The organism is Paenibacillus sp. 598K, from assembly GCF_003851045.1.
Classification (GTDB): Bacteria; Bacillota; Bacilli; order Paenibacillales; family Paenibacillaceae; genus Paenibacillus_D.
The window spans coordinates 1-52,010 of the sequence record NZ_BFBX01000100.1 but is presented as its reverse complement, the minus strand read 5'-3'; the positions used below and the strand labels follow the sequence as shown (position 1 = coordinate 52,010).

Here is a 52,010-nt window from a genome sequence, read left to right as displayed (position 1 = left end):
CAGTAGCTCCAGTAGCTCCTGTTGCCCCTACTTCGCCCGTGGCTCCGGCTGTTCCCGTTGCTCCAGTCGCTCCTGTAGGCCCCGTTCCGCCAGTCGGACCAACAGTGATCGGAGTAGAGAGAATGCTCTCCAGTTTTTGTTGCGACATCCATTCCCTCTGGTTAAGTTCACGTATCATACTTCGCACACTGTCGTTGACAGCCAACAGACTCTCAATCGTAGTCCCTGCTGTAACCCCCGCTAATGTACCTAATACATACTGCAGCTTCTCGCCTTCTGCATTCATAATATGGCTGGCTCCCAGCTCTTCCAGCGCAATGGACGATAATAGCAGGTTGATCGCTTCATCCCTACTAATTGATATTACTGGCGTAATATTGGGAAAGTTGGACTGGGACATGGATTGCTCCCTCCTTTCCTTGGCACCCTGCTTGCACTGCCGCCTGATACAGCATGCCAAAGCTAAACAATATTACATCTTACACAAATGGGAAATATTGAGTGTATGTACATATTATTAATTTTGTTCAATCTGGATGGTGAGTCGCGGTAACAGCCGTAGAAGAAGCAGCATCCGTTATGCCTGTTGCGTCTATTGCAAGTCCTGACCTTCCATGATAGGATGGCAATCAATATCAAGCTCTTGTTCAAATGGCGGAGGTGTAAGCATGTTAACTGTAAATCGCCGGGACCCGCGACCCATCTGGCAGCAGTTGCTCGATCAGGCGATCCTTAATATTACCTCTGGCAAATGGCCGCCTGGCGAGGTGCTGCTGCCATCCCGGGAGCTGGCCGCCTTGATCGGCGTCTCCCGCTCCACGGTCCAGATCGTGTATGAGGAGTTGCATAGTCGGGGGTATACCGTCACCTCGCGACGCGGCGGGACGAGGGTGAGCGAGTGGATCGAAGCCTGCCGGCCTTCGGAGGAGCCTGTCGTCCATGGGCCGGCTTTGCCGGACATGCCTTTATTGGACGAATCTGTCGGACAGTTGCAGGAGTGGTTCGGAGGGATAGCGGAGACGACGCCGAAGATTGACTTCACCCCTCATGAGCCCTATCTGGACGAGCAGTTCCGCACGCGATGGCGCCAGTCCTTCCTACAGATCTCGACGACAAGCGACCTGAATCACTGGGCGTATGGCGATCCGCGCGGGCTGCTGCCTCTGCGCGAGCAGATCCAGCGATACCTGTCTCTGGAGCGCGGGGTGCACGTCAGCGTCGATCAGATTCTGCTCACCTCGGGGGCGCAGCACAGCATTGACTTGATCGCGCAGGCGTTGTTGCGAGAAGGGGATACGGTAGCAGTGGAGGACCCGGGCTTCCCGGCTGCCTGGATGGCGCTGAGGTACCGGCGCATGGAGGTAGCGGCAGTCCCGGTCGATGACAGCGGACTATGCGTGGACGAGCTGCCTCCTGCATCGAAGCTGGTCTACGTCACGCCTTCTCACCAGTGCGCCGTCGGCGCCATCCTGTCGGAGCCGCGTCGTCAGCGCCTGCTGCGGCTGGCTGTGGAACGGAGCTTCTGGATCATCGAGGACGATTATGACAGCGAGTTCCGCTATCGGGGCGAGCCACTGCCGACGCTGTTCAGCCAGCGCCCGGAGCATACTCTGTATATGATCAGCTTCTCCAAAATGATCGCCCCCGGCATCCGCATCTCGGCGATCGTCGGGCCCCCGGAGGCGATCCGCCGGCTAGCGCGCGTGCAGGAGTTTACCTATCGTCATCTGCCGATTATGGAGCAGCTGACCTTGTCTCACTTCATCGAGCATGGCCACTTCATGCGTCATATGCGGCGCGTCCGCAATGTGTATCGACGTCGACACGAAGCGATGACGCGGGCGATCGTCGCGAGCGGGTTGAGCGAGCGCTTCCGGCTGAGCGGTGTGGAGACGGGTCTTCATATGCTGTTGGAGGCCGAATCCGGCTACGACGAAAAAGGCGGAACGCTTGAGGCGCTCCGCCAGGGGATTCGGGTCTATCCACTCAGCAATTACGGCTTGACCAGCGGACGCAAGGGTTGGGTGCTTGGCTTCGCCCAGGTCGAGGAGGACGAGATCGAAGCGGGGATCGCGCGGCTCGCCGCGATACTGTTAACGCCGTAGAGCTGATCAGGGGGGGATGGCCCTATGCCTTGTCCGCTCTGACTCGGCCATCTGCTTCGCTGCTCCTGCTCGTCCATCGACTCGGCGCTTGGTCCAGCCTTGGCTCTACGGCTACGGATCAGGCAAAGTCCACCTGCCGCACCCGCTTGATGTCCGGCATCGCGAGCAAGGACGCTATAACCTCAGCCGACGCGCGCTGGTCGATCCGCAGGATCATCACGGCCGAGCCGCCGATCTCCTGACGACCAACCTGCATCGTCGCGATGTTCACACCCGCCTCGCCGAGCAAGACGCCTACGCGTCCGATGATGCCTGGCTTATCCTCCTGAGAGATCAGCAGCAGCTGCCCCTCTGGCGGAATCTCGACCGGGTAAGGTCCGATCCGGACGATGCGGCCGCCCGCTTCCCGCGCATACGCGCCGCTTATCCATCGGTCCTCCAGATCGGTCTTTAACCGAATCGTAACCGTGCTGAAGGCATACTCGGAGGTTTGAGGCTCGCCAATATGCAACTGGATCGCCAGCTCCTTGGCTACCTGATGCGCATTGACGGCATTGACCCGCCGCTCTGACGCCTCCTCCGTCCCGGAGAGCACGCCCTTGAGCGCATAAGGCAACAGCGGCGCGATATCCAGGCCGACCAGCTCGCCTGAGCACGACACGCTTACTTCACGGACGGTGCCTTCGGTCATCTGGGCGAGCGAGCTTCCGAGCTGCTCGCATAGCCGGTAGTACGGCTGCAGCCGCCGCGACACTTCCATAGGGAGGATCGGCATATTGACGGCATGGTCGAAGGGCTGATCTCGCAGGATGCGCATGACCTGCTCAGATACCTCGAGCGCGACATGCTCCTGCGCTTCGACCGTTGACGCGCCCAGATGCGGCGTGACGATGACGCGCGGATGCGCGAGCAATCGATGCTCGGCGGGCGGCGGCTCCTGCTCCAGCACATCGAATGCCGCTCCTGCGACGATCCCTTCGTCCAGCGCATCGAGGAGCGCTATCTCGTCGATGATGCCGCCACGCGCACAGTTGATGATACGGATGCCGCGCTTCATTCGGTCGAACTGCGGCTTCCCGATCAGATGATACGTATCGCTCGTCAACGGCGTGTGCACCGTCAGGAAGTCTGCGGTCCGCCATATCTCCTCCAGCGACGTCAGCGTAATCCCCGACTGCTCGGCCCGCTCCGGCGTGTAGCACGGATCGTACCCGATCACCTGCATCCCGAACGCTGTCGCTCGCGCGGCAACCTCTCGGCCGATCCGCCCCAGTCCGAGGACGCCGAGCACCTTGTGCCGCAGCTCCACGCCGAGGAACGCCTTCCGATCCCATCTGCCGCTCACCGTAGTAGCATAGGCCTGCGGGATATGCCGGGCTAGCGCCATCATCATCGCCCACGTATGCTCGCATGCCGTCACCGTATTGCCGTCCGGCGCGTTCGTGACGAGGATGCCCTGGCGTGTCGCCGACTCCAGATCGATATTGTCCACCCCGACGCCAGCGCGACCGATTACCTTCAATCGCACAGCCGCCTCGAGGATACGTCGTGTCACCCGGGTCTGCGAGCGGACGAGCAGTGCATCATACGACGCGATGATTGAGACGAGCTCCTGCTCGCTGAGGCCAGGCGATTGATCGACCTCGATGTCGTCGGCGAGCAGCAGCTGCCGCAGCCCGAGCTCGCTCATCGGATCGGCGACGAGTACTTTGTACATATTCGCCTCCTCCTTTACGTAGCCGACGGTTGGTACATTTTGTCTTCCTCCACGCCGTTCTCCTTGGCCGTGATCTGGTACGGCTCGATCCGAAAAGCCCGCACCGGGCCGCCAAATACCGAGGAGCGATACTTGTCCACGTGCTGCCTGGACAACGGACGGTTGTAATACCCCGGGACATACTTGTGGATCATCTCCTGCAGCAGCTGCGTCGCCTCATCCAACTCCTCGACCGGCTGCGCTCGACCGAACAGGATGACGCTCATATACGCCGTATCCGTCTTGGCCGGCACCGGATCGGTGATCGTGCCATACTCCTCGCATACCGTGAAGCACACCTCCGGATTGGCCGCCATCACTTCATTGCGCCTGCCGCCGCTCGCCCCGTGGAAGTACAGCTTGCCCTCCATCCAGACGAAGTTAAGCGGCACCACATAGGGATATGGCCCGTCCGCCATGCCCAGATGACCGATACGCACGCGCCGCAAGAATGCCTCGATCTTGTCCATGTCCGTCACTTCTCTGGATTGATACCGAACCCGAGCCATGTTCCTCTCCATCTTCCTTCACTCCTGATGTCTCTATTTGTTTAGGTCAGTGTAACAAGATATGGAATGGATGTTAAGGTCCATTGACCCGATAACAGGACAATCCATAATTACGCCAAAAAAACGCCCTGCCCCTCTCGCCATACAAGCGAGGGACAAGACGCCCGAAGCCATTATTTGCGCGCCTGCTGCGCCAGCCATTGCAGCAGCGATACTTCCTTGCCGTCCACGAGGACCGGCTTGCCGTCGTAATCGAGACGGCAGTCGTCATTGAGCATATAGATCCAGGAGAAATGCCCATGGTAGACGTAAGGCTCGCCCTGCTCCTCCGTGAACAGTCCATGCAGATCGACCACCTCGTCGAACAAGGAGAAATGCACCTCGCTAGCCCCCGCCCGCAGCAGCCGCTCGTACGTCGGGATCGATGTCTCCTCCGGCTTGACGACGTGATCTGCCCGGGCATGAGTGAACCAGATCGGCACATGCCGGATCGCCTCGATGTCCGCATCGCTGATCGTCTCATCGAACAACGCCTCGCATACCGGATAGGCGGCCGCGAAGAAGTCCGGATGATCGACCACCATGCGCATCGTCATGAAGCCGCCGTTGGAGCAGCCCCCGATGTAGATGCGGGACGTATCGATCGCCGCATCGTTGCGAGCGATAAATTCGTCGATGAGCGCCTTGAGCGCTGCGCTATATCGCGACTTGCCCGTCCGTCCGTACTGTCCGGAGCCGTCGTCCATCCAGAAGGTCGGCGTCTGCGGCGCCAGCACGAAGGCTCCGCCGAATAGCGCCTGGATGTCGTCGCTTGCCAGATGGACGACCTTGTTGCCTGCGTAGGCGACCGTCGGGTCCTGACCGCCCTCGCCGGCGCCGTGCAGCCAGATGATGAGCGGACGACGGCCTCCCCCGTGCTGCGGCGAATAATAGCCGTAGCCGAGCGGCTCCTCGGCGTAGGAGGAGCGGCCATGCAGGAACTTCTCCGCCTGGCTCATCGTATCTCCGGCGCATCGGTCGAAGACGAGACCGCTGAGCGGTCCAGCCGCCGACTCGATAACCGCTGTCTGGGTTATCCGGTAGTCGCAGAGGACGAATTCATTGAGCCCGTTCGGCGCGGCGAGCGGCGAGTTGACGCCGAATGGCTGCAGCTTCAACTCCAGCGTCACGTATTCGCCGCGCGACAGACGCTCCCCGCCCTGCGTGGAAGGATATGCGTCCTTGATGACCCCGTAGCCTCGGCTGGCGACCCGGATATGCTGCTCCTCCCAACTCTTGGGCAGCATGAGCGTCTCGCCATTGACCGCTCTGCGTTCCACATAGACATTAAAGGCGTCTGCGCTTACGGCCTCCGCGTCTACCTCTGTGCCCACCGCCAGTACCAGCTTCGTATGGAACGGCCCCAGGTCGGTGACGGTCGTAATCGTATAATAGATGTTCCCCATCGCTTTTCTCCTCCTCTGATCCTTACCTTAGTCTCCTTACTCTCTCAATGCCCGCAGCTCGGCGTACATCCGGTCATACTGGTCTCTGGAGATACCGCCGCCCATCGGGTGCTCTACAGTGGAGCCCAGCGTCATCCCGGCATAGGCGCCCAGCCCGGCGATCCAGCCTGGCGCATGGCGCTCGATGATCTGCCTCGCCGCCTCCCACTGGATCAGCTCCCCCAGCTGCGTCGCCTCGTGATAGAGACGATACGAGAGCAGCGGTCGCTCATAGCTGAAGGCGTACGTGCCGGAGCCGGCCACGAAGTGTACGCCGTCCGCCTCCTGACGGACCGCGAGGATCCCCTCCGCCTCCGTCAGAGGAGACTCGTCGCAGCGCACCTGATCTAGCTTCGCTCCCCGCAGCAGGAAGGATGCCGTCGTATTGGCCGGGATCGTAGCCCGCAGCTCGAGCGTATCGCCACGGAAGGCCCATCCTGTCTCAATCGTACCATACATGGATTCGAAAGCGACACGGGCATGGCTCAGTCTGCCGCCGGTGTAATCGGGGGCGATGTACAGGTGTCGGTAGCCCGGCCGCTCCTCATCCGGCGCCAGCCCGGCGACTCGGCGATACAGCCAGTTGCCGATCGCGCCGTAGGCGTAGTGGTTAAATGAGTTCATGTCGGCGCTCCAGAACGAGCCGTCCGGCTTGATGCCGTCCCAATGCTCCCAGATCGTCGTCGCACCCTTGGATACCGAGTACAGCCAGGACGGATACGTGTCCTGCAGCAGCAGCTTGACCGCCGTCTCGTGATAGCCGTTGTCCGACAGCGCAAAGCAGAGGAACGGCGTGCCCACAAAACCGGTCGTCAGATGGTAGTTATTGTCCACGATCATCGCGTTCAGATCGCGAGCGATCCGCTCGCGATCGCCCGGCTCGACCAGCTCGAAGACGAGCGCCAGGATATGGGCGGTCTGCGTCTGAGCCGCGACACGGCCATTGGGCGTGACGAACTCGGCGCGATAAGCCGCCGCGATCCGCTCGGCCAGCGCGCCGTACAGCCTGACGTCCTCCTCGTGCCCGAGCAGCTGCGCCGTATCCCGGACGATGCGCGTGGAGAGGGCATAGTAGGCCGCCGTGACCATATGGTTCGGCGTCGCGCCCATGTACGAGCCCTCCTTGGCGTCGAGCGCCAGCCAGTCGCCGAAGTGGAAGCCGGTATCCCAGACCTCCTCCCGCTCGCCCTGGCTGCGGATGTAGTCGACCCAGCCCTTCATGCTCTCATATTGCTCCTCCAGCACTCGCCGATCGCCGAAGGCGGTATACACCGCCCACGGCACCACCGTTGCCGCGTCGCCCCAGGCAGCGGCATTGTAGCCTTGCAGGATGTTGGGCACGACGAAGGGCACGCTGCCATCCGGGAGCTGATCCGCCTTCAGATCGCGCAGCCACTTGGCGAAGAACGGCGCAGCGTTGTAGTTGAACAGCGCCGTCTCGGCGAATACCTGCGCATCGCCTGTCCAGCCGAGCCGCTCATCGCGCTGCGGACAGTCCGTCGGCACATCGAGGAAGTTGCCCCGCTGACCCCAGACGATGTTGCGTTGCAACTGATTCACTCGCTCATCTGAGCATTCGAAGTCGCCGGTGCGCTGCATATCCGAGTGCATCACCTCGCCGATGAAAGCGGCCAGGGGCAGCTCGCCCTCTTGTCCTGGCATCCCTTCGACCTTGACATAACGGAAGCCCTGGAACGAAAAATGCGGCGCATACGTCTCCACGCCCTTCCCCTTGGCGATATAGCGCACCTGTTGCTGGGCGGTGCGGATATTGTCCCGATAAAAGTTGCCCTCGCGGTCCAAAACCTCGGCGTGGGTCAAGCAAATCTCGGTCCCTGCCTCAGCCTCGACTGTCAGGCGGAGACGCCCGACCATGTTCTGCCCCATATCCAGCACCGTGTCGCCTGCGGGCGTCCGCAGGATAGCGATCGGCTGCAGCGTCTGCGTCACCCGGACCGGCTCATTCTCCTGAGCGACCAGATGGCTATAAGGCAGCTCCAGCTTCTCCACAGCGCTCCAGGCGGCATCGTCGAAGTCCGGCTCGCACCAGCCCGGCCATTCGCGGCGGGCGTCGTAGATCTCCCCATCGTACCACTCGGAGAGCAGGATCGGCCCCGTCGCCGCCCGCCAGGTCTCGTCGGACACGACGAGCGATTCCCGGCCATCGCGATAGCGGATGTGGAGCTGGACGAGCAGCGCCCGGCGGTCGCCATAATGCCTGGACTTGTTTTCCCAGCCGAGCCGTCCCTTGTACCAGCCGTTCGCGAGCATCGCGCCCAGCGCATTGGCGCCTTGCCTGACGAGCGCGGTAACATCGTAGGTCTGGTATTGCAGCCTGTGGGTGTAGCTCGTCCAGCCGGGAGCGAACGCTTCATCGCCGACCTTGACGCCATTCAGATGCAGACTGTAGACGCCAGCCGCCGTCGCGTAGATGCGGGCCGACTCGATGTCAGCATGCTCAGCCTCGAACGATCGACGGAGCAGGAAGGCCGGCTCGGCATCGGGATCGATCGCCTCAGCTGCAGGCGTGATCCAGCTCGCCGACCACTCCTGCTCTGACAGCAGGGCAGTCTCCCACCATGCCCGTTCGCTCCACTCCGTCTCCTCCCTGTACTGGTTCCAGGCTTTGACGCGATAGGCATAGCGCGTGCGCGAGACGAGCGGCGGCCCCCCGTAGGGCACCAGGACGGAGTCGTCCGAGACGACGCAGCCGCTATCCCATACGGGAACCTCCGTCGTACCGGCGTACACCTGGATCTGATAAGCCGTCTGCAGCACGTGTCGGCGCTCCGACGTCAGCCTCCAGCTTATTCTCGGACGAGCCGTATCCGTTCCGAGCAGTTGCGTTTGATACTCCGCAGTCAAGTCGCACACCGCGAATAAGGTCATGTCGCACCCTTCCTTTCTCTGTCTCCTCTTTGTATTCATTATACAGAGACTGGCGGTGAAACGCTTTCATTATTCCGGCCTTTTTTTTGGTTTTGACGACTTCTTGCGTCCGACTACGAGCGGCTGAACAGCTCGTCCAGAGTAGCCCCGCGGTAGCTAAACGCATGTCGGCAGTGCCATAGCTGATCGACACCGCCGACAATCCCATTCATATTTCGTTTCCTTTCGTCGTCGCCCTACTCCAGTGTACGCAATAACGAATCTTTCACAAATTCAACTTGAGCGGTTGCAGAATAAATATCACTGTAGTAGCTCAACCCAAACGCCATTTCAATGACACGATTGTTTTGTACGGCAGGCAAGGCCGTCCAAATCTTATGGTTGGATAAATCCACCATACCTTCAAACGCATTGCGAATAATAAAGTCGCCTGCGTATTCCGGCAACACTTCAAAGGATACCGCTTCGCTGTAGCTGTCCTTGTCAATAATTTTGGTTTTCACCTTCTCCGGGGCATTTAATCCCAAGGATGCATATACGACTCCGCCCGCGCCATATTTATCGCCATGAACCTCCATAATCGATTCCTCTGTGCTTTCAAATACCGTTACGGTGTACTGATCAAATCCGGCCTGAGCCAGCTCCTCCTTTGCCTTGTTAAGATTCGCGTCATACGTTGCGATGACCTCCGCAGCTTCCTCCTGCTTGCCAAGCACTTCACCGAGGAAGGCGATGCGCTCATCCTGCGTCATATCCCCTTGAGGAATAAATACTGTAGGCGCAATCTTGGAAAATTTATACGCATCCTCTTCGGATATGACCAAAATCAAGTCCGGATCGAGCGCCATAATGGTTTCCGGCTCCCAATCTGCCCACCATCCCAAGGCTTCAGCCTCGGAGACCGACTCTGAAAAAGCCGCTCCTTCATAGACATCCGAAATGCCAATCGGCACAATCCCTAATGAAATGACGTCGCCCATTAAGTATTGGACAACGACCCGTTCCGGATTAAGCGGCACTTCTACATCCCCAAGTGTTGTCGAGACTATACGCGTCGGCTTTTCGCTGGCCTGGCCTGAATTCTGATTATCTTGAATCTGTTGAACCTGCGTATTCGATTGACTTTTTGCCTCCCCGTTATTTATAGCCCCGCCTGGCGCGCACGCCGACAGCAACAGCATCACGATCAACACCGCCGTTGCCAGCATGGATTTGTTTCTTGTTTGTCCGAACATAGCGAATTCCCCATCTCTATACGATTTGACCAGATCCTCCAGTCCTCTCTCATTGTATGGAGAATGATAATTATTATCAATGTCGCAATTGATGGAATGCATTGCTCTTTTGCGACGGTATTCGCCGGGCGATTCATGGACATATTTCTTGAACATCCGGATCATATTATATTCGTCCGTAAAGCCGCTTCCAAAGGCTATTTCTTGTATCGATGCATTCGTTTCTTCCAGACAGACTTTCGCTGCCTCAATTCGCTTTTTGATCAAGTACTCTTGCATGCTGCTGTTTTCTCGCTTGCGGAACAAACGTCCCAAAACACTCCTGTTCAAGGGAAGCATATCGGATAACGCTTGAATCGAGACGGGCTCTGTGAAGTGCCGATCCAAATACTCCTTGACCCACAAAACATAATCCGGCTCGATATAGCGGACATTGCCATTTTTTAGCTCGACATTAACGTAATGTACGATTTGATACAACAGAGTCTTGGCATAAAATTGATTCATATTTCCCTTTGTGCTCCAGGCGTCAAGCATCGCTTGAATCGTGTTCATAAAGAAAATAGGATTGCTCGGCGTAAATCCATACATCTGGTTAAAGGGATTTATCGTATTCACAAGACTGCGAAGATGCGGTTTGTATAAGGTCGGCGCTTCCGCTTTATATAAAATCATAAACGCCCTCACATCCTCCTCAATCGGAGCAATGGATATCAGGCTTCCTTTACCGGCATGACATAAACCGTACCGCTCCGTTTGATAAAACTCCTCATTCAGCAGTATGCTTGCCGGTGCGCCATGCGTGTATATGAACATGCTGGTCGGCAGCCGATAATTTTGCAATGGCCGGTTTCGTTCAATGGTGCTCTTTCTGATATCGATTAAAGCGATCGCAGAACGCATCCAAACTTGCATCGCAAGCTCTACCATCTCCGGCGTATAGTAACGTATCATTTTGGGTCTGTCTGTCACAACTATTCACTCCTCGAAAACTGTCCCCTAGTTCCTATCCTAATATAATTGAAAATGATTATCAATAAAACTACATAAAACCCGCCTAAGCCTGCAAACGCAGTGCCTAAGCGGGTTTACATGTCTGTCTATGAACCCTCATCGCAAGTTTTCAGAACGAATTGCCTTCCTTGCCGCGGAAATAGCTCTGCAGGAACGCTTCGGTCCGCTTCGACTGCGGCCGGTTGAACACGTCATCCGGCGTCCCTTCCTCGATGATCTTGCCCTGCTCGAGGAAGACAACCTTGCTGGCGACCTCGTAGACGAAGCTCATCTCGTGCGAGACGAGGATCATCGTCTGCCCGGAGGCGGCCGTCTTCTTGATCGTCTGCAGCACCTCGCCGACCAGCTCCGGGTCGAGCGCCGAGGTCGGCTCGTCGACCAGCAGCAGCTTCGGCTGCATCGCCAGCGCCCGGGCGATTCCGACGCGCTGCTGTTGTCCGCCCGACAGATGCTTCGGATAATAATGCATCCGGTGCGAGAGTCCGACCTGCTCCAGTTGCTTGGTCGCGATTGCCGTCGCTTCGCTGTCGCTCATTTTTTTGACGATCTTCAGCCCTTCCTTGACGTTGTCAAGCGCTGTCCGCTGCTGGAACAGATTGAACTGCTGGAACACCATCGCCGTCTGCTGGCGCAACTGGAGGATCTGCTTGTTCGTAATCGTCGTGAAGTCGACCTTGAAGCCGTCCAGATCGAGCTCGCCGCGATCCGCCCGCTCCAGACAGTTCAGCGCCCGCAGGAACGTCGACTTGCCTGCGCCGGAGGAGCCGATCAGCGCTACCACCTCGCCGCGCTCGATATCGAGAGACACGTCGTCGACGATCAGATTTTTGTGGAAGGACTTCGATAAATGCTTGATGCGGATCATTTACACATCCCCCCTTGTCGAAGAGAAAAAGGAGAAGAGGCGACGTTTTTTGAGCGGGTTGCCATCGACGTCGGGTATCGAGAATTTCTTCTCCAGGTACTTCAGTATCTGCTCGATAACTATCGTCAGCGCCCAATATATAATCGCCAGCGCCAGATAGACCTCGAAAAAGCGGAACGTGCTGCCGGAAATAATCTTGCCCTGCGCCGTCATCTCGACGACGCCGGCGACGAAGGCCAGCGAGGTGCCCTTGAGCAGGCTGATCAGCGCATTGCCGAGCGGCGGCACGGCGACGACAAGCGCCTCCGGGATGATAACCCGCTTCAGCACCTGGAAGTACGTCATACCCAGCGATTCGGCCGCCTCGATCTGGCCTTTGTTAACCGATTGCAGCGCCGCCCGGATCGTCTCCGAGTTGTACGCCGCTTCATTGCAGGAGAAGGTAATAAGGACGAAGAGCATCGCCGGGATCGCATTGATGCTATAGTCGGTGCCATAGGTCATATTAATATACTTCAACAGCAGCGGGATGCCGTTATACGACAGATAGAGCTGGATAATCATCGGCGTACCACGGATAAAGGAGATGAATAGCGTGATCAGTTGACTGAGCACAGGCACTTTTTTGATGCGGATAATCGCCAGCACCAGACCGAGCACCAGACCGGCTAGCATCGAGATAAACGTAATCTCCAAGCTTACCGGCAAAAACCGCAGCAGCTCCGGTATCGCCGAGAACACTGCTTCGATATCAAACAGCTTTCCGTTCAACAATCCGTTCAGTCCGTTCAATGCGTTCAGTCCTTTCGAGCGGAAGCGCCGCCGCTCCAGGGCCTCACGATCCAACGCCCCTGCGCCTGAGCGACTTCCGTCTCATATCTCTCGTTGCTGATGCGATTCAGTCGGCCGACCAGCGAGGCGGTCGCTTCCTCGGAGGCCATCACCGGCAATCCACGCTTCGTTACATGCGGATGAGTCATCTGCAGATCGATCGGGATCAGCTCATAATCGAAGCGGTTGTCGTCCCGGGACAGGTCGAAGACGACCAGGAAGTTTTCGGAGAACTTCGGATCGCTATAAAAGCCCGTCCAGTTGCCCTCGCTGTCCTTGGCGCGGTTTTTGTGCAGCGTGGACGGCGCCTCCCGCTCCTCGTAGCCGTAGGCGACGAACATCTCGGGCGGGATGATCGACTCGCCAGCCTCGAACTCCATGAACAGGCTGCCGAGGTTATAAAAGATCGGCTGGCCCTTGTACAACTCGACCCCCCGCGTGAAGTGGCAGCCATGACCGAAAATGCAGTGCGCCCCCGCATCGATCGCCAGACGAGAGAACGTCTCGATAAATTCGGCCGGATCGTCGGAATACCAGTTTTCATTACTGCCTTCGTGCGTATGCAGATTGACGAATACGAAGTCGCTGCGCTCCTGAGCGTCTCGAATCGAGCGGAGGATCGCTTCCTGATCTGCGGCATTGGCCTCGGTGCGGATATAGGAGCGATCGCCCTTCTCGAAGGTCAGATACCCTTCAAAGAAGGAACCGAAATCGTACTGATGCGCCGGCTTCTCCTGCGCCCGCTCGATCCGGCGGCCCTCGCGCATGCTCGCGTCGACGCCGATCCTGCGGCTGATCGCCTGGATCGTCTCGAAGTCCTGCTCCTCGACGACGTACGTCCGGCCCCAGCGCAATGGATTGACGCCCGGACGCCCGGGCACGCCATTGCCCGGATTGGAGGCGGCGAACACCTCGCTGCGCGTCACATCGACGGTGATGATGGCGATCCGGCCATCGGCCGTATCGATGAATACCGGCTTGCGCGCCTCATGGAGATCGTAGCCGATGCCGAGCGGCACCAGGCCGCGGCTCGCCGCCTCCTCGAGCGTATCGACGATGCCCTGCAGCCCGTAATCGCCGGTATGATTGTTGGCGAAGCCAACGTACTTGATATTCAGACGCGCGAACTCGTCGAGCGCCTGCGGTCTGACGCTCGTCGAATAGCCGCGTCCGGCGGCGGGCGGCGTCGATGGACGGGGCGTGACGAACTCGGCGTTCGTGTAGGCCTCATCTGCGCTATGCAGTAGCTCAAGCAGCTTTGGATCGATCGTCTGATGCAGATTGGCGCTGGAGAACAAGGCGTCTCCGCTGATGATGAATTTCATGACTGAACCTCCAGCTCATATAGGAATGAAAATGTCCCGCGTCTCAAACAGTCAGCGCGGACAGCATCTATAGCTTGTCCGCGCCGATGGCGTCATGTATAGCTGCTAGTCCCCGGTCTACTCGGTAACCAACAGTTCTTTTTTCGGAATATAGTTGCCGCCGAGCTGCTCCTCGCTAATCTTCTGCAGCGTGCCGTCGTCGTACATCTCCTTGATTCTCCGGTTCACCGCATCGTACAGCTCGCTGTCGACCGTTTTGGAGAACAGAATGTAGGAGCCGGGATCGCTGTTGGCGTTGGAGAATGGCACCACCTTCAAGCCGGTCAGACCATACTCGGCGATCCCTTTCTCTGCAGAGATGCGGGAGATGATGCGGACATCGTATTTGCCGGCCTCGATGTTCTCGAATTGCTTGATGAAGTTCTCTTCCGTATAGATGATCTCCGCCGGATTATCGGCATGCTCTTTATTATAGTTTTCCAGGATCGTCGCGCCCGAGTTGCCTACCTCGGTGATTGCCTTGTAGCCGCCCAGATCCTCAAGCGCCTTCAGCTTTTCGTCATCCTTGCGAACGACGAACACATTGGCATTTTCGATGATCGGGTAGGAGAAGAGATATTTCTCCCTACGCTCGCTGTTGGAGCTGAAGTTGTTGACGCCGAGCTGATAGCGGTCGTTGTCCAGACCATTGAGGATACTTTCGAACTCGGTCACTTCAACCTTAAGCTCATAGTCCGGCAGACCGTCGAAGATCGCCTTGACGACCTCGACGTCATAGCCTGTCAGTTGTCCATCCTTCTGATAAGTGAACGGGTTGCTGACCCCGCTTGTAGCAAGGACGATCGTTTTCTTTTTGGCGCCGCCGCTCTCTTGCGAGCCTTCCTCCGATGGTGTTGCTTTGCTGCCGCAGCCTGCGATCAAGGCAGCCAAGAGCAGCATGACCGTCGCTATTACGTATGTCTTCTTCATGATGTCCCTCCGACTTCAATGGTGTAAGGTTTTAATTCCGATAATACTCATTCGAATTGTATAGATTAATGTAGAAGATACACACCTTTCTGTCAACATTACCTTTCAATGTTTAAGTTCCCCCAATTTCTCCTTTTCTATAATTGCTCAACTTCGCCCGAATTGCTCCCCTTTTTCTTTCTTTTAAATAGCTGCTTACAAAAATCATCTCCATACAGGGGGCACTGAGCGCAAACGTTTCAGTCATGCTGAAAGCCCGGAAGGACGACGGTGACGGTCGTGCCTGCGCCGGGCACGCTCTCGATGCGGACGCCATACGCCTCGCCGAAGAGCAGACGTATCCGGGCGTGGATATTGCTCAGTCCGATGCTGCTGCCCGCGCCGTTGTCCATCGCTTCCGTGGCCGCCTCCAACTTGGCTCTGAGACTCGCCAGCCTCTCGGCGTCGATGCCTCGGCCGGTATCGATGATTCGGAGGACGATATCGCCTCGTTCATTGAGGCTTCCGCTCACCAGCACCCCCTCGCCTGACGCTTTGCTGCCGAGCCCGTGGTAGACGGCGTTTTCGACGAGCGGCTGGAGGATCATCTTGGGCGTCTTCAGCTCCATTAACGCCTCGTCGACCTGCACCTCCATCGCATAGCGATTCTCGTAGCGGATCGAGATGATCTGCATATAGTCGCGGGCGCACTGCGCCTCCTCATGGATCGAGACCAGCTCGTCCTGCTGGATGCTGTAGCGGAAGATTCTCGACATACACGAGGTGATCTGGGCGATCTCTCGGCTGCCATACTCCAGTCCGATGCTGCTGATGCAGTTTAATGTATTGTAAAGGAAGTGGGGATTGATCTGGCTTTGCAGCGCTGAGAATTCCGCCTGTTTTTTGCTGAGCTTCAGCTCGTATAGCTGGGCCTGGGCATGGAGGATATCTCGCGTCATATGCTCCATATTCTCGATCATCCGGTTAATGTCATAGGCCAGCGCGCCCACCTCGTTGGTCGAGCGGACCTTCACCCGATGACCGAGCTCGCGACCGCCGATCTTGCGCATATCCGCCACCAGTCCTATGACCGGCCGGGTCAGACTGTTCAGGAAATAATACCCGAGCAGCAGCATACTGAGCGTCATACCGACGCCCGCGATCATGCTGACCTGCTTGATCGCCTGCATATCGGTCGTCAGCTCTCGCACCGGGATGCGGCTGACGATGCTCCAGCCGTCGGCGAGCTTCAGTTCGGTCCGCTGCAGGATGACCTTCTCGTCGTCCTCCGCCGCCGAGGACTTGTCATCGAACTCACCCTGTCCTGCCAGCCGGCTGGAGGCAATGATTTCGTTGCGCGCGTTCAGGATCGACAGCGTCGAGTTTGGCGTCAGCTCCGTATTCTCCACCAGCTCCTGCAGCTTGCTCGTATTGACCATCACTGAGCAATAACCGGTTTTTTGCAAAAAATGAACGCCGCCGATCGATTCGATGATCGGCGCAACATAGAAAAAATAGGTCGCTTCGGTCTTGTCGTGCCTCAGCAGCGGCGTGAAGCTGCCGCTCGCCTCCGGCTGCTGGCTGTACTGTCGCATGAAGTCGTCAAAAGCATTCAAAAAAAAACCTCGCCGCTAGCGGGCGCCGAGCTGAATACACGCCTGCCCTTGCTGTCGCTAATGATAATGCCGCTCACATACGAGTTAAAGGCACGCATATCATCCATCAGTTCGACCACATCCGTGCCGATCTCAATATTTCGTTTGTAGTTGTCCTCGGATATGGTGAACGCCTGGACTTTTTTGTTGCTTACCACAATATTGGTGCTGACGATGATATCGTCGAATACCGAATCGATCTTCTGTCGCGTCTGCTCGATAATGGTATGGCCGTAGTTAGCCGCGCGCTTCTGCGTCAGGTGAGAGAAGCTGTAATAGAAATACAGCTCCATCATCATAAATAACACAATCGCGAGCACAAAAATAAGGACCATCTGATGCTTCAGTTTTACTTTGCTGAGCTGCAAGCGACTCCCCCCAGGCTCCTTTTTCGGTACTTGGCCGGCGTAATGCCGCATTGCTTTTTGAATACTTTATTGAAGTAATAATAATCGACATAGCCTACCCGGGAGGCTACCTCCTCGATCGACCATGGACTTTGCGTCAGCAATTCGCATGCATTGCGGATCCTCAGCTCGGTGACATACTCCGAGAAAGTCTGACCGAGCAATTTCTTAAACAGCTGGCAGCAATATACCTGGTTCACATGGAACTGGGCGGACAGCTCCTTCAGATACAAACGCTGATCGTAATGGCGATCGATATACTGCACCATCTGCAGGAAGCACGATTGGATCGTCCCGTCGTGGTCCTGCGGCCGGTTCATCTGCTTGATATACACCAGCACATCGTAGACGAAGCCGCACAGCGACTCGAAATGTTCGAACCGCTCCAGCAGCTCGACATAATTCAAAAACTCCAGCTCCATATCCTGGACCATCTCGGGGTAAGCGCCCATCAACACGCCGACCGTCTGATTCCACAAGTAGACGGCCTCGCCCATCCCAAGGCGATGATAGCGGAAATACGCCTGAAGACGATGGACAAACCCGTCGATATCCTCCAGTGTCTTCTCATGGATGAGTAAGGGCAGCTCATCGATAAACAGCTTGACGTTCGCCAACTGCGGCTCATAGACAAATAGACCATTATGCTCCCCAACAAAAAAATGCGAGGCCGCCAGGTCCGCCTCCTTGATCAGCTTCGCAAGCACATCCCGATGATCGGCGATGCTGCTGATCCCCGCTGCTCTGAGCGTTCCGTCTTCAAACGCCGCCTCCTTCACCTGCTCCAGCTCGCTCCGGCTTTTGCTCTTCAAGAGGTAGAGCGTCTTCTTCGCCCCAGAGGCCACGACGAGCATCCTCTCCCGGTCCCAGCCGGCAAGCCCGGGTCTTCGCTGCTGCTCGCTCTGTGCATGGACCATAACGGCGCGATAGCAGACCTGCCCTTCGTCCTCGAAAAACGTCGTCAACCGCCGCACCTCGGTTTGATCCGACGAAGTGAGCGCTTCGAGCATCAGATGATCCCGCATGCTTTGCTTCTCGCTGAGCTGCTGCGCCAGCTTGTCGATCAGCCGGTCCGTCATCTCGATATCGATCGGCTTCAGACAATAGTCGAGCGCTCCCAGACGCAGCGCCTCCTGTGCGTAGGCGAACTCCGAGTATCCGCTTACAACAACAAAGCCAACATCCAGCTCTCGCTCCCGTGTCTGCCGGATTAGCTCCAGCCCTGACATTTCGCCCATCTGAATGTCGGTGATGACCAGATCGGGGAGCTGCTCGCAGATCGCTTCGAGCGCTTGACGCGGGCTCGTATACTCGCCTGTAATTTCGAATCCGTATTGGCTCCAGTTGAAGGCATTGCGTATGCCTTTGATCGCCCATGGCTCATCGTCGACAATCAGTACACGATACATAATTGCCTCCCTTCAACGGCTTCTTTAGCGATTAGGAAGCCCAGATTTTATTGTACGTCTAATCCGGCATCAGTTCCAGATCCTTCCTTCCTGCTTTTTCTTGTCGGTCCACCTGAACTGGGTACAAAAAACAATTTAAGATTGTACATTTTTTAAACCGGGACCGGAAGGTAGAATGGGCAGCACAGCCAGAAAACCCGATGGGATGCTAGCTAGACGCGCCAACGATTACGATGCCAGGGAGGACTGTACATGTTCAACAATCGATTCAAAAATCTGCTGCTCGGTCTCGCGATGCTGCTGATGCTGCCTCCGGTGAGCGGAGCGACGGAATCATCGAATCCGGCGCAACATGCAGCCGGGATCTCCGGAGCGACGGAAGTATCGGACTTCTACAATACCCTGTTCCAGAACGGCGGCGACCCGTGGGTCTACAAGCATACGGACGGCTACTATTATTACACCCATACGACCGGCGGCAATATTACGCTGTGGCGGTCGAAGGCGATCACCGGACTCGAAGGCGGCGACCGGATGGTCGTCTGGACGCCCCCCAAGGGGACGATGTACAGCTCCAACCTGTGGGCGCCGGAGATCCACCATGTGCAGGGCAAGTGGTATATCTACTTTGCCGCCGACAACGGCACCAATGCCAATCACCGCATGTATGTGCTGGAGAACGACAACGCCAACCCGTTGACCGGCACCTGGACATTCAAAGGGAAAATTTACGATGCGTCCGATGATCGCTGGGCGATCGACGGGACCGTGCTGGAGGCGCAGGATAAGCTCTACTTCCTCTGGTCGGGCTGGGAGACGACGGACGGCAGCTTCCAGAATCTATATATCGCCGAGATGAGCGACCCGTGGACGATCAGCTCGCCGCGCGTCCTGCTGTCGGAGCCGGAATATGAATGGGAGAGCTCCCCTGCCCGGATCAATGAAGGTCCACAGGTCAACATCAAGGGCAACACGATCAACCTGATCTACTCGGCGAACGGGAGCTGGACGGACAGCTATTGCCTCGGCTTGATCACGGCTGACATCGGCGATGAACTGCTCGATCCAGACTCCTGGACGAAGCGGAGCGAGCCGATCTTCACATCCGCCAACGGCGTCTACGGTCCTGGCCATCACAGCCTGACGACGTCGCCCGACGGCAGCGAGGACTGGCTCCTCTATCATGCTGCGCGTTGGCAAGGCTCGGGCTGGACGCGCAGCATCCGCGCCCAGACGTTCGTCTGGAATGCCGACGACACCCCGAATCTCGGCGTACCGGTCAGTCCCAATACGCCGATCGGCATACCGTCGGGAGAGCCATCACGGCAGCGCTATGAGGCAGAACACGCGAGACTGGCAAAGGCTGACGACTACGGCAGCGGCCCTGTCGTCAGGCGCGAGAGCACGGCATCCGGAGGGATGAAGGTCGCCGCGATCGAGCAGCAAGGCGACTATACCGAGTTCACCGTGCAGGCGCCGACGACGGGCTTTTACACCGTGTCTGCACGCACAGCCAACGGCTCGCCAAGCGGCGGCACGGCCAGCTATACCTTGTCGGTCAACGGCAGCCCCGGCGGCAAGCTGAACGCGGTCTACTCCGGCTGGAATCACTGGGGCGTATCGACAGCCAGAGCCTATCTGCAGGCGGGCGACAATACGCTGCGATTCATCAAGGGCGAGCATTTCGTCGAGCTGGACGCGCTTGATGTGATCGGGCCAGTCGAGGGGATCGGATTTGACGCTCCGGGCTATACGCTAGGGCTAAATGAGGTCATGACGCTGCCGCCCGTACTGGAGACGGCGACTGATCCCGCCTCCGAGGACGATATCCTGCCTGTAACTGGCGGTGTCGTCTACTCTGTCCCCGTCGGCAACACCATCCTCGAGGTGGTCGATCCGGCTAACGGTACGATCAGAGCCATCGGCGCGGGCAGCACGGTCATCACGGCGGCCTATGGCGGACATACGGCGACAGCGACGATCACCGTCGCCGAGCAACCGGTATCGCTCCAGTCGCTCGCGATCAGCGGACTCGAGCATGTCCTCGTCAGCGGACAGAGCAGCGAGCCGCTGCGGGTGACGGCGCACTACAGCGATCATGCTGCCGAGGATGTGAGCGAGACGGCCGTCTTTACGAGCAGCGATCCTGCGACCGCTACTGTAACTCCCGGCGGTCAGGTGCACGCCGTCCAGCCGGGCGAGACGGTGATCCGCGCAGCGTTCGATGGCGAGGAGGCGCTGCTGAGCTTGACCGTCGCTGTCGATCCTGCGACGGCGCCGATCCAGGCTCCTCCGGTGCAGGCGAAGACGCCTTCGGGCACGACGCCAGAGCTGCCGGAGGAGATCCCGACGACCGGTCCGGATGGCGATAGCGGCATAGCCGCCGTCACCTGGAAGCTGGAGGGGCTGGACTTCAACTCCCTCGGCACGGTGCATGTGCCTGGCCTGCTGGAGTCATCCGGCATTCTGGCTACCGCTATCGTGGAGGTCGTCCCGAGCTGGGGATTGGATGAGCTCGTATCGACGATGCGCGAGCGGATCGCCAGCTTCTCCTACCCTCTGGGCGAGGGGCTGGGCAACTACAGTCAGGAGGCCTACGATGCCCTGCTGACCGAGCTCGACCTCGCCGAGACGCTGGCGACCGATGCCGAACTGAGCGAGTCGCAGTTCGAGGAGGCCGTGACTCGGCTGGAGACAGCCGAGACCGCGCTGCTGGACTCGCTCAATCTGGTCGAGGATGGCGTCGCTTACCATGCCTATCGGGACTTCTCCGGCGATGAGACGGGCAAGTACCCGTATGGCATCGCCACCGAAGACTTGACCAATGGCGCAACTGCGACCGTACAGCAGGACACGGACGGCAACAAGTTCCTCCGGCTGGTCACGACCGCCACATCCGGCAAAGCTAATCTATTCCTGCCCTTTGCCGGGGAGGTGAACGCCAGACCGGATGAGCGCATCGTCATCGCCTACCGCGCCAGGTTGAACAGCAGCTTCCAGTATGCCAACGGCGCTATGGTGCGCAATGACAGCGGCACGGGCAACTACAGTCTGGTGACGGCGTTTGATACGGGCAAGATCATCGTGCAAAACGGCCCCTCCAGCAAGATCAGGGTGCAGGACGCCGCCCTCCACCAGTGGTACGACATTCGGATGGTCGCCAACTGGGATGCCAAAACGTACAGCGTCTATATCGACGATGTCCTCGTCGCCACCGACTACAGCTTCCGCCATACCGGCGGCACACAGCTGACCGGCCAGCGCTTTGGCATCGACGGCTACGCCAACGCCTCGATCGACTTTGACGACTTCAAGGTGATGATCACCGGCAGCGCAAAGTTGGCCCCCGAGGGGCTGATGGCCAGCCACGAGACAGCGGAGGATGCCGAGGATGGACGTATCGAAGGAGTCAACAGCATGATGGAATGGTCTACGGACGAAGGCGACACCTGGTCCAGCGTCGAGGCGGGTGCAACCGCCCTCCCCGAGCTGGCGCCGGGCACGTATTGGGTCCGCTACCGCGCCACCGACAACCATCAGGCAAGTCCGCATGTGGCGCTGACGATCCAGCCGTATAACCCGGCCACCCAGCCGGTCCCGGTGACCGGCGTGAGTGTGAGCCCGACTAGCGCCACGCTGTATACCAACACAGGCAGCTCGACGCTCCAGCTCACTGCTCAGATCGCGCCCACCGAGGCAACCGACAAGACCGTCGCGTGGAGCAGCTCCAACCCCGCCGTCGCGACCGTGGACGCAGACGGGGTCGTGCAGGCTCTTGCGGTCGGCACGACCGTCGTCACGGCGACGACTGCCGACGGCAGCTACACCGCGACGAGTACGATCACTGTCGCCGTGTACAGCTCAGGCAACAGCGGCGGCTGGTACCCGTATCCCGTTCCGACCCAACCCGACGCTGGCACTGATCCGGTGGACTCTGCCGGGCCAGATGAGACAGATGGGACAGACGAGTCAGAGGAGGTCAGCAATGCCGACGGCAGCACGACAACCGTCGTCACCGATCCGACGATCGGCACGGTTACAGAGACGACGGTCTGGCCGAACGGTGACCGCAAGGTCATCACGCGAGACAGCGACGGCACGACAACCGAACGGTTCACCGGCCAGGATGGCAGCAAGCGCGAGCGGGTGAGCCGTCCCGACGGCAGCAGCCGTGCGCTCATCACGGACGCGGACGGCGTCCAGACGGAGCTGCTGACGAGCGCCCAAGGCGTCGTGACGGCTAGCGTCCAGTTGCCCGCAGGCGTTGACGAGGCTTGGGTGACCTTGCCCATCGATGCCCGGGACGCCTCCGCCGCTACAGTCGCCTACACCGTCAAGGCCGACGGCACACGGATGATCCTCGGCACCTCGGTATGGACCGAGGAAGGCTTGCGCTTCCTGGCTCGCGGCGATATGAAGGTACAGCTCATGGACAACCTGATCGCCTTCCGCGATGTGCCGGGCAGCCACTGGGCCGCCGAGGCGATCGCCTTCGCCGCCAGCCGCGAGCTGCTGCGCGGCACGGAGCCGGGCGTCTTCGCCCCTGGCGCCACGATGAGCCGGGCGATGCTGCTCACCGTGCTGGCCCGACTGGACGGAGCGGAGACCGAGGACGGCGCCCCTTGGTACAGCAAGGCGCAGGAGTGGGCGATCGCGAAGGGGATCAGCGACGGCAGCGCGCCGGGCGCAGTCATCACCCGGGAGCAGCTGATCGCACTGCTGTACCGCTATGCCGGAGCGCCGAAGGGCAGCGGGCTGGCGGCCGGAGCGGAGGCTAGCGACGTTCGGCGCTTCGCCGACAGCGACGAGATCTCGGCCTGGGCTAGCGACGCCATCGATTGGGCGATCAAGACAGGCGTTCTGTACGGCAAGACCGGGAATCTCCTCGACCCTGCCGGTGTAGTCTCACGAGCCGAAGCATCCGCGCTTCTGGCCCGATTTGTCGCTTGGTACAATCAAGCGTAGACGCACTTTGGAGGGCTTGGCGCCGCTACCTCAGGAAGAATTTATACCAGTTGTGCACCACCTATGGACAAAAGCATCACTACAAGATAATTTAGTATCAGGAAAGAAAGCCTGCGGAAGCAATACATTCCGCAGGCTTTCTATGTAATTCCCGCCGCAGACGATCCTCATCCGACAATCTCACGCAAGTCCATATGATCATAGCGCGTCGGCCTTCATGAATGGAATCGAAGAGGGTCGTATTTTGCTATTCTGCTTCCATCTGCGAGGAGGTAAATTGCTTGCGATACTCCCCCGGTGTTACACCCGCTATTCTTTTGAACATCCGGTTAAATGAAAAATAATGAGCATATCCTACCTGCTGCGATATTTGTTGAATCTGCTCCTCTGTATGGGTGAGCAAGTAGCGGGCTCGATCCATACGAACCCTCGTAACATAATCTACGAAGTTTTCACTGTACTCCTCCTTGAACAACCGGCTCAAGTAACTCTGATTCATCTGAAATTGATCGCTTAATAGCTGCAGGCTCAATTCCGGGTTGCTGTAATGCTGCTCAATGTAAGCCTTGGCTTCTCGCAGCACCTCCTGACTATTGCGGCCCTGGCGAGATTTGTTCATTTGATCAATCGATGTACACAAGATGACCTCAACATTAGACCTCAATTGGCTGACGGAATCAAAATTCTCTATTTCTTTGCTCAACTCACCCATTGCCCTCTCCCAGATTTCGCGATAAGACTGCGGTAACTCGGATACTTCTTTGGAAATGTGAAATAACATGAAATTCAATACATTCACAATATCATGGTGATGAAAATACTTCCCTTGTATGGTATCCATCAGACGCTCAAAATGCAGCTTCCATTCCATGTCGCGTCGCTTAAACAATTCGGCAAGATCACGGATAGACTGTAGTTGCTCGTACATCCCCGCGAAAACATTGCCTTCCAGCTCCCAATAGGCGATCACGCGGTTCCCGCCGACTGATTTTTTGTAAGACAGTGCTTCTTCAGCTTCTTTAAACGATCGGGCGATGTCGGTTACTGTTGATGCGGAATTACCGATACCTATCGACACCGCATAATCGAGATTGTTTTTGATCCACTCCCGCAAGGTCTCACAGATTGAACCTACCGTGTTTTCTGTCGAATGATCTTGCTCCATTAATTTGAATAAAAGGGTCATCCGCCCGCTGTCCAACCACTCCACAACCATAGGCACTTCATACGATTTTGCTACTTCTTGCGCAACATTAGACATCACATATTTCAACAGGTATTGGTCGCGAACAGGGTAGACCGAGCAAAATTCATCGTACCGATCGATCAAGACTACCCCTATATGAAACTTTGAGTATGTAACCAACTCTCTGATCCATTCGATTTCTTTTTCATGTTCTTCCACTACATTTCCACGTATCAGGTCAACGAAAATTTGTTTTTGCCGATGCAGAACATTCTCTTTATTCACATCGCTGATCTGGTTAGCCACATCGATAAGATGGTGCACGGCTCGATCCATATAATCCGGATGCTCATGAAGAATATCCGGCAGCTCATCGGGTTTGGATGTCAAATATTTCTTGATGCTATTCATCATCCGGTCAATGGGATACGTGTATCTGCGAGCGAAATAGATCATCACCCCTGTAAATAGGGCCAGGGAAGCCAGCCCCATAACCGTCCACACCTCTTTTAGACTGGAGACAATACTGTAGTTTACCTTATCCTGTACTCCGGTTTGTATATTCCAATGGGTATAATGCGATTGGACTGAAGCGAGCATGGTCCCGGAATCTTGCTTATTTTCAAAGAGGGGCACCCCGTTCTGATCATAGATTGAGGTCGAGCTGACATTTAACGTATTCATCCCGCGAACCATCTTCTGAATGGCGCCCACCGACACATTCGCTACGAGAATACCACGGGCCTGAGAGCCCAGCGAAATCGATTTGGCAAGAGAGACAACGGCATATTCGTTCTGATCTCCCGGGAACACCTTGAACGGACGGATACCGCTCCACTCCAGAGGGATCGCCCCTTCCAGCTTCGGTTCAATAAATAAGCGGTCCCCAAATTCTTGCAGAGGCGCAGACACACTCGTGCTGAGCACTCGACTATCTATAAAGCGCACAATATAGATCGAGTCGATCAAAGGGAAATCAGTCAGATAGTAATTAAATTTCCTCGATAAGCTTCTCTCAAGCATATAGCGATTGTTCATCTCATCCATTCCGTACACATATTGCTTAATCTCTGGATTGTTATGAATCTCGGTAATCATGAGCTGCTCTATGTTTTGCAACGAGGATTCAATCTGCTGCGTGACATATTTTCCATAGCTTTCGCTCATGTCCGTCATTTGACGCTCCATCAGTTGGTTGATGACCATCAAGAAAATAAAAACAAGCATACCTGCAGACAAATAAAAAATGGGCAGATAGGTGAATAGCAAGCGATTAAACCATGAACGCGTTTTCATTCTGTGGTCCACCTTCTTTCACCCTTATCAATCTTCGCAGACCATAAGGCTCCTGCCTGCAGCTGACGCTACAAACAGAAGCCACCTTTACTTGAATTTAGAAATTCATATCATACAAATCTTCTGTAAAAACCCATGTGTCTTTGTTTTCTCTATACCAGTCCAAATAGAATTGTTCAACTTGTTCACCATCAGATCTGGACCACAACGTCTTCGCCTCCTCTAGCGTCTTGTCGACCGTTGCATTACTACCACCAACGATGGCTCTGCTCCAAAGATCGGACATGGGCTCATTGACATTGGAGACGACAAACTGGATTTCATCCGGCAGCCCAGGCATATATTTGGTCACTTCCGGCAGTGGCCGTTCTTTGTCAATATAGAGGGAAAACGCCGTTTCCAGCAGGGTCCGAACCTCCTGATCAAATGGATCTGACGGGTCCAAATCCTCTACATATTTGGTGAATTCATTAATAATATGTTGTCCGCCCAGCATCCGATAGTCTCCCAGCCAGCTAACCTCTTTTTCATACTTGTCCTGATCCAGAGTTTGCTCTACGCCGTCGACCATCTCATAATGAACGCCTTCCTGTCCATACTTCAACGTATGAGCCATCGATTCACTGCTCATCAAATCCACATAGCGCATCACCGATTCCGGATCTTTCGCTTGGATATTGATCACCCCGGTCATCTGGACCGGATCGTTAAAATAGGGGCTGAACTGACCAAACTCGCTGCGTGGCAACGGGATGACAGCCAATTTCGCATCCGGTACATTGCTTCTCAAGGTTTCATAATTATTATAGACGAGTAAGGCATTCCCCGCGAATCCAAACATGAAGGTGTTGCCTTGCACAAAATCTTGTAACGCCTTCTCTCCATTTTTATCCGTCATGAAATCCCTGTCAACCAACCCTTCGTCAAACAGCTGCTTCTTGTATTGCGTAGCTGCCGCAACACGTTCCCAATCCTTCACCATGTCGCCATCCTCAAGCACCCATGTCGTATTCTGAAAAGCAACGTCCATCCAATTGTAACCGCTCATATTTGTGCCGAACGTGGCCAGCTGATCTGCTTTGACCTTCTTCATCGCTTCGTATGCTTCCTCCACAGTCTGCGGCACCTCTAGCCCAGCTGCTTCCAAAAGGTCCTCACGGATAAACAGATATCCACCCGGTATGTAGCCCAGCAATCGTCCAAACTCATAGAGCTTCCCATCCGATTTGGTGCCCAATTGCCGCAGCAGCGGGAATTCCTCCAGCAAGGCTTTGTATTCCACGCTATGTTGCTCAATCAGCTCTTCAATCGGCATTAATTGCTTTTGCAAATATAATTGATTCCGGTAAGCATTATCGTATTCAAGGATAAGATCAGGCGCATCGCCGGCGGCAAGCAAGGTATTGAACCGCTGCACAGACTCCCAGCGCGGTACGGGTACATATTCGACTGGGACGGTTTCATTAATCCATTGTGTCCATAAGTTGTTATCGACCGTCCCCACTTCCGGAGGGACGTTCCCCCGATCATACATGGATACGGTAATGGGATCTTTTTTTACGTTCGGATCGTTGTCACCTGTCGTTCCGTCATTGTTGCCACCAGAGCAGGCAGACAGTATGGTAACCAATACCATCAATGAAGCAAGCATGAATGAAACCGATTTTCTCATTGTCTTCATACCATAAAACCTCCTTGTGATGTTATCAACCTTTGACTGCGCCAATCAACATGCCTTTAATAAAGTATTTCTGCAAAAACGGGTACACCAGTAGCATCGGTACAACCATCACGATAATCCCTGCCGATTTAATCGATTCAGGCGTGATCGTTTTAAAATCTTCGGGGGATAAGTTGCCGATCTCCTGCATGATGGATTGACTCATAATCATCTGTTGGACCATGACAGCCAGATTGTGTTTATCCGGAGAGTGAATGAAAATAAGCATGTTGAAAAAAGCATTCCAGTGCCCCACCCCATAGAACAACCCGAGAGCAGCGATAACAGGCAGCGAAAGCGGCAGAAAAATTCGGAACAAAACCGTCCATTCTCCGCCTCCGTCCATCCGAGCCGATTCCACTAATTCCTCGGGAATCCCCTGAAAGAATGTGCGCATCACCAGCATGTTGTAGACACTGACCAGACCCGGCAGCCAGATCGCTCCGTAGGTATCGACTAGACCAAGTGACTTCACCAGCAAATATCCGGGAATCAGCCCGCCGGAGAACAGCATCGTAAACACGATCGCCAAGGTAAAGAATCGCCGGCCATACATGTAAGAACGGGATAGTGGAAATGAACACAAAATCGTAAACAGCAAATTCAAGGCCACGCCAATGATTGTAATGAGGACACTATTTTTAAAAGCGGTTATAATCCGGCTGTTTTCGAATAGTTTCTCATAGGCCTGTATAGTCGAACCAACCGGCCACAGCCCGACCTGGCCCGATACAATGGCCGATTGCGAGCTGAAGGACAAAGCAATGAGATGGACCATGGGCAGCAGGCAGCTCAAACTGAATACTATTAGCAAGATGTTATTGACGACACCGAATGTTTTATCCCCTTGCGATTCTCTCATCATCATCATCACCTACCACAATCCATTATTAAATCTGCGTGCAATTCCATTGGCCGTCAAAACCAGGATGAGGCCTATGATGGATTCGAAAAATCCTAAAGCAGCCGCGAGACTAAATCTTCCACCTGTTATGCCTACCCTGTAATTCCAGGTTGATATGACATCGGCAATCTGTGAAACGGCTGAATTCTGCAGCATATAGACCTGATCAAACCCGACTTCCATGATGCTCCCGATCGACAGGATCAGGATGATAAAAATGACAGGTCGAATGGAAGGAAGGGAAATATGCCACATCTGTCTCAAACGATTGGCGCCGTCGAGTCCTGCCGCTTCGTATAAGGACTGATCGACCCCGGCCAATGCCGCCAAATAAATAATGGCTCCCCATCCGGCACTCTTCCAAATTCCGGATCCGATGAAGATCGCAAGCCATGAACCCGTATTGTACAAATAAGCGTAGCTGTCTCCGGTCAACCATCTCATGATGTTATTGATAATGCCTGTTTCTTGCGCAAAAATCGTGACCACAATGCCACCGACAATGACCCAATTCAGGAAATGCGGAAAGAAGACGGCGGTTTGCACGGTTTTCTTGAACCACGATCGGCGTATTTCATTAATCATCAATGCCAAAAGAATCGGAAACGGAAAACCAAGCACCAATTGCAGGAAACTTAGCACCAGCGTGTTTCGCAAAATATTGAGCATATTCGGGTTGGTAAAGAGGGTATGAAAGTGATCCAGTCCAACCCAGCTACTTCCCCAGATGCCATCTGTAAAGTTGTAATTCTTAAAAGCAATCACCAGTCCACCCATTGGAGCAAACTTGAAAATGAGAAAATAAGCGATAATCGGAACAAACATAATAAACAATGGAATGTTGTACTGGAACCGTCTACTCTTGAACATGTTCCTTACACCGCCCCTTTCCTTCCAACTCAAGAACTCCCCATGCGTTAATTTAAGTGGGCTGCAGCCACCACCAATTATGCTTGCAGGCTGCAGCCTCCCGCAAGCAACACATTTTTTTCACAGCACAATCCTTTTCCAGTGCCGTCAAGCCGTATATAAGGGGGTGATGCAAGTGAAGATATGTGCCTTTAGTCAAAAAAGGTGCTTTCTAATTCATTTCATGCCAACACAAAAACACCCAAGTGGATCAACCTCCACCTGAGTGTTTAGCTCTGTTAGGATCATTTAGCTCTGGCAGTTCAGCACCGTTTTTCTCGCAAGGTGACACTATTAGCTGATGCGAACCGCCAGTACGATGACGCGGTCGGCGCGATTGCCGCCTGCCTCCATCCGGTCATTGGCCTCGATGAACAGCGAGACGTCGGACTTGCCCGCGAGTGCGGTCAGGTCGAAGGCGAAGCTGTCGCTCGCATCGGCGGTCGGCGGCGCCTCGAATGTCACCCAGCCTTGCGCGTTCTGGGCTAACAGGGCGACGGTGTCGCCGAGTTGGGCTGCGGACAACGCGACGGGGAGCGTAACGGCCGTATACAGGCCGTTGCTGCCGCGATAGGCCGCTCTGACGCGGAGCGCGCCGCGACCGGACAGATGGCTGTCTGCCGGGTTGCTGCGAGCGATTACCCGCAGGGCTGTCGCATCGGCTCGTCACATCGCTATTGACGGCTTGCAGCGATTGCCCCTGGAATCGCATCATATTGACGGCTGTCACGTCGCTGCCGCTGACATCGAACAGCCTGCCGGTGACCGGCTGCAGGTTGTCGCCCGCACTGTTGAATACCCGCACGTCACACGGCTCGAACGGCCGGATCGGATTCCCCAAGCTCGTCCGGGAAGCCGCGCCGTGGGAGCTTGGGCTCTATTATTGGGACGGGTGCGAGGCCTTGAAGGGAGAGGCGCTACATGGCGAATGGAAGGCGGAGTCGTTCGATAACAAGCGGCCGACGGAGCTGCTCCATGACGAGGGGCCGGCGGAACAGCTCGTCTCCCTCCGAGTTGTCGGCCAGGTGCCGTCAGTGGTGTGGTCGAGCGACACCCCGAGCGTTGCGGGGGCGGTCCGCTTCTCCGGTCTGGGCGGTGTCGATGCGATCGCCTGCTCAGGCGTCAGAGCCGGCGTACAGACTGCCGAGACAATCAACGACTTGCGCAATGGGCGAATCATCGAATATACGTTAACGGTGGGCTCGGGTACAGGCGCTGGGCTATGGTTCGGGGAGCAGAAGTGGTGCTTGTTCGTCAATGTGCGGGCGAAGCGACTGGAGCTGGGTACGGTGCGCGAGGGCTGGATGGCCTCGCAGGTGCTGGATATCGATACCTGGCGCGATTGGCAGCTCGATTACGGCATGCCGCTTGCGATCCGACTGTTTGTCCGCAATGAATGCATCGAAGCGTTCGTCGACGACAAGCATGTCCTCTGCTACCGTATCGAAGAGGACATGATCCCGTCTGGCATCGGCCTGTTCGCCGAGGATGCTGCTGGTACCTTCGAGGACATCCGCATCTGGCAGATGCAGTAGCTATTGTTGTGCGCAGCATACTAGCCGGTTGCGCTGCCAAGCGCACAAAAAAAACGTCTCTACGAATTTCATCTTCGTAGAGACGTTAAAATTGTCGATAACCAACTAAACGTATTGCTTACGTTCAAGAGGCTTGTGTCGCATACAATCGTGCATAAACGCCGCCGCTACGCAGCAGTTCTTCATGCGTACCCATCTCGGCAATCTCTGTGCCCTCCAGCACAACGATCTGGTCGGCATGACGGATCGTCGATAGCCGATGGGCAATCACCAATGTTGTGCGACCCTTCGATATTTCGTTCAGCGCCTGTTGGATCTCTTGTTCGGTCTTCGTATCAAGCGCCGATGTCGCTTCATCCAGAATAAGAATCGGTGCATCGCGAAGAATCGCCCGTGCTATCGATAGCCGCTGTTTCTGTCCTCCGGACAGACGCACACCGCGTTCACCAATCACCGTATCGTAGCCTAGCTCCATCTGTGCTATAAAATCATGCGCTTTAGCCGCTTTCGCTGCGGCAATCACATCTTGCTCATTCGCGTCCGCCCATCCATAAGCGATATTGTCATACACCGAGCCATCGAACAGGAAGGTATCCTGCAGCACCATCGAGATATTGTCACGCAGGCTGGAGAGCGTCACATCACGAATATCGATGCCATCCACTCGAATCAAACCAACCTGCGGATCGTAGAATCGGTTCACGAGACTGGTCAATGTCGTCTTTCCTACGCCGGTTGTGCCTACAAGCGCCACCGTCTTTCCAGGCTCAATGGTCAGATTCAGCCTTTCAAGTACAGGCGCACCATCTTGATACACGAATGTGACATCTTCAAAGGAGATCTGGCCTTGTATACGCGGCAAACGGACTGCGTTTCGCTTCTCCTGGATGTCTTCCTCTTCTTCCAGCACATCATATACCCGTTTAAGGCCAGCAGCGGCTCGCCCGGCCATTTCCACCAAGCCAGAAAAGGACTTTACCGGTTGATAAAATAAACCCAGGTAGGCGATGAATCCAATAATATCGGCAATGCTTACTTCGCCTGTCGCCATCAATCTGCCGCCCAATATTACTACAAGCACAGTCCCCAGCGCAGTCACAAAGGCCAACAACGGCACAGAGGTTTCATAGAACAAACTGGCGCGCAAATACGTCTTCGTATGTTTCATAGCCAGACGAGAAACGTTGCCCCGCTCCTCCTCCTGCCGATTGAAAATTTGGATTTCTTTCATGCCAGACAAGTTTTCCTGTACCTTGCCAGAGATTTCTCCCCTCACCTTGGAATTCTCTCCCCACAGCGGCGATAAGCGCTTGCTTTGCCATATCGTGATCGCAAGCAGCAACGGAATCGTGATCAGACTGATTAATGCCAGCTTCACATTGATCGTCAAGAGCAGAATGGCTACGCCAATAAAGGTCAGTCCGTTGATGATAAAATCAGGAATGACATGGGCAATGAAAATCTCCGCTTCCATCGCATCATTGACCACGCGCCCCGTCAAGTCGCCCGTCCGGCTTCGATGGAAATAGCGCAAGCTCATCTGCTGGTATTTGCTATACAATCTTGTTCGTAAATCCGCTACATAATGAAGGGCCGCATAATGGTTCATATAGCCTGCAAGAGAGGTTCCAATGGCTTGCAGACAGGTGGCTCCAAGGAGCAACAAACCAATCGTCAGCGCTTCTGCGGCAAACTGGCTGCTGCCTTCAGTCGCCAATTGTGTCAACGAGCGGAGCGCCCAGGGCAAATAAAACCCAGCCATCGTGGCTATCACAACCCCAATAAATCCAATCCCTAACTGCAACCAATATTTCCGTGCGCCCAGCAGGACGCGCCATGCAGTTTTCATGTAGCAATCGCCTCCTTCTGTTCCTTAGCTTTTAGGGATCTAATTGGCCTTCGCCAGTAAATAAAGAAAGTAGGGAACACTGATGACCGTAATGACGATTCCCGTCGGCACATCTCCCCCCAGACTAACGGTACGCGTAATCGTGTCCGCCAGCACCACGATGAACCCCCCGGTCAGGCTCGCAGTCGGAACCAGCAATTTGTGATCGGGTCCGACCAGCTTTCTCGCCATATGCGGAGCGATCAAGCCAACGAAAAAGAAGCTTCCACCCACAGCCACACTGCCAGAGGATAATGCAACCGCAGCAAGCGACAACCCCAAAAACTGCCGTTTCACGGAGAGACCTAGCCCTTCTGCCGTCTGATTGCCCAGTTGGAGGGTGTTCAGCATGCGAGCCTTGTAGAAAATATAGCCGAGTAAAATCAAAACCCATGGCGCCAGTACGGAAATATAGCCCCAATCATCGCCCCACAAGCTCCCCGCCAACCAATGCAGCATGAAGTTCATCTGTGAATCATCCAGCTTCAATGTCAGGAAGGTAGTCAATGCCCCGTACCCGCTTCCGAGCGCGACCCCGGTTAAGATCAAACCGATTGGCGAGATGTTTCGCCCACGGCGATACGATAATAAGAAGATCAACCCCGCCGCGAGCAGCCCGCCAACAAAGGCCAGCAGTGGCAGGGCAATAAAGGCGCTCCTTCCTGTCGATGAGATGAATACGACGAAGAAGAGGACAAACAAGCCCGATCCCGAACTAATCCCAAGTGTCCCCGGACTAGCCATGTCATTGCGCAATAAACTCTGCATCACGACGCCAGCCGCTCCCATTCCCAGACCTACCAGGACCGACAGTATGATTCGCGGCAGACGAAAATCGAACACGATCAGATTTTGCTTGTCGGTACCATTTCCCAGAAGGACGTCCAGCACTTCCAGAGGTGATAGATTCATCTTGCCAGCATTCACGCTAATGATAGCAAACAAAAGGATCAGTACCAGAAGGACTGCAATGACGATGATGCCCCGTTGCAACGTATAATGCTGCTTGATCATTCAGATTCCCTCCTTTGCCTGCGAGCCAGGAAGAGAAAATACGGCACACCAATGATAGAAAATATAATGCCAATCGGCGTCTCAAACGGCTTATTGATCAAGCGGCCAGCCAGATCGGCCGATACGGTCAGCAGCGCACCATATAGCGCAGACGCCGGAATAATGTACCGATAGTCGACACCGACCATGTAACGTACAATATGCGGGGTGATCAGACCAATAAAACCGACCGGGCCAACCACGACAACAGCTAACCCAGTCAGCACGAGGACGATAATCGTCGATAAACCTTTGACCAGTCCGCTGCGAATACCGAGTCCACTTGCCACATCATCTCCTAAACTGAGCAGTGTAACGGAAGGAGATAGCGCCAACGCCAGCAGTACACCACCAATAAATAGCGGTGAGATAATGAGCAGCTCTCCCCACTTGGCCCCCGCTGTACTGCCTGCCGTCCAAAATGCCAATGCTCGACCCAGATTGTAGTTGATCGCCAAATACTGACTGAGTGCGCCAAACAGCATCGAGATGGACAGCCCCGCCAGTACCAGGCGCTGAGGCGTCATCCCACGCTTGCCTAGTGATGCGATGAAGTAGGTCATCCCGGTCGCGAGCGCTGCTCCGAGACAAGCAAATAGTGTCATCTGCCCATACGAATAACCCGGCAGAAAAGCCAGGCAAAGCGCAATCGCGAATGCTGCCCCGGAGCTGATCCCCATCAGTCCGGAGTCGGCCAGCGGATTGCGCGTCGTCCCCTGCATGATAGCGCCACATACTGCAAGGCTGCACCCAACGATCAGATCGGCAACGGTACGCGGAAGACGCAGGGTGTGAATCACTTGATGATCAGTGAGTGTCGGATCAAATCGGACAATAGCCTCCCATACCGTCGCTAACTTCATGTCGGCGGCGCCGAAGATAATCGACGACACCGACATGAGAACCGTTAATCCAAGCCCTATCACCATGTACATGGAGAAGTTTATCGCCCCGCGGCGTTTTTGTTCAGGCTTTTTGTTCATTATTTTGCTAATGCCAGCATTTGATTGACAATATAATCAATCAATGCACTGGAAGTGATTACATCCGTGGACCAAGATAACGATGAATCCACCTTTACGATCCGACCATTCTGCACAGCAGGAAGCGATTTCCAAACGGCATTATCAGCAGTAATGTTTCCATCCCCTAAGAAGATCATGTAATCCCCCGTGTAAGCGGACAATACCTCCATAGAGATATCTCCCCAATATTTATCTGCATCAATGATATCCGTTTGAACTTTTGACGGCGCCTGCATTTGAAGTTGATTATAAACAAGCTCGCCAACCGCATGCTTGGATCCAGCAATGTAGTTGCTTTTATCACCGAATTCTCCAACCGTAATCGTCACATCTGAAAGACCTGCATTCTGAAAGGATAGCTTCGCTTCTTCGATTTTTTCAGTATAAGCGTTCAAAACAGCCTTAGCCTCTTCCTGCTTGTTCAAAGCATCGCCAATAAAAGAGATCCTCTCTTCTGTAGTCATATCACCATAAGGGACATAAATTGTGGGCGCAATTTTGGATAAATCTTCATAAGACTCATCGCCCCATGCCAAAATGATCAGATCAGGCTCAAGAGTCATGACATCTTCCGGCTCCATAGCTATATTTATGGAGTTGGTAATCTGGTTAGCATAAACAGCCTCCGCCTCGCCTCTTGCCGCTCTCGCCACACCTAGAGGTGTTACACCCAGGGCCACCACATCGCCAACCAAATAATCGACTACAACTCGCTGAGGGTTGTTAGGTACCTTAATATCGCCTTTTACTGTGGATATTGTTCTGGTCTGCGAGACTGCTTCTGAAGCTTTCGTCTCCGATCCTTCAGGTTGTGTCGTCTGTTGGGTCTGCGCAGGTATTGAATTCACCGTTCCCCCGTTATTCGCTGGCGTCCCCGACGTGCATGCTGACAACAACAGCATCACGCTTATCGCCGCCGTCAAAATCATTTTTTTGCTTCTTACTTGTCCAAACATGGTTGATTCCCCATCTCTATAAGACTTGACTAGACTCGCTAGTTCACTCATATTGTAAGGAAAATGATAATCATTATCAATACCATCAACCTGCATGGATAGTGCGTTTATTTTCCGGTAATAGCTTGGCGTCATCTTGTAATACTTCTTAAACATCCGAAACAGGTTTTTCTCATCTGCAAAACCAGTTCCTGTTGCAATCTCTTTAATGGTTGCTTCTGTATGCTTCAAGTCATGACAGGCAGCTTCAATTCTTCTTTGAATGAGGTACTCCTGTAAGCTTATCCCTTCCTTCTTTTTGAACAGCCGCGTCAATTGCCCTCCACTGATCCCGAACATATCGGCAATTTCTTTAAACATAATTGGCGCTCTGTAATGTTGATCGAGATACATTTTGGCAGCAGAAGCTGGGTCTGGCTGGAGATAACGAACCTCGCCACGCTCAAAATCTCTGTACACCTCGTGAATCAATTGATACAGAAAACATTTAGCCTGTAGCTGATCCATAGCCTTGCCGCAGTTCCAACTATTCATCATCTGTTGAAACAAATCGAGTAGCAAGATGGGATTGCTTGGCGTATAACCAAACTGTTGAACAAATGGATTCACTTGCTCCATCAATTGCTGCAGGTTCTTCTTTAAAAAAAGAGGTAGTTCTGCTTTATAAAACACCATAAAAGTCCTCACGATCTCCCCTTTAGGCGAAATACTAAGCACGCTCCCCTTCCCGCCGTGAACTAAACCGAAGCGTTCCATTCCAAATGTGGTTTCATTCAGTTGAATTTGCGCTTCTCCTCCACAGGCATACATAAACATGTTACTAGGCATTCTATACTGCTCCAATGGGGATTGGGATGCTACAATCTGAAAACGTACATCTATTAATGTAATGATCGAACGTGTCCAGATGCGGGCCATCGTATCAATCATCTCCGGTGTAAATATCTGACCTGCCTCTTCTCGTTCTTGCATATCCGCGCTCCTCCATCATACTTTTTTTCAATTTATCTATCACTGACAAGCTTGAATTTGATTATCATTATCACTTTCATAAATGATAAGGCAAGTATATCATCATTAAGCGACATTGGGGAGCCGCGCCAAACAAAAAGTAATCCGCAAAGGTAATCACAAATAAAGCAGCCCCCGTCATTGACGGAGGCTGCTGGTTCTGATGGTCTATTGTCCGACATTATTGTGTTGCATCAATGAGCGGCGCGCTTCATAGCGGCATTCCGCCAGGCCCGCCCTCGAAGGAGCCGCCGCCGTCCGTCCAAACTTGGGTGGCTGCGCCGATCACACCGGCCTGGCTGCCGATGGCCGCGGGCAGAATCGCGCAAGCCTCGCGCATCTTCGCCGAGGTGCGGCTGTGCGCGGCCTCCCGCACGGCAGCGAGCAGCGGCTCGCCCGCATCCGCCACGCCGCCGCCGATCACAATCGCCTGCGGGTTGAAGATGTGGATGATGCCCGCTATGGCGGTGCCGAGGGCTTGGACAACCCTGCACATCGTACGGGCAGCCAGCGCATCGCCCGCCTGCCAATCCCGCAGCAGGTCATGCGAGGTGTAGAGCGCCAGCTCGTCATGGTCAGCGTGTCCGGCTGCTTGCAGGGTTTCTCTGGCCAGCCGAGTCATGCCTGTCCCTGACGCATAGAGCTCCAGACAGCCGTAATTGCCGCAACTGCAGCGAGGCCCGTCGAGCTGGACCGAGAGGTGGCCGAATTCGCCAGCCCCGCCGAAGCTGCCTCTGACCAGACGACCGGACTCCACAATCGCGCCGCCGATGCCGGTGCCCAGAGCCAGGCAGATGAAATGCTGATAGTCCCGCCCGGCCCCATAATGCTGCTCAGCCAGCGCAATTGCATTCACGTCATTGTCAACCCAGATCGGCAGGTGGCCGCAATAGTCCCGGATGATGCCCCGGATCGGAGTTCCCTGCCAGTCCGGCAGCGTGTCGACGGCGAACTCCACGATGCCGGAGCTCGCATTAATCTGCCCCGCACTGCCAACTCCGATGCCCTGTACCTCGCGCTCCAGCAACCGCGCCTCCGCGATCATCCGGTGGATGCCGCCCAGCACCGTATCCACAATAGCCTCCCGGCCGAGCCTTGCGGGCGTGGGCTCTGCGTGATGCTTGACGATCACGCCTTCAGGGTCAACGAGGGCTGAGCGGATACCCGTGCCGCCAATGTCCACGCCGATAGCCAGGCTGCTCATGCCTGTTCTCCGGCTGTATAACGGACGAACCGTCGTGTGATGTCCTGCGGGCGCGTAATGGCTGTTCCGACGACCACCGCGTAAGCGCCTGCATCCAGGCAAGCCTTGCATTGCTCCGGTGTCCAGATTCGGCCCTCTGCGAATACCGGTTGGCGTGCCAGCGCGGCAAGCTGCCGCACCAGCCCGATATCCGGATCAGCTTCCTGGGGGCTGTAGGGGGTGTAGCCCGAAAGGGTGGTGGAGACCGCGTCCACGCCCAGATCCATCGCCGCCAGGCCTTCCTCGAAGGTGGAGATATCTGCGAGCAGCAGCAGGTCAGGGAATTCACTGCGAATCGCTGCAATCAAGTCAGCCAGTGCCGCACCGTCGGGGCGTGCTCGGCCGGTTGCGTCGAAGGCGACCATCGCTGCTCCGGCTTCGGCTACAGCACGTACCTCGGCTATCGTCGGTGTGATATAGACGGGAGATTGCCCGTATTCCTGCTTGTACAGACCGATGACTGGCAACGGGTTGCTGCGCTGAATCGCGGCAATATCCACCGGCGTGTTGGACCGGATCGCTACCGCGCCGCCAGCGGCTGCGGCGCGAGCCATCGCTGCCATCATCTCGGCACCGTACAGCGGCTCATGCTCCAGCGCCTGACAGGATACGATGATCCCTCCTTCAAGAGACTTCAGCGCCATCCTCATAGCGAGGTGCTTCCTATCGTGATCGGTTGTCCTTCCCGCGCGGAACGCTCCATGCAGTCAGCAATATAGACGGCCCTGTAAGCCTCTTCTACAGCTATTGGCAGCTCTGTGCCCGTGCGGACAGCCTGTACGAAGGAAGAGAGCTCTTCCCGCATAATGCCGCTCATCTGGCCATACAGCTCCACACCGTAAGCTGTGTCAGGATACTCCAGGCGGGTCCCGGTATGCACCTTGATATTCTGGTCCAGCACATGGAGATTCACGACACCCTCCGTGCCGACAATGTCCAGCTTGGCGTCGATTTCCGAATAATGATCGGGCAGCACCCAACCGCATTCATACAGGCCGACTGCACCGGATGCGAATTTCAGCGTGGACAATGAGGCGTCGGAGGTTGCATATTCCTGCAGGCGGTTGTTCACCTCGACGGTGTACACCTCGACAATACGGTCGCCCGTTACCCATTCAATCGCATCGATGTCATGGACGCCGAGGAATTTCAAGACGCTGGTCCGACCCTGAATCCGCTTGCCGTTGGCATAGGAATTCAGCCTTCTGGCGAACAGATGCAGCGGCTCCCCGATTCCGCCGCTGCGGACAGCCTCGTACGCCCGGTAATAACGGGGATCCCATCGCAACGTATGGCCGACCATCATCTTAATGCCGGCTTCCCTGACGAGCCTCATAATATCAGCGGCCTGCGAGATATCGGTTGCCAGCGGCTTCTCCATCAAGACATGCTTGCCATACTGACAGGCGAGCTTGGCCAGAGCATAGTGGTGCTCGTCCGAGGTGCAGATACTGACCGCATCCAGCTCCTCCATGGCGAAGAGCTGCTCGGCATCCGTCACCACATTCACGCCGTATTCTTCTCCAATCTTATGGGCGAACGCTTCATTCATATCATGCACGGCGATCAACTCGACGCCTTCCATTTCCTTATAGATACGCAGATGTTGCCGGCCCATTACGCCTAGTCCGATTACCGCCGTTCTCATCTTGTTCATATAGTATCCCTACCTTCCTGCTCTCTGGCAGGCAGCACGACGCCCTGTCTGCGGAGCTCCTGCTGCACCTGTCCCATATCCACCTCGCGAGGGTGAACCTTCGCCTTCACGGCAATCGCCGCGCCGACACCGGCTGCTTGTCCGAGCGCGAATGCGCAAGGCATCACCCGGATGGCCGCATGTGCTTCATGGGTAGCGGACACGCAGCGGCCAGCTACCAGCAAGCCGTCTGTCTCGATCGGTACAAGTATACGGTAAGGCAACTGATAGACGTTGGCCGTATGATAATTTTCATCGAATTCCACCGCACCGCCAGTCGGGCTGTGCAGATCGATCGGATACGAATACAGCGCGATCACATCATCGAACGCTTTGCCGGTAATCAAATCCTCCGCAGTCAGCATATACTCGCCAACCAGTCGGCGTGTCTCGCGAACCCCAACCTGGGAAGCGGTGTCCACCAGTGAAGCATTACTAAAGCCCGGTACATGCTTGCGGAAGAAATTCATCAGGAAGAATACCTGTCTTCTCCCCTCCAGCTCGGCATGCACCAGGTCCTCCACCTTGGTGCCGTCCTTGCCGGAGATGCGTGTCGTATTGACGCGCCAGACGCCGGGCTGAACGGTCTTGTACAGCCCGATCTGATCCTTGTTGACCTTCCACTCGCCCCGCTTTCGGGCGGCTTCCACAATATCGGAGAAGGGGCTGATCTCATCGGGATGATCGAGGATATACTGCTCCACCTTCTCGTCCTCCACCCCGGCGATACGGAAGAACATCGTCATCGGCTGGGTGAGGCCGTCGCCTGTGCGGCCTTTCTCGGTCTTCGCGCCTGCCCGGTCAGCCACGTCGGCATCCGCGCTGCAGTCAATGGTCACCTGAGCCCGGATCGCCTGGGTACCGGATTTGTTCAGAATGAGTGCACCTTCCACACCATTCTCACCTGTGATCGTCTCCAGGAAGAAGGAATGTAAGAACAGCTGTACGCCTGCTTCTTCCATCATCTCCGCCGCAACCAGCTTGACGGCTTCCGGGTCGAACGGCGTCACCTGGCCGTGGCCTTTGTCGAAGAAGCCCGCATAAGAGGTGCCAGCCTCCACATAACGCGGATGAATGGCTCCGCCAATCTGCTCCATCCGAGTAACCAGCTCATCGAATACCCCCTTGATCAGCTGCTGCTTGCTATCCCCGCTGAAGGCGGTCATGAAGGGGCCGACCAGTCCGGCTGTCGCATTGCCTCCGAGGAATCCGTAACGCTCCACCAGTGCAGTTCGTGCTCCGGCCTGGGCTGCAGCGAGAGCGGCGGCGATTCCCGCCGGTCCTCCGCCAATAACCAGGACATCCAATTCTGCCACAATCGGTACATCTGTCGAATAATGATACGTTTTTGTTGCCATAATGATGATTTCACTCCTTCGTTATTACTGCTCCAACAGGGCATCCGCACGTTGCTTCATATTCGCTGCCGAATCGGCCGTTGTCTGGTCGCCGATCAAGGCGCGCTCGCCTTCTTCATCTACGATGACCTGAATCTCAGGGTACTTGTCGAATTTCGTATCGACTACATAATCACTCACGCCGAATACGACAGCCTTGAAGGAATCAATGTCGAATAATGCTTCCGCGTTGTCGCCAAGGATCAGCTCGGCTACCTTGTCTTGGTCCGCGTGCTTCCATGCGGGAACGCGGCCGCCAGCGATCAACGGCTCATTGCCTTCTGTCACATACCACTTCATGAATTTCCATGCTGCATCTTTAGATTTGGATTTGGAATTAATCGTTACGTAGTCCAGATAGCCGGTGCCTCCGCCGAGATAGGTGCTTGCTTCCGTCATTTTCGGCGGCGGTGCAAAGGCGGTTACGAAATCATGGGGGAAGCTCTCCAGATTTTTAATATCCCGCAGACTTGCCGTACCGACCCAGTTCATGGCGACCTGGCTGTTCAGGAACATGCGCGAGCCTTCCATCTTGGACATCTTGGCCTCGGCATACGGAGGCTGCGACTTGTCCTCCCGTTCCATCTGGTACATCACATCGAGATATTTCTTGAACGCCTCATGATCGAAATTGCTGCCGCCTTCCGCATTATAGAGCGCATTCGGGCCCAGCTCGGTCTTGACCGCTTTCTCCATATATTCGAAGATCTTCGGCTGTGCGCCGTTCACATAAGAGCCCCATACCTTGTCGTTGCCTTCGCCTTGAGTCAGCTTGGACGCATACGAGACATAATCATCCCATGTCCATTCTGAAGGAATCGGCAGGCCTGCCGCATCCAGCATCGATTTATTGATCGAGACGAAATCATTCAGAATAATAGCCGGAATATAATAGCTCTTGTCTTCCATCTTCACGATGGAATTCTCGCCGAATTGATCGTTCAGGTCGAAGCCATCCGCAGCGATATAGTCATCCAGAGGCTCCGCCATACCGGCCTGAACGCGCTTGACCAGCTTGTCCATACGATAGTTGATGAACAGGTCAATTTCCCCGTTCGCCAGCAGTGCTGTCTCCAGCTTCGTATTGCCGGCCTCGTCGTTGACGAACCGCACATATTCCACCTGAATATCCGGATTCGCCGCATTCCAGTTGTCCACGGCTTGCTTTGGACCGTTCTCCTCCGGTACAGCCCCCCAGAATTTCAGCTTGATGACCTCCTGGTTGTCCCCTCCGTTAGTCGGTTTCTCATCCCCCTGATTTCCCGAATTGCCTGCGCATGCACTGACCAGCAATGCCATAGCTAGCACCAGCATCACGCCTAATCTGCTTCTTTTCATCCTTGTTCCTCCTCAACTTATTTTTTTATCCTTTCACGCCGCTTGAGGCGACACCCTGGATAAACCATTTTTGACCGAACAAGAATACAATAATAACCGGAAGAATGGAGCTGACTGCGGCGGCCATCATAAGCGAATATTCCGTTCCCATATCGTCAATGAAGTTGGTCAGACCGACAGGGACGGTATACAGACTCTTGTCCGGAAGAAACACCAGTGGATTGAGAAAATCGTTCCAGTGCTGGGTAAAGCTAAGAATGATGAGAGAGACGAGTGCTGGCTTGGCCAGCGGCATGATAATCGAGAGCCAGATCCGCACATGGCCTGCGCCCTCCATGAAGGCCGCCTCTGAGAAATCCTTCGGCAGTCCAATGTAGAATTGCCGTAGCAGGAATGTCCCGAATACCATGAAAAAGCCTGGTAGAATTAAAGCCCAATGGGTGTTGTATATGCCCATATAGTTGAACACGATAAATCTCGGAATTAACGTCACCTGATCGGGAATCATAAGCGTAGCCAGATACAGGAAGAACACCGCATCCCTGCCCCGAAAAGCAATCCGCGAGAAGCCGTAGGCTGCAGCGGAGCTAATGAATACCGTACCGACAACGGATGTCACCGCCACCTTGATGGAATTCCAGTAATAGATCCAGAACGGATCAATGCCAAGCCACACCTTCTTATAATTATCGAATTGAAGGGAGGGCGGAATCCACTGAATGGGATACTGAAACACCTCGAAGGGCCGTTTAAGCGAGGTGGACAGCATCCACAGGAAGGGCAGAATCATAACTATACCGGCCCCAAGCAGTATAAGTGTTACCAATAGTTTGACCGTTCTATCCCGTGTGTGTTGATGCATCACAGCCACCTCCTAATTGTGCGCCCATCGCTGCTGCCGCTGCCACTGAATCCATGTGATGAACAGAATCGCTGCGAACAGTACCCACGCCATAGCCGACGCATACCCCATATCATAGAAACTGAACGCAACCTGATAGATGTAGAAGGTAATCACGGTTGTTGCCGTTCCCGGCCCGCCCTGCGTCATGATGAACACCAGTGCGAACACCTGGAACGAATTAATAATCGTGGTGATCATAACGAAAAAGGTTGTGGAAGACAGCATAGGCAGCGTCACATTCATGAATTGCCGGAACGTCCCGGCGCCGTCGATGCTCGACGCTTCGTACAGATCCTGCGGAATCCCCTGCAGTCCTGCAAGATAGATAATCATGTTGTACCCGATATTAATCCATACGGTAATCAGGATAACCGCCGGGAGCGCCCATGCGGAGCTGGCCAGCCAGCCTGGAGGATCGGCGATGCCGACAGACCTCAGGAACGCATTGATCGGACCCTGGGATGGATTCAGCAGGATGCCCCATACGATAGAGATAGCAACGATACTGGAGATATAGGGCATAAAGATCATAAGCCGGATCGGCGATTTCAGATAAGATCCCTTGTTCAGTGCAAGCGCTGCCAGCAACGACAGCAGCATAACGGAAGGAACGACAGCCAGTGTGAATAGGGCGTTATTCCGCAAGCTGGCAAGGAACCGAGAATCATCCCACATCCGGATATAATTGTCCAGTCCGGTGAATTGAATGGAACCAATCCCGCTTAGAAAATTCCAGTTCGTGAAGCTGAGCAACAGGGACAGCAACACTGGAAGCAGGGTAAATAATAGAAAGCCGATCAGACTGGGAAAAATAAAAAACCAGCCAGTAATACTTTCCTTTCGTTGACGGTTAAGTTTGATGACATTCACCCCCTAATCAAGTCCCGTAAAGAAATTGTATAGGAGAAAATGAGAATAAAAAACACAATACCCTTCGAAATAGAGGAGTATTGTGTGGTGAGTCGGATGATTTTTCTTATAAAGGGGACAATTCTACGATGAAGGAGACGAATCTTTTGGGGAAACAGCATCAGCGTACTTGCGGTAATATTGAGCAGGCGTTAGAGCCGTGTGACGTTTAAACACCTTGGTGAAATATTTAGGATCGTCGAAGCCGACCTTGCCGCTTATTTCATACCACTTGATATCCCCCTTCTCCAGCAGCCTCCGAGCTTCAGCGATGCGGAATTCCTGCACATACTGGCTGAAGGTTTTGCCGGTTTCATTACTGAATACGTAGCTGAAATAATTCTCACTGAGCCCCACGGCATCAGCCACATCCTGTATGCGCAACACCTCGCCATAGTGCTGATGAACATAGAGCATGGCCTGGCGCACTTCAAGGCGGTAAAGAGAGGAGGGCTCCTGGGAAGAAGGGGCTTGCTGTGTCTGTACCGGAACAACCTCAGGGGTCTCCGCTGCCAGTGAACGTTGAATATCCAGTACGGTCTGCAGCAGGTTCTCGGGCTGAATCAGGAATTTCTGCACATAATCAACCACATTGAGCCTCAGCGCCTCGCGGACTGTCTCGAAATCCTCCAGCACACTCATAATCAGAATTCTGATCTCGGGAAATTCACTGCGCACAATCCGTGCCATCTCGAGCCCGTCCATCTGCGGCATCTTGATATCTGTCAATACAATATGCGGCCGGCAGCGGCGGATCAGCTCCAGTCCGGCGAGGCCATTGCTGGCTTCACCCACGAACTCGATATCATACTTGTGCCAGTCAATGCTGGAGGTTATGCCCTTGCGGACAAACACTTCATCGTCAATCACTGCAATTCTGGTCGTCATGCCTGATCTTCTCCTTTCCAGGGCAGGGTAATCGAGACATCGGTGAAGCCTTGCTCCTCATCACGCTCGATAGTCAACCCGTATTGGGGACCGTACATCATCTGGATACGCTGATGAACATTTTTCAGTCCGATGCGGGAGAAGCTTCCTCTGCCCGTGTCGTCCAGGTGCTGGCGTACCTCATTCAACCGCTCGGCTGCCACGCCCATGCCATCATCGATGACGGACAGGCGGACCGTTTCGCCCTCCAGGCTGCTGCGGATGACCACCTCACCGCCACTCTCCCCGAATACGCTGTGGCTGTAGACATTTTCCACGAGGGGCTGCATGGACAGCTTGGGCACCTGCGTATCCAAAGTCAACGGATCGATATCCTCGCGGACACGTATGGTTTCGCCGAACCGGTATTTCTGGATGACCAGAAACCGCCGCACATTCTCCAGCTCCTCGGCCACCGTAATTTTCTCCTGACCGCGGTGTATGCTGACATCGAGCAGGTGGCCCAACGCCATCAGCATCTCGGTAATAGACGTCGTCTTAGCCATAATCGACATCCACTTGAGCGTATTTAACGTATTCTGCAGGAAATGCGGGTTGATCTGCGCCTGTAGCGCTTCCAGCTTGGCCTGCTCCTTGCGTCGCTCCAGCACGACCTCGCGTTCCATGGAGGATACCAGTCGGCTGACCATTAGATTGAAGCTCTTACCGAGCAGGCCAATCTCATCCCGCGTGCGGACGTCATAGCGCTCTTCCAACTGACCGCTCTCGATTTTCTTGATGGTGGTGCGCAGCCGGTTCAGATGGCGCGTGAACAGGTTGGAGACGATGATGACGAGCAGGAAGAAGAACAGCAGGCTAATCACGAACACACTTACCATCCAGGCTACGATTCTCTTCGTATTGGCGAACAGATCATCATAGTAAAAGGCTTGGACAACCCGCCAGTTGGTCAATCCCATGCTGTAATTGCTGACCGAGGCCAGTCGATCCCCCAGCATCACCTCGGAGCTCCCGGAGCCGCGCAGCAAGACCGGCTCAATCTCCGGGTAAAGCTCGCTCAGCCGCTCTGGATCCTCACCCAGAATCGTATTGCGACTGTCCACGATGAAGCCCAAGCTGTCCAGCGACGGATCCTGTGTCTGCAATACCTTCAGGTAGGGCCCTACGGGCTGGCTGACCACGAGCACACCCAACTGGCGCTGAAAATATTGATCCTTGATCACCATGGATTGCGTGACCAGTGCCTCGCCGCCTGGCGTCATATAATTGTCGTGGTTCAACGTCCAGACGGGATAACCATCCTGCTCCAGCGTCTGCTTGAACCAATCCGTACGGCTTACCCGCTCGATGGACTGCCTGGGTTGGGACCAATTCGAATACATATGGCCGTGGAAATCCAGCAGCGTCACATATAACGGTTCATTAACAGCCATAGTGGAAATCTGAAGAAATTTCTGATCCATCAGTTGCACCGAGCGCAGCATGCTGTGCTCGGATGTGGCCGGGTTTTCCAGCACATCAGGAATACTGTCGTCGATGCGAATGAAATTGGTAATCTGCGCCAGCGAGCGCAGCTCCCGCTCAATATTCATATTGACCTGGTGGAGCCGCTCGGCCGTAATCTTCGTCACCTGGCGGTTCAATTCCCGGCTAATATAGTTCGAAGCGACCAGACCGCTGATCAGCAGCGGCAGCAGTACGACAAAAATGAAGCCAGCGATCAATTTGGTCCGCAATCCAATATGCTGCATGCGCGTTTTCTCCTCTGAACGGGTTGAAGCCTAATATAAAGTTTCACCTAGTATAGCACATTCATTCGCAATCGGAAGCACTCTGCCGGCAGCCCGTTAAATAGCCAAGGAAACGTTTACAACCTGCCGTTTGTATAATTAGGAGGAATCCAAACGTCGGAAGAGTTATCTTGAAATGCAATAAAACCCTCGGGATTTTCATCCCAAGGGCTTGATTTCACAACTGGTACCGGTGAGAGGACTCGAACCTCCACGGGTCTCCCTGATAATAAGAAAGTATCGTGAACCGCAGTCATTCCCTGGCCCTGTATCATGTTGCCGCTCAGTTCCCCTTCGGGAAACGAGCGGCTTTCTCTTGGCCTTGTTGAAGCAGGTTAGCGGTAGAAGTCAACCATATCCCCAAACAGCCGTTTAATAAATTCGAGCTCGCTTTCGTTATATCTTTCCAAAAATTCGTGCATTCTTTGCTTTTCCTTCGCATGAAGCTCATCATGAGCAGCAAATAGCTTTTTGCCAAGAGGCGTTAACCGAAAATACACTTCCTTTTTGTTGTCGTTGAGCTGGGCTTTTCGCACCCAACCTGCCTTTAGTAATTTATTCGCGATCTTGGAGGTATTTCCTTTACTTACATTTATGCTCTCTGTGATGGAAGTGAGATTAATCGGCTCCTGCTCTCCGATGCACGCAATGGTGTGCAGTTCCGTCATATTCAAGCTGAATTCCGATCCAATATGCTTCCGGATATCCTTCAGGTATGTAGCAGTTATTCGGGTTTCATATTGCTCTTTTTGCTCAAGAAACTGAACGTAAAATTCATGAATGGCGGTTTTGTTCTTACTGGCAGTATCCATGATTGTGCTGGCTCCTCGACTTATTTGTTTTATTATATCATAGATTATTCTCTAGGAAACAAACCGGCATGCTCCTATTCAGCTTGGGGTTGACAGGTCAAAGAGTAAAAAAGTACAATAGTATTGTTTCGTATGAAACAAAATATATCATCTGATTTTCAGCACACTTGTTTTAACAAGCAATAAAAAAGGTTCTAACGAAACAATAATTGATGAAGGAGGTCTGCCGGAAATACTTGTCCACTTTTCAAGAGAAGATTGATAAATATGGAAATGGAGCATGCCTACCTATGGAAATCGTGAATCCGAAGACATTGACGGATAAGGTTACATCTGTAATTTCTCATGTCGTGGTCACTACTGCCTCCAAACTGGCCTTCATCTCAGGTCAGGTTGCTGTAGACGAAGCAGGTGCATTGGTCGGTTCAGGGGACTATTACACGCAAGCGAATCAAGTGTTCACCAATCTCAAGTATGCATTGGAAGCCGTGCGAGCGGATCCATTGTACATTGCAAAAATGAATATTTTTGTGGTAAACCACAACCCGGAATTGATTTCGGTTATTTTTGACGCAGGATTTCATGTGTTTGGCCCTAACTGGCCGAAGACAGCAAGTACCTATATAGGTGTTCAAGCGCTAGCCGATCCTGAATGGCTTATCGAAATAGACGCTATCGTGATCTTCCCATAATGTATAAGAAGAGAGGTTATTGATATGAACTATGAAGTCATCCTGATCGGTGGCGGTCCAGTCGGCATGATGCTGGCTGGAGAATTGGCGTTAGCCGGTGTAAAGGTGTGCGTCATTGAGCGACTAAAGGAGACAACCCCATATTCACGTGCGCTTACCGTACATCCACGCACACTTGAAATACTAGATATGCGTGGAGTGAAATCACAATTAATCAAGCAAGGCCGCTTACTTTCGAGAGGACATTTCGCCGGATTAGAAACTCCTTTAGATTTCTCGGTGTTGGACTCTTCTTCCAATCACACTCTCTTCTTACCGCAGAGTGAGACGGAGAAGGTACTGGAGGAATGGGCTCTTAGCCTTGGCGCCGAGGTCTTGAGAGAGGTTGAGGCTCTATCTGTGCAACAGGATGAGAATGGGGTCGACGTCAAGATTGCGGGAACGCATAGAGAAACAACGTTAAGATCAGCTTATGTGGTAGGTACGGATGGAGCTGGAAGCTTGGTTCGCAAACATGCAAATATATCCTTTGAAGGTACTGATGCGACCTTCACGGCTATTTTGGGGGATGCCGTTCTATCTGATTTGGCTCCTATGAGTGTCATATCCCGAATTACAGAACAAGGATTGGTCAGCATCATGCCAATCAATGATCATATCTATCGAGTCTTGATGATCGATATGGAGAGACGTAACGTCTCCAAGGATGAGAGCGTTACATTGGAAGAGTTTCGTTCATCGCTCATCCGTACGACCGGAAGTGACCAGGGATTGAACGATGTGAAATGGATGTCCCGTTTCGGAAATGCGACGCGGCAAGCGGGACGCTATCGGAATGGTCGATTGTTCTTGGCGGGAGATTCGGCGCACATTCATTTTCCCGCTGGTGGACAGGGAATGAACGTCGGCTTGCAAGAAGCGATGAACTTAGGCTGGAAGCTTGCAGGAGCAATCAAAGGCTGGGCTCCAGACTGGCTATTGAACAGTTATCATGCCGAACGATTCCCATGGAATACGGCCTTGCTCCGGAATACCGAGGTCCAAACCCTGCTTCTGGACGTGACGCCTCCCATCACGGAAATGCGCAGCATGCTGGCGAATCTGATTCAAATACCGGAGGCTAATTATCAAATCGCCGCACAAGTTTCCGCAATGGATGTACATTATGCTCCAGACGCCGAAGCGCCTCCCCATCCTTTAAACGGGAAACGGTTCAAGGATCTCAACTTAAAGCTGAAAGGCGGGCATTTGATTAACTCCTATCCGTTACTACACAAAGGTACTTTTCTTCTGCTTCATTTCCATTCTAATGAACAAAATAGCGGTCAATGGGAGACGTATAGCAACCTTCAAGTTGTACATGCCTCTTTGGGTGAGGCAGACGCGGATTGGAACGACGTCCACACGGCGCTTATTCGCCCGGATGGACATATTGCCTGGGCGATTTCTCTATCCGATCCAAATCCAATGCAAACCATAAATGAAGGAATCATTCGCTGGTGTGGAAACATTACGGATTAGTAATTCGTCGGGAATCAAGTTCTTGTCCTCAGGGTAGGATAAAATTTGATTCCTTAAATCCCCTTTCCAATTCTGCAGAACGCATCATCACAGCCTTGATCTTGGCGCTTTACCACTACTGTCACGTAAGATGCGATCACTTAATAGCCAGGCTGCCGCTTTCGCTAGTTGCGCCACCCTGCTTATGAGCAATGGCGTCAAAACACAAAAAAAGCTCATTAGAATTATTCTCTAATGAACTGTTTGGTAATAATGCAGTACCGGTGAGAGGACTCGAACCTCCACGGGTCTCCCCATTCGATTTTGAGTCGAACGCGTCTGCCATTCCGCCACACCGGCTTGCTTACAATTGCTATCTCTTTTCAAATAAAAAAATGGCGCGCCCTAAGAGATTCGAACTCCTGGCCTTTTGATTCGTAGTCAAACGCTCTATCCAGCTGAGCTAAGGGCGCAAAAGGTTGTGGAGGCGCCACCCAGACTCGAACTGGGGGTAGAGCTTTTGCAGAGCTCTGCCTTACCACTTGGCTATGGCGCCAAAAATATGGAGCGGAAGACGGGAATCGAACCCGCGACCCTCGCCTTGGCAAGGCGATGCTCTACCGCTGAGCCACTTCCGCATAACATGGCTGGGGATTCAGGGATCGAACCTGAGAATGACGGAGTCAAAGTCCGTTGCCTTACCGCTTGGCTAATCCCCAACATTTTTTGTTTGTCGTTTAAGTTTGTTATATGGGGCGATCGATGGGACTTGAACCCACGAATGCCGGAGCCACAATCCGGTGCGTTAACCCCTTCGCCACGACCGCCATGATAACAAGATATTCAGTTGGCAGGGGCAGCAGGAATTGAACCCACACTAACGGTTTTGGAGACCGCTGTTCTACCTTTAAACTATGCCCCTAAGGTAAACTGGTGGAGGATGATGGATTCGAACCACCGAACTCGTACGAGAACAGATTTACAGTCTGCTGCGTTTGGCCACTTCGCTAATCCTCCAAGGTGGTGCCGGCGAGAGGACTTGAACCCCCAACCTACTGATTACAAGTCAGTTGCTCTACCAGTTGAGCTACACCGGCATATACAATTCCATGGTACTACAATGGTGGCTCGGGACGGAATCGAACCGCCGACACGAGGATTTTCAGTCCTCTGCTCTACCGACTGAGCTACCGAGCCTTATCATGAGTATTAAATGGCGGAGCTGACGGGATTCGAACCCGCGGTCTCCTGCGTGACAGGCAGGCATGTTAGGCCTCTACACCACAGCTCCACATGATTTCTCGGAAAGTCTCCGAAGGTAAGTTTGGTTGCGGGGGCAGGATTTGAACCTGCGGCCTTCGGGTTATGAGCCCGACGAGCTACCGGGCTGCTCCACCCCGCGTCGTTTAAGCAATTATGGTGGACGCTGACGGGATCGAACCGCCGACCCTCTGCTTGTAAGGCAGATGCTCTCCCAGCTGAGCTAAGCGTCCATATTTTAGAAGCGACATTTATTAGTATACCTCATCTTCGCTGCTAAAATCAAGCTTTTTTTCTCTTTTTTAAAGAAAAATTTGGTGACCCGTAGGGGATTCGAACCCCTGTTACCTCCGTGAAAGGGAGGTGTCTTAACCCCTTGACCAACGGGCCATGATATTATTCATTAGTAAATACTTTACTCTTTAGGTAAAGTGGCGGAGAGAGAGGGATTCGAACCCTCGAGACGCTTGTGACGCCTACACGATTTCCAATCGTGCTCCTTCGACCTGACTCGGACACCTCTCCAAGCTATGGCTCCCCGAACAGGACTCGAACCTGTGACAACTCGATTAACAGTCGAGTGCTCTACCAACTGAGCTATCAGGGAACGTAGATCAGCAGTAAGGTTTGCACCTTAAAAACTGGATGCGAAAGTCAAGCAAGGTTTCAATCATTAGCTGAGTTGTTAGGATAAGCCCTCG

The 52,010-nt window shown here is 54.4% G+C and carries 36 protein-coding genes, 16 tRNA genes and 1 pseudogene; 5 read left to right on the top strand and 48 right to left on the bottom strand.

Annotated elements, in window-relative coordinates; genetic code table 11:
* Positions 1 to 400: pseudogene (locus PA598K_RS36535) on the bottom strand (spore surface glycoprotein BclB); the annotation flags it as partial.
* 268 nt (positions 401 to 668) lie between these two features.
* Between PA598K_RS36535 and pdxR the strand changes: the two are divergent.
* Positions 669 to 2,105: a MocR-like pyridoxine biosynthesis transcription factor PdxR gene (gene pdxR / locus PA598K_RS26175; RefSeq protein ID WP_128659777.1), complete on the top strand. Its 1,437-nt coding sequence runs from the start codon at positions 669 to 671 to the stop codon at positions 2,103 to 2,105.
* Between the two features lie 118 nt (positions 2,106 to 2,223).
* On the opposite strand, the gene serA is transcribed toward pdxR, so the two are convergent.
* From serA to PA598K_RS26115, 12 genes are all read right to left on the bottom strand, one after another.
* Positions 2,224 to 3,822, bottom strand: a complete 1,599-nt coding sequence (serA, locus tag PA598K_RS26170; RefSeq protein ID WP_128659776.1) for a phosphoglycerate dehydrogenase — start codon at positions 3,820 to 3,822, stop codon at positions 2,224 to 2,226.
* A gap of 14 nt (positions 3,823 to 3,836) precedes the next feature.
* On the bottom strand, positions 3,837 to 4,370 hold the full coding sequence (locus PA598K_RS26165; RefSeq protein WP_128659780.1) for a pyridoxamine 5'-phosphate oxidase family protein: 534 nt from the start codon (positions 4,368 to 4,370) through the stop codon (positions 3,837 to 3,839).
* A gap of 173 nt (positions 4,371 to 4,543) precedes the next feature.
* Positions 4,544 to 5,815: a prolyl oligopeptidase family serine peptidase gene (locus tag PA598K_RS26160; RefSeq protein WP_128659775.1), complete on the bottom strand. Its 1,272-nt coding sequence runs from the start codon at positions 5,813 to 5,815 to the stop codon at positions 4,544 to 4,546.
* A 36-nt stretch (positions 5,816 to 5,851) separates the two neighbouring features.
* Positions 5,852 to 8,743: an alpha-L-rhamnosidase gene (locus PA598K_RS26155; protein WP_128659774.1), complete on the bottom strand. Its 2,892-nt coding sequence runs from the start codon at positions 8,741 to 8,743 to the stop codon at positions 5,852 to 5,854.
* Between the two features lie 236 nt (positions 8,744 to 8,979).
* Complete coding sequence (locus tag PA598K_RS26150) at positions 8,980 to 10,950, bottom strand: AraC family transcriptional regulator (protein ID WP_128659773.1); 1,971 nt, start codon at positions 10,948 to 10,950, stop codon at positions 8,980 to 8,982.
* A 151-nt stretch (positions 10,951 to 11,101) separates the two neighbouring features.
* A complete protein-coding gene (locus PA598K_RS26145) occupies positions 11,102 to 11,857 on the bottom strand; it encodes an amino acid ABC transporter ATP-binding protein (RefSeq protein WP_128659772.1) in 756 nt (251 codons plus the stop codon).
* Entirely contained in the window at positions 11,858 to 12,703 is an 846-nt protein-coding gene (locus PA598K_RS26140) for an amino acid ABC transporter permease (RefSeq protein ID WP_185602236.1), read from the bottom strand.
* Positions 12,655 to 14,013, bottom strand: coding sequence for a CapA family protein (locus PA598K_RS26135; protein WP_128659771.1), 1,359 nt, complete (start codon positions 14,011 to 14,013; stop codon positions 12,655 to 12,657). The genes PA598K_RS26140 and PA598K_RS26135 overlap by 49 nt, the downstream gene beginning before the upstream one ends.
* Before the next feature lie 117 nt (positions 14,014 to 14,130).
* Positions 14,131 to 14,982 (bottom strand): transporter substrate-binding domain-containing protein, encoded by an 852-nt coding sequence (locus PA598K_RS26130; protein ID WP_128659770.1) that lies wholly within the window; start codon positions 14,980 to 14,982, stop codon positions 14,131 to 14,133.
* A 239-nt stretch (positions 14,983 to 15,221) separates the two neighbouring features.
* Positions 15,222 to 16,577 carry a sensor histidine kinase gene (locus PA598K_RS26125; RefSeq protein WP_128659769.1) on the bottom strand — a complete coding sequence of 452 codons (1,356 nt, stop codon included), beginning with the start codon at positions 16,575 to 16,577 and terminating at the stop codon, positions 15,222 to 15,224.
* Positions 16,574 to 16,984 (bottom strand): cache domain-containing protein, encoded by a 411-nt coding sequence (locus tag PA598K_RS26120; RefSeq protein ID WP_128659768.1) that lies wholly within the window; start codon positions 16,982 to 16,984, stop codon positions 16,574 to 16,576. Before PA598K_RS26120 ends, PA598K_RS26125 begins: the two co-directional genes overlap by 4 nt.
* Positions 16,966 to 18,432, bottom strand: a complete 1,467-nt coding sequence (locus PA598K_RS26115; RefSeq protein WP_128659767.1) for a response regulator transcription factor — start codon at positions 18,430 to 18,432, stop codon at positions 16,966 to 16,968. The genes PA598K_RS26120 and PA598K_RS26115 overlap by 19 nt, the downstream gene beginning before the upstream one ends.
* Positions 18,433 to 18,684: 252 nt before the next feature.
* Between PA598K_RS26115 and PA598K_RS26110 the strand changes: the two genes are divergently transcribed.
* On the top strand, positions 18,685 to 23,397 hold the full coding sequence (locus PA598K_RS26110) for a family 43 glycosylhydrolase (protein WP_128659766.1): 4,713 nt from the start codon (positions 18,685 to 18,687) through the stop codon (positions 23,395 to 23,397).
* A 247-nt stretch (positions 23,398 to 23,644) separates the two neighbouring features.
* Here the strand turns inward: PA598K_RS26110 and PA598K_RS26105 are convergent, their stop codons facing one another.
* The 5 genes from PA598K_RS26105 to PA598K_RS26085 all read right to left on the bottom strand — a co-directional run bounded on the left by PA598K_RS26105 (position 23,645) and on the right by PA598K_RS26085 (position 29,937).
* Entirely contained in the window at positions 23,645 to 25,879 is a 2,235-nt protein-coding gene (locus tag PA598K_RS26105) for a helix-turn-helix domain-containing protein (RefSeq protein ID WP_128659765.1), read from the bottom strand.
* Between the two features lie 97 nt (positions 25,880 to 25,976).
* On the bottom strand, positions 25,977 to 27,560 hold the full coding sequence (locus PA598K_RS26100; protein WP_128659764.1) for an extracellular solute-binding protein: 1,584 nt from the start codon (positions 27,558 to 27,560) through the stop codon (positions 25,977 to 25,979).
* Between the two features lie 25 nt (positions 27,561 to 27,585).
* Entirely contained in the window at positions 27,586 to 28,461 is an 876-nt protein-coding gene (locus PA598K_RS26095) for a carbohydrate ABC transporter permease (RefSeq protein ID WP_128659778.1), read from the bottom strand.
* A 12-nt stretch (positions 28,462 to 28,473) separates the two neighbouring features.
* Positions 28,474 to 29,373, bottom strand: coding sequence for an ABC transporter permease (locus PA598K_RS26090; protein WP_128659763.1), 900 nt, complete (start codon positions 29,371 to 29,373; stop codon positions 28,474 to 28,476).
* Positions 29,374 to 29,706: 333 nt separating this feature from the next.
* Positions 29,707 to 29,937, bottom strand: coding sequence for a hypothetical protein (locus PA598K_RS26085; protein ID WP_128659762.1), 231 nt, complete (start codon positions 29,935 to 29,937; stop codon positions 29,707 to 29,709).
* Positions 29,938 to 30,128: 191 nt separating this feature from the next.
* Here PA598K_RS26085 and PA598K_RS26080 point away from each other — a divergent pair, with 191 nt between their 5' ends.
* Positions 30,129 to 30,947, top strand: a complete 819-nt coding sequence (locus PA598K_RS26080; RefSeq protein ID WP_128659761.1) for a hypothetical protein — start codon at positions 30,129 to 30,131, stop codon at positions 30,945 to 30,947.
* 124 nt (positions 30,948 to 31,071) lie between these two features.
* Here PA598K_RS26080 and PA598K_RS26075 read toward each other — a convergent pair whose 3' ends face one another.
* The 14 genes from PA598K_RS26075 to PA598K_RS26010 form a co-directional block, all read right to left on the bottom strand.
* Positions 31,072 to 32,796: an ABC transporter ATP-binding protein gene (locus tag PA598K_RS26075; protein WP_128659760.1), complete on the bottom strand. Its 1,725-nt coding sequence runs from the start codon at positions 32,794 to 32,796 to the stop codon at positions 31,072 to 31,074.
* A gap of 39 nt (positions 32,797 to 32,835) precedes the next feature.
* Complete coding sequence (locus PA598K_RS26070; protein ID WP_128659759.1) at positions 32,836 to 33,849, bottom strand: FecCD family ABC transporter permease; 1,014 nt, start codon at positions 33,847 to 33,849, stop codon at positions 32,836 to 32,838.
* Complete coding sequence (locus PA598K_RS26065; RefSeq protein WP_128659758.1) at positions 33,846 to 34,871, bottom strand: FecCD family ABC transporter permease; 1,026 nt, start codon at positions 34,869 to 34,871, stop codon at positions 33,846 to 33,848. Before PA598K_RS26065 ends, PA598K_RS26070 begins: the two co-directional genes overlap by 4 nt.
* The gene (locus tag PA598K_RS26060; protein ID WP_128659757.1) at positions 34,871 to 36,841 is read right to left on the bottom strand and encodes an AraC family transcriptional regulator; all 1,971 of its coding nucleotides are present in this window, start codon (positions 36,839 to 36,841) and stop codon (positions 34,871 to 34,873) included. Before PA598K_RS26060 ends, PA598K_RS26065 begins: the two co-directional genes overlap by 1 nt.
* A 250-nt stretch (positions 36,842 to 37,091) precedes the next feature.
* Complete coding sequence (locus tag PA598K_RS26055) at positions 37,092 to 38,084, bottom strand: ROK family protein (protein ID WP_128659756.1); 993 nt, start codon at positions 38,082 to 38,084, stop codon at positions 37,092 to 37,094.
* Positions 38,081 to 38,773, bottom strand: a complete 693-nt coding sequence (locus PA598K_RS26050; RefSeq protein ID WP_128659755.1) for an N-acetylmannosamine-6-phosphate 2-epimerase — start codon at positions 38,771 to 38,773, stop codon at positions 38,081 to 38,083. The genes PA598K_RS26055 and PA598K_RS26050 overlap by 4 nt, the downstream gene beginning before the upstream one ends.
* Positions 38,770 to 39,780, bottom strand: coding sequence for a Gfo/Idh/MocA family protein (locus tag PA598K_RS26045; protein ID WP_128659754.1), 1,011 nt, complete (start codon positions 39,778 to 39,780; stop codon positions 38,770 to 38,772). Before PA598K_RS26045 ends, PA598K_RS26050 begins: the two co-directional genes overlap by 4 nt.
* Positions 39,777 to 41,177, bottom strand: a complete 1,401-nt coding sequence (locus tag PA598K_RS26040) for an FAD-dependent oxidoreductase (RefSeq protein ID WP_128659753.1) — start codon at positions 41,175 to 41,177, stop codon at positions 39,777 to 39,779. The genes PA598K_RS26045 and PA598K_RS26040 overlap by 4 nt, the downstream gene beginning before the upstream one ends.
* A gap of 24 nt (positions 41,178 to 41,201) precedes the next feature.
* Positions 41,202 to 42,554 carry an ABC transporter substrate-binding protein gene (locus tag PA598K_RS26035; protein WP_128659752.1) on the bottom strand — a complete coding sequence of 451 codons (1,353 nt, stop codon included), beginning with the start codon at positions 42,552 to 42,554 and terminating at the stop codon, positions 41,202 to 41,204.
* Between the two features lie 25 nt (positions 42,555 to 42,579).
* Positions 42,580 to 43,416 carry a carbohydrate ABC transporter permease gene (locus PA598K_RS26030; RefSeq protein ID WP_128659751.1) on the bottom strand — a complete coding sequence of 279 codons (837 nt, stop codon included), beginning with the start codon at positions 43,414 to 43,416 and terminating at the stop codon, positions 42,580 to 42,582.
* Positions 43,417 to 43,428: 12 nt separating this feature from the next.
* Positions 43,429 to 44,328 carry a carbohydrate ABC transporter permease gene (locus PA598K_RS26025; RefSeq protein WP_128659750.1) on the bottom strand — a complete coding sequence of 300 codons (900 nt, stop codon included), beginning with the start codon at positions 44,326 to 44,328 and terminating at the stop codon, positions 43,429 to 43,431.
* Positions 44,329 to 44,451: 123 nt separating this feature from the next.
* Positions 44,452 to 45,255, bottom strand: coding sequence for a response regulator transcription factor (locus PA598K_RS26020; RefSeq protein WP_128659749.1), 804 nt, complete (start codon positions 45,253 to 45,255; stop codon positions 44,452 to 44,454).
* Positions 45,252 to 47,006 (bottom strand): cache domain-containing sensor histidine kinase, encoded by a 1,755-nt coding sequence (locus PA598K_RS26015; protein ID WP_128659748.1) that lies wholly within the window; start codon positions 47,004 to 47,006, stop codon positions 45,252 to 45,254. Before PA598K_RS26015 ends, PA598K_RS26020 begins: the two co-directional genes overlap by 4 nt.
* A 374-nt stretch (positions 47,007 to 47,380) precedes the next feature.
* The gene (locus PA598K_RS26010) at positions 47,381 to 47,857 is read right to left on the bottom strand and encodes a MarR family transcriptional regulator (RefSeq protein WP_128659747.1); all 477 of its coding nucleotides are present in this window, start codon (positions 47,855 to 47,857) and stop codon (positions 47,381 to 47,383) included.
* A gap of 290 nt (positions 47,858 to 48,147) precedes the next feature.
* Between PA598K_RS26010 and PA598K_RS26005 the strand changes: the two genes are divergently transcribed.
* The gene (locus tag PA598K_RS26005; protein WP_128659746.1) at positions 48,148 to 48,549 is read left to right on the top strand and encodes a RidA family protein; all 402 of its coding nucleotides are present in this window, start codon (positions 48,148 to 48,150) and stop codon (positions 48,547 to 48,549) included.
* Between the two features lie 24 nt (positions 48,550 to 48,573).
* A complete protein-coding gene (locus PA598K_RS26000; protein ID WP_128659745.1) occupies positions 48,574 to 50,070 on the top strand; it encodes a monooxygenase in 1,497 nt (498 codons plus the stop codon).
* Between the two features lie 258 nt (positions 50,071 to 50,328).
* Here PA598K_RS26000 and PA598K_RS25995 read toward each other — a convergent pair.
* The 16 genes from PA598K_RS25995 to PA598K_RS25920 all read right to left on the bottom strand — a co-directional run bounded on the left by PA598K_RS25995 (position 50,329) and on the right by PA598K_RS25920 (position 51,916).
* Positions 50,329 to 50,409: transfer RNA gene (locus PA598K_RS25995), tRNA-Leu, on the bottom strand.
* 36 nt (positions 50,410 to 50,445) lie between these two features.
* Positions 50,446 to 50,522 (bottom strand) — tRNA-Arg (locus PA598K_RS25990).
* Positions 50,523 to 50,531: 9 nt separating this feature from the next.
* Positions 50,532 to 50,605, bottom strand: a tRNA-Cys gene (locus tag PA598K_RS25985).
* Between the two features lie 7 nt (positions 50,606 to 50,612).
* Positions 50,613 to 50,687: transfer RNA gene (locus tag PA598K_RS25980), tRNA-Gly, on the bottom strand.
* A gap of 6 nt (positions 50,688 to 50,693) precedes the next feature.
* Positions 50,694 to 50,768 (bottom strand) — tRNA-Gln (locus tag PA598K_RS25975).
* 32 nt (positions 50,769 to 50,800) lie between these two features.
* Positions 50,801 to 50,876 (bottom strand) — tRNA-His (locus PA598K_RS25970).
* Between the two features lie 21 nt (positions 50,877 to 50,897).
* Positions 50,898 to 50,971 (bottom strand) — tRNA-Trp (locus PA598K_RS25965).
* 9 nt (positions 50,972 to 50,980) lie between these two features.
* Positions 50,981 to 51,066: transfer RNA gene (locus PA598K_RS25960), tRNA-Tyr, on the bottom strand.
* Positions 51,067 to 51,070: 4 nt separating this feature from the next.
* A tRNA-Thr gene (locus tag PA598K_RS25955) sits at positions 51,071 to 51,146 on the bottom strand.
* Between the two features lie 24 nt (positions 51,147 to 51,170).
* Positions 51,171 to 51,246, bottom strand: a tRNA-Phe gene (locus PA598K_RS25950).
* A gap of 17 nt (positions 51,247 to 51,263) precedes the next feature.
* Positions 51,264 to 51,340: transfer RNA gene (locus PA598K_RS25945), tRNA-Asp, on the bottom strand.
* Between the two features lie 34 nt (positions 51,341 to 51,374).
* A tRNA-Met gene (locus PA598K_RS25940) sits at positions 51,375 to 51,451 on the bottom strand.
* A gap of 15 nt (positions 51,452 to 51,466) precedes the next feature.
* A tRNA-Val gene (locus PA598K_RS25935) sits at positions 51,467 to 51,542 on the bottom strand.
* Positions 51,543 to 51,624: 82 nt separating this feature from the next.
* A tRNA-Glu gene (locus PA598K_RS25930) sits at positions 51,625 to 51,699 on the bottom strand.
* Between the two features lie 42 nt (positions 51,700 to 51,741).
* Positions 51,742 to 51,834 (bottom strand) — tRNA-Ser (locus tag PA598K_RS25925).
* 6 nt (positions 51,835 to 51,840) lie between these two features.
* Positions 51,841 to 51,916, bottom strand: a tRNA-Asn gene (locus PA598K_RS25920).
* Between the last annotated feature and the right edge of the window lie 94 nt (positions 51,917 to 52,010).

Coding starts and splice junctions, on each gene's coding strand:
- pdxR (WP_128659777.1), top strand. CDS start 669: ATGTTAACTGTAAATCGCCGGGACCCGCGACCCATCTGGCAGCAGTTG.
- serA (WP_128659776.1), bottom strand. CDS start 3,822: ATGTACAAAGTACTCGTCGCCGATCCGATGAGCGAGCTCGGGCTGCGG.
- PA598K_RS26165 (WP_128659780.1), bottom strand. CDS start 4,370: ATGGCTCGGGTTCGGTATCAATCCAGAGAAGTGACGGACATGGACAAG.
- PA598K_RS26160 (WP_128659775.1), bottom strand. CDS start 5,815: ATGGGGAACATCTATTATACGATTACGACCGTCACCGACCTGGGGCCG.
- PA598K_RS26155 (WP_128659774.1), bottom strand. CDS start 8,743: ATGACCTTATTCGCGGTGTGCGACTTGACTGCGGAGTATCAAACGCAA.
- PA598K_RS26145 (WP_128659772.1), bottom strand. CDS start 11,857: ATGATCCGCATCAAGCATTTATCGAAGTCCTTCCACAAAAATCTGATC.
- PA598K_RS26135 (WP_128659771.1), bottom strand. CDS start 14,013: ATGAAATTCATCATCAGCGGAGACGCCTTGTTCTCCAGCGCCAATCTG.
- PA598K_RS26130 (WP_128659770.1), bottom strand. CDS start 14,982: ATGAAGAAGACATACGTAATAGCGACGGTCATGCTGCTCTTGGCTGCC.
- PA598K_RS26115 (WP_128659767.1), bottom strand. CDS start 18,432: ATGTATCGTGTACTGATTGTCGACGATGAGCCATGGGCGATCAAAGGC.
- PA598K_RS26110 (WP_128659766.1), top strand. CDS start 18,685: ATGTTCAACAATCGATTCAAAAATCTGCTGCTCGGTCTCGCGATGCTG.
- PA598K_RS26105 (WP_128659765.1), bottom strand. CDS start 25,879: ATGAAAACGCGTTCATGGTTTAATCGCTTGCTATTCACCTATCTGCCC.
- PA598K_RS26100 (WP_128659764.1), bottom strand. CDS start 27,560: ATGAAGACAATGAGAAAATCGGTTTCATTCATGCTTGCTTCATTGATG.
- PA598K_RS26095 (WP_128659778.1), bottom strand. CDS start 28,461: ATGAGAGAATCGCAAGGGGATAAAACATTCGGTGTCGTCAATAACATC.
- PA598K_RS26090 (WP_128659763.1), bottom strand. CDS start 29,373: ATGTTCAAGAGTAGACGGTTCCAGTACAACATTCCATTGTTTATTATG.
- PA598K_RS26075 (WP_128659760.1), bottom strand. CDS start 32,796: ATGAAAACTGCATGGCGCGTCCTGCTGGGCGCACGGAAATATTGGTTG.
- PA598K_RS26070 (WP_128659759.1), bottom strand. CDS start 33,849: ATGATCAAGCAGCATTATACGTTGCAACGGGGCATCATCGTCATTGCA.
- PA598K_RS26065 (WP_128659758.1), bottom strand. CDS start 34,871: ATGAACAAAAAGCCTGAACAAAAACGCCGCGGGGCGATAAACTTCTCC.
- PA598K_RS26060 (WP_128659757.1), bottom strand. CDS start 36,841: ATGCAAGAACGAGAAGAGGCAGGTCAGATATTTACACCGGAGATGATT.
- PA598K_RS26055 (WP_128659756.1), bottom strand. CDS start 38,084: ATGAGCAGCCTGGCTATCGGCGTGGACATTGGCGGCACGGGTATCCGC.
- PA598K_RS26050 (WP_128659755.1), bottom strand. CDS start 38,773: ATGAGGATGGCGCTGAAGTCTCTTGAAGGAGGGATCATCGTATCCTGT.
- PA598K_RS26045 (WP_128659754.1), bottom strand. CDS start 39,780: ATGAACAAGATGAGAACGGCGGTAATCGGACTAGGCGTAATGGGCCGG.
- PA598K_RS26040 (WP_128659753.1), bottom strand. CDS start 41,177: ATGGCAACAAAAACGTATCATTATTCGACAGATGTACCGATTGTGGCA.
- PA598K_RS26035 (WP_128659752.1), bottom strand. CDS start 42,554: ATGAAAAGAAGCAGATTAGGCGTGATGCTGGTGCTAGCTATGGCATTG.
- PA598K_RS26030 (WP_128659751.1), bottom strand. CDS start 43,416: ATGCATCAACACACACGGGATAGAACGGTCAAACTATTGGTAACACTT.
- PA598K_RS26020 (WP_128659749.1), bottom strand. CDS start 45,255: ATGACGACCAGAATTGCAGTGATTGACGATGAAGTGTTTGTCCGCAAG.
- PA598K_RS26015 (WP_128659748.1), bottom strand. CDS start 47,006: ATGCAGCATATTGGATTGCGGACCAAATTGATCGCTGGCTTCATTTTT.
- PA598K_RS26010 (WP_128659747.1), bottom strand. CDS start 47,857: ATGGATACTGCCAGTAAGAACAAAACCGCCATTCATGAATTTTACGTT.
- PA598K_RS26005 (WP_128659746.1), top strand. CDS start 48,148: ATGGAAATCGTGAATCCGAAGACATTGACGGATAAGGTTACATCTGTA.
- PA598K_RS26000 (WP_128659745.1), top strand. CDS start 48,574: ATGAACTATGAAGTCATCCTGATCGGTGGCGGTCCAGTCGGCATGATG.